The sequence below is a fragment of the Arthrobacter terricola genome (genome assembly GCF_004354015.1).
GTDB lineage: Bacteria > Actinomycetota > Actinomycetes > Actinomycetales > Micrococcaceae > Arthrobacter > Arthrobacter terricola.
The window spans coordinates 56,806-114,476 of record NZ_SMRU01000002.1 but is presented as its reverse complement, the minus strand read 5'-3'; the positions used below and the strand labels follow the sequence as shown (position 1 = coordinate 114,476).

At 63.1% G+C, this 57,671-nt stretch carries 47 protein-coding genes, 1 tRNA gene and 1 pseudogene (2 of these 49 only partly in view); 20 read left to right on the top strand and 29 right to left on the bottom strand.

What is annotated here, in order from left to right; translation table 11 throughout:
* The 9 genes from E1809_RS02200 to E1809_RS02160 all read right to left on the bottom strand — a co-directional run.
* Nucleotides 1–105 carry the 5' portion of a universal stress protein gene (locus tag E1809_RS02200; RefSeq protein WP_133202601.1) on the bottom strand. The gene continues 318 nt to the left of window position 1, outside the view, so 105 of the gene's 423 nt are visible here — the first part of the coding sequence; its start codon is at nucleotides 103–105; its stop codon lies beyond the left edge, outside the window.
* Between the two features lie 433 nt (nucleotides 106–538).
* Nucleotides 539–1,552, bottom strand: coding sequence for a recombinase family protein (locus E1809_RS02195; protein ID WP_205754072.1), 1,014 nt, complete (start codon nucleotides 1,550–1,552; stop codon nucleotides 539–541).
* 219 nt (nucleotides 1,553–1,771) lie between these two features.
* On the bottom strand, nucleotides 1,772–3,376 hold the full coding sequence (locus E1809_RS02190) for a chloride channel protein (protein ID WP_205754071.1): 1,605 nt from the start codon (nucleotides 3,374–3,376) through the stop codon (nucleotides 1,772–1,774).
* Nucleotides 3,373–3,828 carry a MarR family winged helix-turn-helix transcriptional regulator gene (locus E1809_RS02185; protein WP_133202600.1) on the bottom strand — a complete coding sequence of 152 codons (456 nt, stop codon included), beginning with the start codon at nucleotides 3,826–3,828 and terminating at the stop codon, nucleotides 3,373–3,375. The genes E1809_RS02190 and E1809_RS02185 overlap by 4 nt, the downstream gene beginning before the upstream one ends.
* A gap of 153 nt (nucleotides 3,829–3,981) precedes the next feature.
* Entirely contained in the window at nucleotides 3,982–4,635 is a 654-nt protein-coding gene (locus tag E1809_RS02180; RefSeq protein WP_133202599.1) for a hypothetical protein, read from the bottom strand.
* A gap of 144 nt (nucleotides 4,636–4,779) precedes the next feature.
* The gene (locus tag E1809_RS02175) at nucleotides 4,780–6,576 is read right to left on the bottom strand and encodes a molybdopterin-dependent oxidoreductase (RefSeq protein WP_133202598.1); all 1,797 of its coding nucleotides are present in this window, start codon (nucleotides 6,574–6,576) and stop codon (nucleotides 4,780–4,782) included.
* Nucleotides 6,577–6,807: 231 nt separating this feature from the next.
* Complete coding sequence (acnA, locus tag E1809_RS02170; protein ID WP_133202597.1) at nucleotides 6,808–9,597, bottom strand: aconitate hydratase; 2,790 nt, start codon at nucleotides 9,595–9,597, stop codon at nucleotides 6,808–6,810.
* Between the two features lie 411 nt (nucleotides 9,598–10,008).
* The gene (zwf, locus tag E1809_RS02165) at nucleotides 10,009–11,493 is read right to left on the bottom strand and encodes a glucose-6-phosphate dehydrogenase (RefSeq protein ID WP_235835392.1); all 1,485 of its coding nucleotides are present in this window, start codon (nucleotides 11,491–11,493) and stop codon (nucleotides 10,009–10,011) included.
* Nucleotides 11,490–11,681 carry a hypothetical protein gene (locus E1809_RS02160; protein WP_133202596.1) on the bottom strand — a complete coding sequence of 64 codons (192 nt, stop codon included), beginning with the start codon at nucleotides 11,679–11,681 and terminating at the stop codon, nucleotides 11,490–11,492. Before E1809_RS02160 ends, zwf begins: the two co-directional genes overlap by 4 nt.
* 286 nt (nucleotides 11,682–11,967) lie before the next feature.
* Here E1809_RS02160 and E1809_RS02155 point away from each other — a divergent pair, with 286 nt between their 5' ends.
* Nucleotides 11,968–12,999, top strand: coding sequence for a universal stress protein (locus tag E1809_RS02155; RefSeq protein WP_165962187.1), 1,032 nt, complete (start codon nucleotides 11,968–11,970; stop codon nucleotides 12,997–12,999).
* A 354-nt stretch (nucleotides 13,000–13,353) separates the two neighbouring features.
* On the opposite strand, the gene E1809_RS02150 is transcribed toward E1809_RS02155, so the two are convergent.
* A complete protein-coding gene (locus tag E1809_RS02150; RefSeq protein ID WP_133202594.1) occupies nucleotides 13,354–14,031 on the bottom strand; it encodes a DNA-3-methyladenine glycosylase in 678 nt (225 codons plus the stop codon).
* A 199-nt stretch (nucleotides 14,032–14,230) separates the two neighbouring features.
* On the opposite strand from E1809_RS02150, the gene E1809_RS02145 reads away from it, so the two are divergent.
* The 5 genes from E1809_RS02145 (at nucleotide 14,231) to E1809_RS02125 (ending at nucleotide 19,158) form a co-directional block, all read left to right on the top strand.
* A complete protein-coding gene (locus E1809_RS02145) occupies nucleotides 14,231–14,593 on the top strand; it encodes a DUF488 domain-containing protein (protein WP_133202593.1) in 363 nt (120 codons plus the stop codon).
* A 52-nt stretch (nucleotides 14,594–14,645) separates the two neighbouring features.
* The gene (locus E1809_RS02140; RefSeq protein ID WP_133202592.1) at nucleotides 14,646–15,179 is read left to right on the top strand and encodes a universal stress protein; all 534 of its coding nucleotides are present in this window, start codon (nucleotides 14,646–14,648) and stop codon (nucleotides 15,177–15,179) included.
* A gap of 285 nt (nucleotides 15,180–15,464) precedes the next feature.
* On the top strand, nucleotides 15,465–15,998 hold the full coding sequence (locus E1809_RS02135; RefSeq protein WP_133202591.1) for a universal stress protein: 534 nt from the start codon (nucleotides 15,465–15,467) through the stop codon (nucleotides 15,996–15,998).
* A gap of 68 nt (nucleotides 15,999–16,066) precedes the next feature.
* On the top strand, nucleotides 16,067–16,801 hold the full coding sequence (locus E1809_RS02130; protein WP_235835404.1) for an HAD family hydrolase: 735 nt from the start codon (nucleotides 16,067–16,069) through the stop codon (nucleotides 16,799–16,801).
* A complete protein-coding gene (locus E1809_RS02125; RefSeq protein WP_133202590.1) occupies nucleotides 16,798–19,158 on the top strand; it encodes a glycoside hydrolase family 65 protein in 2,361 nt (786 codons plus the stop codon). Before E1809_RS02130 ends, E1809_RS02125 begins: the two co-directional genes overlap by 4 nt.
* A 415-nt stretch (nucleotides 19,159–19,573) precedes the next feature.
* On the opposite strand, the gene E1809_RS02120 is transcribed toward E1809_RS02125, so the two are convergent.
* The 6 genes from E1809_RS02120 to E1809_RS02095 form a co-directional block, all read right to left on the bottom strand.
* Nucleotides 19,574–19,960 (bottom strand): hypothetical protein, encoded by a 387-nt coding sequence (locus tag E1809_RS02120; protein WP_374102642.1) that lies wholly within the window; start codon nucleotides 19,958–19,960, stop codon nucleotides 19,574–19,576.
* 988 nt (nucleotides 19,961–20,948) lie between these two features.
* Nucleotides 20,949–21,335 (bottom strand): cupin domain-containing protein, encoded by a 387-nt coding sequence (locus E1809_RS02115; protein WP_133202589.1) that lies wholly within the window; start codon nucleotides 21,333–21,335, stop codon nucleotides 20,949–20,951.
* Between the two features lie 283 nt (nucleotides 21,336–21,618).
* The gene (locus tag E1809_RS02110) at nucleotides 21,619–22,368 is read right to left on the bottom strand and encodes a succinate dehydrogenase/fumarate reductase iron-sulfur subunit (protein ID WP_133202588.1); all 750 of its coding nucleotides are present in this window, start codon (nucleotides 22,366–22,368) and stop codon (nucleotides 21,619–21,621) included.
* Complete coding sequence (locus tag E1809_RS02105; protein WP_133202587.1) at nucleotides 22,365–24,308, bottom strand: fumarate reductase/succinate dehydrogenase flavoprotein subunit; 1,944 nt, start codon at nucleotides 24,306–24,308, stop codon at nucleotides 22,365–22,367. The genes E1809_RS02110 and E1809_RS02105 overlap by 4 nt, the downstream gene beginning before the upstream one ends.
* Nucleotides 24,308–25,024, bottom strand: coding sequence for a succinate dehydrogenase cytochrome b subunit (locus tag E1809_RS02100; RefSeq protein WP_205754070.1), 717 nt, complete (start codon nucleotides 25,022–25,024; stop codon nucleotides 24,308–24,310). Before E1809_RS02100 ends, E1809_RS02105 begins: the two co-directional genes overlap by 1 nt.
* A gap of 327 nt (nucleotides 25,025–25,351) precedes the next feature.
* Entirely contained in the window at nucleotides 25,352–26,074 is a 723-nt protein-coding gene (locus E1809_RS02095; protein WP_133202586.1) for an FAD-dependent oxidoreductase, read from the bottom strand.
* Between the two features lie 445 nt (nucleotides 26,075–26,519).
* Between E1809_RS02095 and E1809_RS27675 the strand changes: the two genes are divergently transcribed.
* The 4 genes from E1809_RS27675 (at nucleotide 26,520) to E1809_RS02080 (ending at nucleotide 28,020) form a co-directional block, all read left to right on the top strand.
* Nucleotides 26,520–26,648, top strand: coding sequence for a hypothetical protein (locus E1809_RS27675; protein ID WP_268908654.1), 129 nt, complete (start codon nucleotides 26,520–26,522; stop codon nucleotides 26,646–26,648).
* Nucleotides 26,649–26,721: 73 nt separating this feature from the next.
* Nucleotides 26,722–27,318 carry a type IV secretory system conjugative DNA transfer family protein gene (locus E1809_RS02090; protein WP_235835391.1) on the top strand — a complete coding sequence of 199 codons (597 nt, stop codon included), beginning with the start codon at nucleotides 26,722–26,724 and terminating at the stop codon, nucleotides 27,316–27,318.
* 11 nt (nucleotides 27,319–27,329) lie between these two features.
* Nucleotides 27,330–27,764, top strand: a complete 435-nt coding sequence (locus E1809_RS02085; RefSeq protein WP_133202585.1) for a DUF4913 domain-containing protein — start codon at nucleotides 27,330–27,332, stop codon at nucleotides 27,762–27,764.
* Nucleotide 27,765: 1 nt separating this feature from the next.
* Nucleotides 27,766–28,020 carry a fibronectin type III-like domain-contianing protein gene (locus E1809_RS02080; protein ID WP_328591588.1) on the top strand — a complete coding sequence of 85 codons (255 nt, stop codon included), beginning with the start codon at nucleotides 27,766–27,768 and terminating at the stop codon, nucleotides 28,018–28,020.
* Between the two features lie 629 nt (nucleotides 28,021–28,649).
* Here E1809_RS02080 and E1809_RS02070 read toward each other — a convergent pair.
* From E1809_RS02070 to E1809_RS02050, 5 genes are all read right to left on the bottom strand, one after another.
* On the bottom strand, nucleotides 28,650–28,886 hold the full coding sequence (locus tag E1809_RS02070) for a hypothetical protein (RefSeq protein ID WP_133202584.1): 237 nt from the start codon (nucleotides 28,884–28,886) through the stop codon (nucleotides 28,650–28,652).
* Nucleotides 28,887–28,933: 47 nt separating this feature from the next.
* Complete coding sequence (locus E1809_RS02065) at nucleotides 28,934–29,932, bottom strand: sugar phosphate isomerase/epimerase family protein (protein ID WP_133202583.1); 999 nt, start codon at nucleotides 29,930–29,932, stop codon at nucleotides 28,934–28,936.
* Between the two features lie 264 nt (nucleotides 29,933–30,196).
* The gene (locus E1809_RS02060) at nucleotides 30,197–30,961 is read right to left on the bottom strand and encodes an SDR family NAD(P)-dependent oxidoreductase (protein WP_133202582.1); all 765 of its coding nucleotides are present in this window, start codon (nucleotides 30,959–30,961) and stop codon (nucleotides 30,197–30,199) included.
* A gap of 83 nt (nucleotides 30,962–31,044) precedes the next feature.
* Nucleotides 31,045–31,941, bottom strand: a complete 897-nt coding sequence (locus E1809_RS02055) for an SDR family oxidoreductase (protein ID WP_235835389.1) — start codon at nucleotides 31,939–31,941, stop codon at nucleotides 31,045–31,047.
* Entirely contained in the window at nucleotides 31,938–32,948 is a 1,011-nt protein-coding gene (locus E1809_RS02050; protein WP_133202581.1) for a helix-turn-helix transcriptional regulator, read from the bottom strand. Before E1809_RS02050 ends, E1809_RS02055 begins: the two co-directional genes overlap by 4 nt.
* A gap of 258 nt (nucleotides 32,949–33,206) precedes the next feature.
* Between E1809_RS02050 and E1809_RS02045 the strand changes: the two genes are divergently transcribed.
* Together E1809_RS02045 and E1809_RS27855 are read left to right on the top strand one after the other, a co-directional pair.
* Nucleotides 33,207–34,031 (top strand): oxidoreductase, encoded by an 825-nt coding sequence (locus E1809_RS02045; RefSeq protein WP_133202580.1) that lies wholly within the window; start codon nucleotides 33,207–33,209, stop codon nucleotides 34,029–34,031.
* Between the two features lie 857 nt (nucleotides 34,032–34,888).
* Nucleotides 34,889–35,854, top strand: a complete 966-nt coding sequence (locus tag E1809_RS27855; RefSeq protein ID WP_308166762.1) for a hypothetical protein — start codon at nucleotides 34,889–34,891, stop codon at nucleotides 35,852–35,854.
* 619 nt (nucleotides 35,855–36,473) lie between these two features.
* Here E1809_RS27855 and E1809_RS02030 read toward each other — a convergent pair.
* A complete protein-coding gene (locus E1809_RS02030; protein ID WP_133202579.1) occupies nucleotides 36,474–39,890 on the bottom strand; it encodes an NACHT domain-containing protein in 3,417 nt (1,138 codons plus the stop codon).
* Between the two features lie 397 nt (nucleotides 39,891–40,287).
* Between E1809_RS02030 and E1809_RS02025 the strand changes: the two genes are divergently transcribed.
* The 6 genes from E1809_RS02025 to E1809_RS01995 all read left to right on the top strand — a co-directional run bounded on the left by E1809_RS02025 (nucleotide 40,288) and on the right by E1809_RS01995 (nucleotide 46,872).
* Nucleotides 40,288–40,512, top strand: coding sequence for a hypothetical protein (locus E1809_RS02025; RefSeq protein WP_133202578.1), 225 nt, complete (start codon nucleotides 40,288–40,290; stop codon nucleotides 40,510–40,512).
* A gap of 83 nt (nucleotides 40,513–40,595) precedes the next feature.
* Nucleotides 40,596–41,699 (top strand): DUF4238 domain-containing protein, encoded by a 1,104-nt coding sequence (locus E1809_RS02020; RefSeq protein WP_328591587.1) that lies wholly within the window; start codon nucleotides 40,596–40,598, stop codon nucleotides 41,697–41,699.
* Nucleotides 41,700–42,147: 448 nt separating this feature from the next.
* Nucleotides 42,148–43,980: an AAA family ATPase gene (locus tag E1809_RS02015; RefSeq protein ID WP_133202576.1), complete on the top strand. Its 1,833-nt coding sequence runs from the start codon at nucleotides 42,148–42,150 to the stop codon at nucleotides 43,978–43,980.
* The gene (locus E1809_RS26995; RefSeq protein WP_205754068.1) at nucleotides 43,977–44,867 is read left to right on the top strand and encodes an ATP-binding protein; all 891 of its coding nucleotides are present in this window, start codon (nucleotides 43,977–43,979) and stop codon (nucleotides 44,865–44,867) included. The genes E1809_RS02015 and E1809_RS26995 overlap by 4 nt, the downstream gene beginning before the upstream one ends.
* Complete coding sequence (locus E1809_RS02005; RefSeq protein ID WP_133202574.1) at nucleotides 44,860–46,269, top strand: response regulator; 1,410 nt, start codon at nucleotides 44,860–44,862, stop codon at nucleotides 46,267–46,269. The genes E1809_RS26995 and E1809_RS02005 overlap by 8 nt, the downstream gene beginning before the upstream one ends.
* A gap of 531 nt (nucleotides 46,270–46,800) precedes the next feature.
* A tRNA-Gly gene (locus tag E1809_RS01995) sits at nucleotides 46,801–46,872 on the top strand.
* 40 nt (nucleotides 46,873–46,912) lie between these two features.
* Here E1809_RS01995 and E1809_RS01990 read toward each other — a convergent pair.
* The 7 genes and pseudogenes from E1809_RS01990 to E1809_RS27255 all read right to left on the bottom strand — a co-directional run bounded on the left by E1809_RS01990 (nucleotide 46,913) and on the right by E1809_RS27255 (nucleotide 54,647).
* Complete coding sequence (locus tag E1809_RS01990; protein ID WP_133202573.1) at nucleotides 46,913–47,638, bottom strand: nucleotidyl transferase AbiEii/AbiGii toxin family protein; 726 nt, start codon at nucleotides 47,636–47,638, stop codon at nucleotides 46,913–46,915.
* On the bottom strand, nucleotides 47,617–48,114 hold the full coding sequence (locus E1809_RS01985; protein ID WP_133202572.1) for a hypothetical protein: 498 nt from the start codon (nucleotides 48,112–48,114) through the stop codon (nucleotides 47,617–47,619). Before E1809_RS01985 ends, E1809_RS01990 begins: the two co-directional genes overlap by 22 nt.
* Before the next feature lie 1,280 nt (nucleotides 48,115–49,394).
* Nucleotides 49,395–49,613 (bottom strand): annotated as a pseudogene (locus tag E1809_RS01980) (aldehyde dehydrogenase family protein); the annotation flags it as partial.
* A gap of 280 nt (nucleotides 49,614–49,893) precedes the next feature.
* Nucleotides 49,894–51,300: an amidohydrolase family protein gene (locus E1809_RS01975; RefSeq protein WP_133202571.1), complete on the bottom strand. Its 1,407-nt coding sequence runs from the start codon at nucleotides 51,298–51,300 to the stop codon at nucleotides 49,894–49,896.
* Nucleotides 51,297–52,517, bottom strand: a complete 1,221-nt coding sequence (locus E1809_RS01970) for a CoA transferase (RefSeq protein ID WP_133202570.1) — start codon at nucleotides 52,515–52,517, stop codon at nucleotides 51,297–51,299. Before E1809_RS01970 ends, E1809_RS01975 begins: the two co-directional genes overlap by 4 nt.
* Nucleotides 52,514–53,548: an enoyl-CoA hydratase/isomerase family protein gene (locus tag E1809_RS01965; RefSeq protein ID WP_133202569.1), complete on the bottom strand. Its 1,035-nt coding sequence runs from the start codon at nucleotides 53,546–53,548 to the stop codon at nucleotides 52,514–52,516. The genes E1809_RS01970 and E1809_RS01965 overlap by 4 nt, the downstream gene beginning before the upstream one ends.
* Nucleotides 53,549–53,702: 154 nt before the next feature.
* Nucleotides 53,703–54,647, bottom strand: coding sequence for a PaaX family transcriptional regulator (locus E1809_RS27255; RefSeq protein WP_165962184.1), 945 nt, complete (start codon nucleotides 54,645–54,647; stop codon nucleotides 53,703–53,705).
* A gap of 414 nt (nucleotides 54,648–55,061) precedes the next feature.
* Here E1809_RS27255 and E1809_RS01955 point away from each other — a divergent pair, with 414 nt between their 5' ends.
* Together E1809_RS01955 and E1809_RS01950 are read left to right on the top strand one after the other, a co-directional pair.
* Complete coding sequence (locus E1809_RS01955) at nucleotides 55,062–56,603, top strand: ABC transporter substrate-binding protein (protein ID WP_165962183.1); 1,542 nt, start codon at nucleotides 55,062–55,064, stop codon at nucleotides 56,601–56,603.
* A gap of 117 nt (nucleotides 56,604–56,720) precedes the next feature.
* Nucleotides 56,721–57,671 carry the 5' portion of an ABC transporter permease gene (locus E1809_RS01950; protein WP_133202566.1) on the top strand. It continues 81 nt past the right edge of the window, so the window shows 951 of its 1,032 coding nt (coding positions 1–951); its start codon is at nucleotides 56,721–56,723; its stop codon lies off the right edge, out of view.

Here is a 57,671-nt window from a genome sequence, read left to right as displayed (position 1 = left end):
TCCGCGGCGCAAGCGCGCTTCGTCCACGGCCCAGCGAAGGGCGGAGAGGGACTGTTGGGAACCGTCTACGCCGACCACGATCAGGTATGTACCGGAAGCGTCCATTTTGTGTCCTTTCACGCGCCCCGGTCCCATGGCCTTGGGCAGTGTCAGTCTGTGCCCGTCGTGGGGAGCGGTCAAGGCCCTCATTAGTTCCGCTCGCGCAGGACTCCACTGAGCTGCCTTGGTGGCTTCGAAACAACCATGATCCGGGGCGGCCCGGAAGAGGAAGGATCGGACATCGGCGGAGTTCAGGTTTGGGTTCCGGATTGGGGGACCAGCTGGCCTTGGAGGCCCAGTGCTCCTGAGCGTGTCCCGAGGGGCAATCTAGGTGTGGTTGAGTTTGGCCTATGGGTTTCGGTCTGAGCAGTGAGCTCATTCATGCGTGGACGCTGGTTGAAGAAGATGCATTCCTGTTCTCGAGAAAGTCCGGGGTGACCCGGCCGTTCAGTCGCGTCAGGTGACCGGCGGGTGCGTGGCGACGTCGGGGTGGGTCTGGTCAACGGCTTGCGGGTGGGCCAGACGTCTCTCGTGCTCTGAGCGCCCGGTAGATGCTGGCCATGCTGGGGTTGCGGCCTTTGTGTTTGCCGGCGGGGATGATCAGGTCGAGGCGGATGTCGTGGAGGGACTCGCCGTTCGCGCGGCGGCGCAGCAGGGTGTGAAGCATGTCCTCGGTAATGACCGGGGGCCGGCCTCCGTGGTTTTTCCTGCTGGCCGGGTTGAGGCCTTCGAGGGTGGCTTCGCGGATGTTCTCGCGTTCGGTTTCGGCCATCGCGGCGAAGAACGCGAACAGCACCCGGCCGGTGCCGGCCGGGTCGTAGATCCCGGTGAGTGGCCCGGCGAGGATCTCCATGGCGATGCCGTGTGCGCTGAGGTGATCGGCCAGCGCGGTCAGCTCGGCGGAATCCCGCCCCAGTCGTTTCATCCCGTAGACGGTGAAGATGACCCGGCAGTGCGGGGCGTGGGCCTTGATCTTCCGGGCTGCCTGCAGCGCGGCTTCGAACTTCGGACGCACCCGCAGGTGGCTGGAGACCTTCTCGGCGAAGATCTTTTCGCGCGGAATGCCGTGCGCGGCCAGTGCGTCGAGTTGGGGCTGGAGTTCCTGGGTCAGGTGGTGGGAACAGCGGGCGTAACCGACGCGTATGTCCGCGCCAGGGGTGTCGGCGGGGATTGGTGCCGGCGGCGGGGTGCCCGGTCTCCAGGGCTGGCCCGGTCCCCGGCCGGCCGGTGTCGGCATACGCAGCTCCTTCGCCAGGCGGGGGACTTTGGTGAACCGGCCGGTGTGGTAGGTCGAGGCAACGGCACCGGAGCGGGACCGGCACGGCGAGCCCGGCTGGACGTGGCAGTGGGGGCACGGGTGCCGCTCGATCTCATCGGCGTCGGATGGGACGGTGGTTCCGGGCCCGCTGCTCATCATCTCCTCGGCGAGTTGCTTCACCGGCCGGTTCGAGGACAAAACCAGCCGAACCGATTCCTCATGGAACGCGGCATCATATGTCCTTCGTGCGGGCATCTATGCGAGGCTCCCATCACCCTGTCCCGCAAAACCGTGCGGCCGCAGAAGCCGGTGGTGCGTTATTTGAGTGAGAAGGGGTTCTGAGGGGAATTCCGGGCGATCCGGGCCCGGGTGGGCCGGGTCGTCTGCGGTTTCTCAAAATCGGGTGTTTGCAGGAAGGGGTGCGCATGATCAGGGTGGCCAGCCCGCTGGCGAAGTTCGCGTAGGTGCCGTCGATCATTTGCTGCCTTGCATTCCCACCCGGGTGAGGTAGCGGAGCGAGCGGTCCCGGTCGGTCGCCTCGGTGAGGTCGTGCAGCCTGGCCACGAGCAAATCAGATGGGCCGATGAGCCCAAGGCACGCGCCGTCGTCGTTCACTACCGCAGCTTCGGGCGCGCCGGTCCGGGCGAGGACGTATGCGGCGTGACGGAGTGTTTCCCGCGGATGGAGCACTGGCGTTGCCTCGGTGAGGTCAGCGGCCGGTGCGCGCATGACGTCCTCGCAGAAGAACGTCTCGAGCGGATCGGTCGTGTAGTCGCGGGTCAGGTGGAGTCCGCGGCGCGCGATCTTCTCGGTGAGTACCGAACGTCGAAGGAACAGGACGGAAGCGCCGTAGGCAACCACCGAGGCGATGAGCAGCGGGAGTGCGACAGCCCAGGCATTGGTCAGCTCGAGAGTGAAGATCACGCCGGTGAGGGGCGAGCGCATGACGCCTCCGACGACGGCGGTGAGCCCGAGCAATGCCCAGAACCCCGGGATGACGTCCGGCAGAACGAGGCCCGCCGCTGCGCCGAGTGCCGCGCCGATCATGAAGATCGGAGCGAGCACACCGCCGGAGGTCCCGCTGCCCAGGGACAGCGACCAGATGAGTGTCTTGACCACGAGGATGCCGATGATGAGCCCTGTCGTCGCGTGCCCCGTCAGCAGTTGATCGATCACGTCGTAGCCGACGCCGAGGGCGCGGGGTTCGATGAGACCGCCTGCGCCGATGATGAGTCCGCCGATGGCGGGCCACCACATCCAGTGGATGGGCAGCCGGGAGAACGCGTCCTCTGCCCGGTACACGAGCCAGGTTGCTCCGGCGGCGACGATCGCGCCGGAGATGCCGACGACGGCGGCCAGCGCCTCGATGCCGGGCGTCAAGTGCAATCCGGAGGTCGAGACCGGGAAGATCGGTGCGGTGCCGAGGATTACGCCGCGCACCACGGTCGCGACCGCGACCCCGGCAGCCACGGGTATGAAGCTGCGAGGACGCCATTCGAACAAAAGCAGCTCGACGGCGAGCAACACGGCGGCGAGGGGCGAGTTGAACGTCGCGGCCATGCCGGACGCCGCTCCCGCCACGAGCAGCGTCTTGCGCTCGTCCGCGGTGAGGTGGAGGTGCTGGGCGAGAATAGAGCCGATCGCGCCGCCCGTCATGATGATGGGCCCTTCGGCACCGAAGGGCCCTCCCGAGCCGATGCTGATGGCGGCCGAGACCGGCTTGAGGACGGCGACCTTCGGAGCGATCCGGCTGCCGCCAATCAGGATGGATTCGATGGCCTCGGGCATTCCATGGCCGCGGATCTTCTCCGAGCCGAACCGGGCCATGAGGCCAATCACGAGTCCGCCGGCGACGGGCAAGGTGAGCACTTGCCACCACGGATGTCCGCTGCCCACGGCCACAAGGCTTGTCGAGAGGCGGCCGAAGAAGAAGAGATTTGTGGCAAGCCCGATCAGGCCCAAGAGCGCCCAGGCCGCAAGTGCCCCGAGCGCCCCGACCGGGATCGCGAGGGCCGCCACCAGGAGCATCCGCCGGTCGACGGCGAAATCGCCCAACTGATGGCCGCGGTGCGTGCTCACGCGACCACCGCCCGGCTCAGCGACGCCGCCGAGAGGTGCCCATGGAGAGCGGTGAGACCGGCGGCGAGCTGGTCCCGCAGCTCCGGGTCGAGGTGCGCGAGGGCCTCGCGGAACTCGTCGTCGCGCCGGCGGAGGACGGCTTCGACGGCACCGCGGCCGACATCCGTCAGGGAAAGCAGGACGAGGCTGCGGTTTCCGGCGGAAGCGGAGCGCCGCACGTACCCTCCCGCGCACAGCCGGTCGGCCAAACGGGTCACCGAAGATCCGGAGACTTCAAGGACGTGCGCGAGGGCGCCGCTGGGCACCGTCCCGTGGTCGTGCAGGGCGAACAGCATGCGCATCTGCGGCAGGGAAAGGTCCGTGACCTCGTCCACACTGCGCATGGCGACGGCGAGCAAGTCACGCGTGGCCCGCTGGAGGGCATCGATGTGGCGGTCGAGAGGATTTGGCATACGACAACTATTGCACAATGCAAGGCTTGCTGTGGCACAAGGCGCTAGTCTTGGCCCGCGCACGTTGTCCTGGATTGCCGTCGCGAGGGTGGTGCTGGTCCCGTCGGGTGCCCTCTTTGTCGCTTGCCAGGCGATATGGGACCACCGTGTTGCCTACCGACCTTCGCGTACCCGCGGATTGTGCCACCGACCCTCATGCGTGTCGGTGTGCGCTTCCAAGTTATTCACCGTGCAAGCGCCGACTGCGAGGGCAGGCGAAGTGGGGCGCCCTCTGCGCTGGCGAAGGGCCACGCCGACTGCCGTCGCGGCCGAGGCGATGAGGAGGGCGCTTGCAATTAGTCGCAACACAGTACGGGTGGATGTGTCTGAAGCGCGACGAGGGTGCGCGGCATCGCGTTTGTTTCGCGCTTCCGCCGCTGGAGTTGCGGGGTGTCCTGATTCCTCGCCTTCGTCCGTTGTTTTTCTGGCTGCCGGAGACGGGTGCTGGCTGCCGGTGCTGCTTTCGGATCGTCGGAGGATACCGCGCTTGCGCAGGTCGTCTTCGACTTGCGGGTCGGGAGAAGCTGCGATGCTGTTGGCGGCTACCGCTGCGGGGAGATCTACAATATAAGGCTTTCCGTAGGCCGCCTCGGATGCCACGGCATCCAGCCAGGCGCCTGGTTGCCTGGACAGGCCGCGCTCGGTGAACGCCTTGGTCAGCATTGCCTTGATTTGCGGCAGGCTCTTGCCACGGGCACGTCTGACAACGTCAAAGATGGCCAGCTGTCGCTGCACGTTATTCGGATTCGCTGGTGTTGGGCTTTCCACAGCTGGCCTCCCTCTTTGGACGGCCCGCGCGCCTACTGGTGCGTGATGCCGTTGTGTGAATTTTGGTTTGGAGCTGTCTTACGGTGCCAGGAACCGGCACGGTCCGTTCCTCTAGTCTGCCTGCGCGGTACCCCGGGCCGGTGGTTAGATGGATTGGCGGTAACCGAAGAACTCGTGGTCGTTGTTGTAGCCGCCTTCTCCACCGCCGACCTGGGAGAAGTCGCTGACGAATTCGATGCCCTTGATCCATTTGACGAGTTTGAAGCCAAGCTGGACCTCGTTGCGAAGCCGCAAGGGAGCGCCGTGACCATAGCTCAGCGGCGCATTGTTCATGTCGTAGGCGAGCATGGTGAGGTGGTAGCTCATCTGTTCGATTGGCTGGGCGTCGTAGTAGATGCCGCCGTCGGATCCTTCCGCGAAGGAGTAGAAGATCACCCATTTCGCTTCGGGGTCGGGCTGAACCAGGTCGATGATGGTCTGCATGGATACCCCGCCCCATTTGGCGACTCCGGACCAGCCCTGGATGCAGAAGTGCTGGGTGATCTGCTCATGGTGTGCCAGGTTCCGCAGCTGGGCCAGATCGAGCTCCGTGGGGTTTTGGACCAGGCCGGAGACCCGGAGGCGGTAGTCGGCGAAGCCTGTGGCCAGGAGCGTTTTGTATTCAGTGGATTCGGGGTACTTGCCGTTGTGCCACATGTACGGGGAAATGTCTTTTTCGGTGTATTGGCCCGGTTTGGAGTCGAGGTGCTCGAATAGGCGTTGCGCCGGGCCGATGAGCGCAAACCCAATCCGCTGGACCGTTCGCGGATGCCGGTAGGTGAACGGGGTAACACCCACCCAGATCACGATGATTATGGCCAGGGATGCGGCGAAGACCCAGAATCCGTACCAGTCGCCGGAATTGCGGTCCGCGTACATGTAGTTGAAGTTCCGTAATGCCTCGGTGGCGACCACCAGGGATACGTGCATCACGATGAACAGCAAGAACCAGACCATGACCAGGAAATGTAGAGACCGCGCAACCTGGATGCTGAAGACTCTGCTGATCCAACGGAATTTGGTCGACAATGCCGGGGACATGCCCAGCCCGGTGATGAACGCCAGCGGTGCGGCGATAAAGACCGTGATGAAGTAGGCCATGACCTGGAGACTGTTGTAGGCGACCCAGCTGTCGTCGGTCGGCCAGTTCAGCGAGGCGTACTGGATGGACATCGAGAGGGCATTGGGGATGACGTCCCAAGTGGTGGGCACCAGGCGGAGCCACTGACCCGTGGTGAAGATGAGAATGTAAAAGATCAGCCCGTTGAGCAGCCAGAGCGTGTCCATCCCGAGGTGCCACCAGCGTGCCAATCCGATCGAGTGCCGCCGGCCGGGGAGTCCCACCCCGTTGGGGAGCGTGATGGAGTCCTGTTTGGCCGTGTACAGCGGGTCAGCAGGCACCGGTTTTTGCATCCGGAACCATTCCTTGCCCGGGGTAGAGTGCCGGGTCCAGTACAGCCGCGGGTGATCGGCGAGGATGGCCCAGCCTGCCCGGATGATCGGGATCAGGAGCAGCATGTTGAAGAAGTGTTGCCAGCCGATCCAGGCGGGGAAACCGGCCCGGGCTTCCGCGCCCGGCGGCACGATCCGGCCGGGGTACTGCCGGATGAAATCAGCCACTGCCGGTACTCCGCGCAACCCCTTGGCGACGGCAACGGCGGTAATCAGCAGGACGAAGCCGATCGGCAGCAGCCATAGCAGATTGAACCACTTACTGGCCCCGATACGTATCCGCGGTGCCACCCCGTATTGCGGCGGGGCGGACCCGGCCCAGGAAGCATCGACGACGGTGTTCGCTTCTCGTGAGAGCTCCCCCCGGAAACCGGCCGGTGTTTGCGGTCCGCCGGTGGAGACTGTGGACCTGGAACGGTTCGGATGGCCATGATTGTGGTCTTTTGCCACGATGTGCCTTCAATCGTCGCCGCAACTGCGGTTCGGGTGGATACCTGTTGGCTGATCCCAAGAATACGCTCCCGTCGTGGACACGCAACGGAACCAGCTGGCGTGCGTAGCATACGGTGCAGCCGGCGGATCTGCGGCTGGGACCTGGAGGTTTCCGAAGAGGCCCTTTGGGAGGACTATCCGTCTGGACGTTCAGCAGACCGCCAGAGCGATGCGGCCGGGTTACGAGAATCAGCCGGCCAGGAGCTGGCGCAGGACGTAGGGCAGGATCCCGCCATGGACGTAGTAGGCTTCCTCGGCGGGCGTGTCGATCCGCAGGTCTGCAGTGAAGTGATGGGTGCGGTCGCCGTCCTCGACCCGGACTGTGACCTCGCGCGGCAGCGGCGTGTGACCCTCGAGGCCGATGATCGTGTAGATTTCGTCTCCGGTCAGACCCAGACTTTCGGCCGTGTTGCCGTCCCGGAATTGCAGGGGCAGCACACCCATCCCGATGAGGTTGGAACGGTGGATCCGTTCAAACGATCCGGCCAGGACGGCTTTGACGCCGAGCAGTAACGTGCCCTTGGCCGCCCAGTCCCGGGAGGAACCGGACCCGTAATCTGCGCCGGCGATAACAATCAGGGGCACCCCCTCGGCCCTGTATGAGGTGGCGGCATCAAAAATACTCTGCTGCTCCCCGCCGGGCAGGTGCCGGGTAAATCCGCCTTCGACGCCGGGCACGAGCCGGTTGCGCAGCCTGACGTTCGCGAAGGTCCCGCGGATCATGACATGGTGGTTCCCGCGGCGGGATCCGTAGGAGTTGAAGTCGGCCGGCCCCACGCCGTGTTCGGCGAGGTATCGCCCGGCAGGGGAGTCCTGCTTGATGGCACCGGCAGGGGAGATATGGTCGGTGGTGACGGAGTCCCCCAACAGCGCCAATACCCTGGCGCCCGTGATGTCCCGCACCGGGGCAGGGTCGGTGGACATAGCGTCAAAGTACGGCGGTCGCTGCACGTAGGTGGACTCCTCGTCCCAGGCAAACATATCGCCCTCGGGAACATGCATGCCGCGCCAGTTCTCGTCGCCATTGTAGACGTCGGAATACCCTTGCCTAAACATTTTCGCCTCAAGGTTTTCATTAAGGACGGCCTTGATTTCCGCTGTCGTTGGCCAAATGTCTCCCAAATACACCGGTTTGCCCTCAGGGTCGGCTCCGATCGGATCATGCAGAAGATCAGTGTGCATGGTCCCGGTGAGCGCGTAGACGATGACCAGCGGCGGGGAAGCGAGAAAATTCATCTTCACTTCGGAGTGGATCCGGCCTTCGAAGTTGCGGTTGCCGGAAAGAACGGCCGCGACGGTCAGGTCATTTTCCGAAACGGCAGCACTGACCTCGGGTATCAGGGGCCCGGAGTTGCCGATGCAGGTGGTGCAGCCGTATCCGACCAGGTCGAAGCCGAGCGTCTCCAGGTACGGTGTCAGCCCGGATCTGTTTAAGTAGTCGGTGACCACACGGGATCCCGGTGCAAGGGAGGTTTTCACCCAGGGTTTACTGCTCAGCCCCCGTTCGACGGCCTTCTTGGCAAGCAGTGCGGCGCCGATCATGACAGTCGGGTTGGAAGTATTGGTGCACGAGGTGATAGCAGCGATAACGACGGAGCCGTGATCGATGCTCGCCGTTTGGCCGGCCAGCCGAAGCTGCACCGGCTCGGATGGCCACGTGAATGCGGCGTTGTCCTGGTACTGGTGGGGCGGGGCATCCCGGTGGATGCCGGGGCTGACGGCAATGGGGTCACTGGCCGGAAAGGAATGCTCATCGGCATCATCGAGGCCCCCCTGCACGGCTTCGTCCTGTTCTTCGCCGGACAGGAGCCCGCGAACGGCACGGGACACTGCTCCCAACGGGATGCGGTCCTGTGGCCGTTTGGGTCCGGCGATGGACGGGACGACCGCAGCCAGATCCAGTTCCATCACCTCACTGTAGGCCGGGACGTGATCGGGACGGTGCCAGAGTCCCTGCTCCTTGGCGTAGGTCTCCACCAGCCGGATTTGATGTTCGGAGCGTCCGGTCAGCCGCAGGTAGTCCAGTGTTTCGTTGTCAATCGGGAAGATGGCGCAGGTGGACCCGTACTCCGGGCTCATATTTCCCAAGGTCGCCCGGGTGGCTAGCGGGACGCCGGCAACGCCGGGGCCGAAGAAGTCCACGAACTTGCCGACAACCCCGGTCTGGCGGAGCAGTTCAGCGACGGTGAGCACTAGATCCGTCGCCGTGGTCCCTTCGGCCAGTGCCCCCGTGAGTTTGAGACCGACAACCTGGGGGATGAGCATGCTCATCGGCTGGCCAAGCATGGCCGCCTCCGCTTCAATACCGCCGACACCCCAACCGAGCACGCCGAGCCCGTTGACCATCGGGGTGTGCGAGTCTGTCCCGACGAGCGTGTCGGGGTAGGCGAGAGGACCGTCAGGTCCTTCCCTGGTGAAAACGACCCGGGCGAGGTATTCGAGGTTGACTTGGTGGCAGATGCCGGTGTCCGGAGGAACCACCAGGAAATCGTCGAAGGCCTGCCGTGCCCAGCGCAGGAGCTGGTAGCGTTCCTGGTTCCTGGTGAATTCCAACTCCGCGTTGATCCCGAACGCCGCGGGGCTCGCGAAGGCATCGGCGATCACCGAATGGTCGATGACCAGCTCCGTGGGAATCAGCGGATTGATCTTTTTGGGATCCCCGCCAAGGCTGGTCATGGCATCGCGCATGGCGACCAGGTCCACCACGCAAGGCACGCCGGTGAAGTCCTGCATCAGCACCCGGGCGGGCGTGTATTGGATCTCGGGGTTGGACGCCGACCTGGGGTCCCAGCCGCCAAGGGCCGTGATCTGTCCGGCCGTGACCAGTAGGCCGTCCTCGTTGCGTAGCAGGTTCTCCAGCAGAACCTTCAGGCTGTAGGGCAGGCGATCGGAGCCTTTGATCCGGTCCAGTCGGTAGATCTCATAGGATTCGTCATCCACGCTTAGTTTCCCGCGTGCACCGAAGCTGTTTGGATTCATTACTGTTCCCCTTGTGAGGTTTCTGTCGTGCTAATTTGTGGGCTGCGGGCGGCAGCCCGCTACTGGACGGGCTTGCCGGTTCCAGCTGGTTCTCGCGCATCAGGACCAGAACCCGCGGATCGGTAGATGCACTTTCCACCCCTGGGAGAACCGGCCCCCGCGCCGTCGGGCTCGTTGATGTCTGGAGCATCAAGACGCCCGTGCGATGCTCCTGCGGTTCCCCAGCCCCCTCGGGTCGCCTTCCGGGTGCATCAGGATGTCTCCTCCCTGCCGGAACATCCCGGTGGGACTGATGACGCAAGCTGCGGACGTCACCTGCTTGTCCGGTGTTCAAGGGTGCTGGCGTCGTGTCCTGATGTTCGGTCATCTCGGTGCCTTTCCGAGGCTGTTGGGTTCTTCTTGTCCGGTCCGTTATCCCTGCCACGGCCGTCCGTCCCGGGGCTCCGGAAGGTGCCAGCTGGCCGGGGCGATGAGCCGATCAGTCTCGGCCGGTCCCCAGGATCCCTGCCGGTAGGGCAGTGGCCGGGGCGGGTGCGCGAGCAGCGGGGCGGAAATTTCCCAAAGGCGTTCAATTCCGCCGGCCTGGGTGAACAGGGTGTGGTCCCCGGTCATGGCGTCGTGGAGCAGGCGTTCGTAGCCCAGGAGCCCATGGGCGGCGGTGAAAGAGTCCGCGTAGTGGAAGTTCAGGGACGCGTCATCGAGTCTGGTGTCCGCCCCGGGCGCCTTGGTGCGAAAGCTGATCGAGATCGACCCGGGGTCCGAGAGTTCGAAGATCAGCTCGTTGGGCGCATCCCGGCCCGAGGTGCAGTCGGCCGGGCCGAAGAGGTCTTGCGGGGCTTTGGTGAAGGTCAGGGTGATGGTATGCCGGCTTTGAGTCATCCCTTTTCCGGTGCGCAGGTGGAAAGGCACCCCGGCCCAGCGGGGGTTGTCGATCTCCACGGTGAGGGCGGCGAAGGTCTCCACCGTGGAGTCCGGTGCCACGCCGGGTTCTGCGGTGTAGCCGTCGTATTGGCCTAGCACGGTCCGGGCAGGGTCCACGGGATTCAGCGCCTGGAAGACGGTTTCGGCCTGTTCGTGCAGTGAGGCGGCGTCCAGGCGCGCAGGTGCTTCCATTGCGAGGAAGCCGAGAAGGTGGAACAGATGGGTGACCACCATATCCCTGAAGGCTCCGGTTTGCTCGTAAAAATCGGCCCGGCCTTCAATGGTGAGCCGTTCCGGCACTTCGATCTGGACATGATCGATGTGATCGGCGTTCCAGACCGACTCAAACAGACCATTGCCGAAGCGGAACGCGAGGATATTCTGGACAGCTTCCTTACCCAGGAAGTGGTCGATCCGGTAGATCCGGTCTTCATCGAACACGGCGCGCAACTCCCGGTTCAGGGCTTTTGCGGAGTCGAGGTCGTGACCGAACGGTTTCTCGATGACCAGTTTTGCGCCCGTGCCCAGGCCCGTAACTCCGAGCATCCGGACCGTTGCGACGAAGGCATCCGGCGGGACGGCCAGGTAGATCAGGCGCTGAACCGGACCTCCGAGGTCCTGCTCGGCCTTGGCGACGGCGTCCCGCAGTGCCTGCGGCTCCGTGGGGGTAGCCGGAGCGAAGTCCAGATTGACAGCGAATGGGTCCCAGCTTCCGGCACCGTGTCCGGTCCGCCCGTAGTTGTCGACGGCGGCTCGCACATGGGTGCGGAAATCATCGGTGCCGGGCGCGTCATGCGGCAGACCGGAGCCGATGATGCGGTAGCGGGCTGGCATCATGCCCGCGGCGGCCAGGTGGAACAGACCCGGGAGCAGTTTGCGTTTGGCCAGATCCCCGGTGGCGCCGAAGAGGATCAGCAGCTGGACCTCTGGGAGCGGGGAGTGGACGGCCCAGGAGCCCGGGCCTGTCGCCGTCACCCTGTGACCTCCATGCCTTCCAGCGCCAGTCCCTCGGTCAGGGGGGTGATCACGTGGTCCGCGCCTGCCCAGGGCGGCCGGTCGGCACGCCGCAGGGCCATCCTGGTCGGCTCTCCCCGGTAGGTGGAGTCCGATCCATATCCGCCGATGGAGAAGAAACGGCTCAGCTTGGAAGCGTAAGCAGCCATCGAAACCTCGATCACAGGTGTGGAACTCTGGTCAGTTTCTGTGCCGTCAGCTTACTCTCGCGCGCTGGCACTGGCGCAAGGGCCTCAGATTGACCCATCCTCTTGACTTACCGCCCGCTTTAGCACCGGATCGATGCCCTTGACAGTGCCGGGACGTAGGAGTGGGATGAGGTCACTGCCGTCGACGTGACGGTCAGCCGTGGCCGGCGTACCACCCCCGGAGGCCCTTTCCGCCGCGGGCGACATCTACAGTTCCGCGGCTAATATTCCCGAAAGGATGAAGACAATGAGCGAAAAAGGAGCACTCTCTCATCCGAAGGGGGCGGATACCCTCGACGCGGCGCGCCTGCTCGACCACGGCGGGAGGCTTGTAGTCGGAGTGGACGGATCGGAAGGATCAATGGCCGCCCTGCGGTGGGCTGTTTCGGAAGCACAATTGCGCGGGGCCGCCGTCCACATGGTGATGGCCTGGCGGCATCCACAGTCCTACTGGCCTGCGACGGTGTGGACGATGATGATGGACTCCTCCGGTGATACCCGCCAGACGATGGCTAATGCCGCCAACACCGAGCTTGAACGGCTCGGCATGGAGGCCCGCCAAGGTCAGAACGCGGAGATTACATGGGAAGCCATGGAGGGGCACCCGGCAGAGGTGCTGGTCCGGGCGGCCGAGGGTGCCGGGGCCCTCGTGGTGGGTTCGCGCGGCAGTGGCGGATTCGTCGGGGTGCTGCTGGGCTCGGTGAGCCAGCACGTGGTGGTCCATGCCAGTTGCCCGGTCATTCTCATCCCCGCCCCTGCCGGGGAAAGCGTGCCGGCTGGGACCGTCCCACCAGCCCATGCCCACGAACCGTTCGGACGGATTGTGGTCAGAGTGGACGGGTCGGACGGATCACGGGCGGCCTTGGCATGGGCAGTCAACGAGGCCCAGCTACGCGGAGCTTCCGTCCATGCGGTAATAGCGTGGGAGCGAATTACGGGTCCGGGTGCTACGAACGGATGGGCGGTCGGCACGGGCGGCCCATCGGGTGATACCGACCCGGTCATGGCCACGGCCACCGTCGAAGTCACCCGTCTCGCGAAGGAATCGGTGAAGGGCAGCGACGTGACGATCAGCTGCGAGGCCATCGAGGGACACCCCGCTCAGGTACTGGTTCAGTGTGCCGAAGGCGCCGCCGCCCTGGTGGTGGGATCGCGAGGCCATGGCGGATTCGTCGGGGCGTTGCTGGGCTCCGTGAGCCAGCATGTGGTGGCCCATGCCCGTTGCCCGGTCGTCCTCATACCCGACCCCGTCCACCCTCGGCACACGCGTCCGCAATGACCCGGATTCCGCGTTCCCGCCGCAGATGCTATCCATGAATCCGCGGGCCGGCTCCTGAAACTCAGGGGAAGGCAGGCTAAGAGATGCCTACGTCGCCGACCGCGACGGTCCCGCGGGGGGCGCTGAGGGTGACCAGTTTTCCGGTCTCGCGTGTAGCCACCGCCGTTTCCCCCCACCTTGCGTGACATTGCTTCGGAAAACAGTCCAGCGGGTCCCCGGCCCGCACTGATACCGGTAAGGATTCGCAGGCATACGGGCCGCCGCCGGGCGCTTGGTCGGAGCTACCAGTCCGGGTTCTCTTTTCGGCTTGGACTGCGTTTTGTCGAAGACGGGGCCTCCCGGAGTGATGGGAGTCTACCGGGATGCGCCGAGCAGACGGGCGGCCGGCGACAGGGATCGTCCTGGTTTGTAGGTGGAGACCGACGGTGCATCTTTTATCCAGTATCTCCAAGGAAATGCTGTTCCGTCGCCGCCAGGCCCGGTGAGACCGACTCGCGGACCCGTCACGTGGGGCACTATGGTGTGGTCAACCGGAACGAAGAACCGCCATTGGCCATCGAAGAGGTCGTCACCGTCATTGGTCAGGTCAGCGGCAAAACATTGGGCCACGCAACCCGGACCGGAGGCCAACCCGCGTTCGGGAAGCGGGGTTTTGCGTGGTTTCGCTTCACGCCGGGTGCGGGCCAGCTGCGCGCCCTCGATGACCTCGCCTGCCCGAATAAGACAACCGTAAGGCTGGCCCGGCTGCGCGGTGACGAGATTGATCGCATGATGCATCCCGTACGTGAAGTAGCAGTAGATGTGGCCCGCGGGTCCGAACATGGTTTTGTTCCGGTTGGTCTTGCCACGGTAGGAATGAGCCCCTGGGTCCCGTTCGCCGGCGTATGCTTCGACCTCGGTAATCCGGATTGCGACGGTCCCGGCGGCATCCGTGCGTTGAAGGACGCAGCCAAGAAGCTCCGGTGCAACGTCGAGCACATCGCGGGCGAAGAACGTCCGGTGCGCGGGCCGAAAACCGGAAAGAGCGTTCATGGGACGAGCGTACCTGACCAGCCTGAAAGCCGGACCCCGACGATGTGCCGGGTTGGTGATCCGTATCACGTTTTCGAAGGGCCGGAGGGGAGCATAATGTAAACGGGATCAGGAACCCGATGGAGTCGCCGTCGTATCGGACGACACTATTCCAATGAGGACAGCACGGGGGCGCGCAAGTCAGCGAGGAGGCTGAAGGATGTCGACCAAAAAAGATGTACAGGTGCGCCGGGTCTATGAGGCAGTCAAAGACGACGACGGGACACGGGTCCTGGTCGATCATATTTGGCCCCGCGGGATGACCAAGGCCAAGGCGGCGCTGGAGGAGTGGTGCAAGGACGTCTCTCCGTCAACGGAGCTGCGCAAGTGGTACGGCCACGACCCAGACAAGTTCGGCGAATTCACCAAGCGCTACAAGGCCGAACTCAAAGACCCCGTCCGGGCGCAGGCCCTTGACCACCTGCGTGAACTCGCCAAAGGTCATAGGCTGACGCTGCTCACGGCCACCAAGGCTGCCGACATCAGTGAGGCCACCGTCCTGGCAGACATGCTCCGCCGGTAGAGAGCCGCGGCGTGCACACCCCGGGAAAGCGACGACCAGAAAGAACCGATTGATGACTGACAATGGGACTGCGACGACGACTGATGTAGCTGAATCCGACAGCACCCGCGCGGCGGGCCGGCCCGGGTCGAGGATAGTTGTGGGGGTGGATGGATCTGACGGGTCGCTTGCCGCAGTGCATTGGGCGGTTGGAGAAGCGCGGCTGCGCGGCGTACGTCTCCATCTCGTCATGGCCTGGCAATACCCCCAGTACTACGGTGCCACCGATGGGTGGGGGCTGGGCGTGGACCCGTCCGGTGATTCAGGAACAATATTGGCCCGAGCCGCCGACACCGAGATCACCCGGCTCGGGAAAGAGGCCGGGGAAGGCCAGAATGTGGCTATCACGTGGGAGGCCGTCGAGGGTCACCCAGCAGAGGTACTCGTTCGGACAGGCAAGGACGCCGCCATGGTGGTCGTCGGTTCCCACGGCCACGGTGGTTTCGTGGGTGCCCTGCTGGGCTCTGTGAGCCAGCATGTCGTGGCCCATGCCCGCTGCCCGGTCGTCCTGATCCCGGATCCTTCCCAGGCCGGCATCCCGTCATGACGACGAGGGCAGGCCGGCCGGTAGGCGCCGCCGTGGATGCCCGCCGGCGGTTGAGCAGGTGATCGGCTGCCGGAGGACCACACGGGATCTTCGATTACCTCGTGCGTCACTTTCTCAATGAAAGGAGCTCGCGTGATGTGGACCAACACGGATGTTCACGTGCACGCGTTGACCGCCACCAATGAGGCCGACAACAGCGAGGCCCCTTTCTTGGGAGTCATGTTCCGTCGGTAACGAACCACGGAATGCACTCACGGGAGAAGGACGTTTGGAAGGAATGGGACCATGAGTGAAAACGGAGCAATGGTAGATCAGAGCGCATCCGAACCCGTCCGGGTTCCCGGTGCCTCCCGCGGCGACGGAGGGATTGTCGTGGGGGTGGACGGTTCTCCGGGATCGCTGGCGGCCTTGGAGTGGGCACTCGCGGAGGCGAAGCTACGCGGCGTCACCATCGACGCGGTCTTTGCCTGGCGACCTCCCGAATTCTACCCGGCGCCGAACCCATGGACCCCGCGGATGGGTCCGTCCGGCGAAACGGCCAAACAATTGGCTAATGAAGCGACCGCCGAGATAACCAGGATCGGGGAAGAAGCCGCGGGACGACACGGGGTGAAGATCAGGTGCGAGGCCGTCGAGGGACACCCCGCAGAAGCGCTCATTCGTACAGGCAAGGACGCGGCAATGCTGGTTGTAGGTTCCCGGGGCCATGGCGGCTTCGCCGGTGTGCTTCTTGGTTCCGTGAGTCAGCACGTGGTGGCCCACGCCCGCTGCCCGGTCGTTATCGTCCCCGATCCCGGTCGTGAAGGCCTCCGGCCATGACACCGGCACCGGATAGTGGTTCCGACGCGGCGAACCCTGCGGTCCAGGCCGACGCCACGACGGCGGGTTTGGACAAGGGTTTGCGGGCATGCCTCTTTGATTTGGACGGTGTGCTAACGAGAACGGCCAGGGTCCACGCCGCCGCTTGGAAAGAGATGTTCGATGCCTATCTACGCGAGTCCGCACGGAGCACCGGTACACCCTTCGTGCCGTTCGACGCCGGTGCCGACTACGACCGCTACGTTGATGGTAAATCCCGTGCGGACGGTACTCGGTCGTTCCTGGCCTCGCGGCACCTCTCCCTGCCGGAGGGCCAGCCGGATGATGCAGCCGGCACCGGGACTGTGTTCGGGCTCGGCAACGCCAAGAACGAGATTGTTCTACGTCGTATTCGCGATGACGGCGTTGAGGTTTTTGAAGGCTCCGTGCGGTTCGTGCATGCGGTTCGCCGGGCCGGTCTGCGCTGCGCCGTCGTGTCATCCAGCGCTAACTGCCAAGCGGTGCTTGCCGCCGCCAACATTGAGGACCTCTTTGACCGGCGCATCGACGGTCTCACAGCCCGGCGCGAAAATCTGTTGGGCAAGCCTGCACCGGACATGTACTTGGCAGCGGCCCGCGCGCTGGGGATGAAACCGGGCGAATGTGCCGTCTTTGAGGATTCACTGGCCGGTGTGGCGGCCGGCCGGGCCGGTGGCTTCGGCCAGGTCATCGGGGTGGACCGGGTTGGACAGACTCAGGCCCTTCTGGACCACGGCGCCGACATCGTCGTGTCCGACCTGATGGACGTTCCGGCCCGGTCATGATCGGACATCCGGACTTCGTCACCGAGCCGTGGTGTCTTCGTGAAACAGGTCTGGATCTGGGGCTGTTGGCCCAGACGGAATCACTGTTTGCGCTCTCCAACGGACATATTGGCTGGCGGGCTAACCTGGACGAGGGTGAGCCGCACGGCTTGCCTGGCTCCTACTTGAACGGGGTGTTTGAGCTGCGGCCCCTGCCCTACGCGGAAGCCGGCTACGGGTATCCGGAATCCGGACAAATCGCCATCAATGTCACCAACGGTAAGCCCATCAGGTTACTGGTCGATGACGAGCCGTTCGATGTCCGGTACGGGGAGTTGCGCAGCCATGAGCGTTGCCTCGACTTCCGGTCGGGGTTGCTTACCCGCCGGGCTGTCTGGGTTTCTCCCGCTGGCCGTGCCGTGCGAGTCACCTCAACACGACTGGTGTCCTTTGTGCAGCGCTCCATCGCTGCCGTCTGCTACGAGGTTGAAGCCTTATCTGATCCGGTACGGATCGTTGTGCAATCGGAAATCATCGCTAATGAACAACTCCCAGCTCCCAGCGGTGACCCACGAGTCGCCGCAGCACTTGGGACCGCGCTGGTCCCGGAAAAGAATGCTTCACATCGCGCTCGCGCGGGTCTCGTGCATTCCACCCGCGGCAGTCGCCTGATCATCGCCGCCGTGATGGATCACGTCGTAGACGGTCCTGGCGGTACCCGGGTTGACGCCGAGAGCTTCCCGGATCTGGGACGCACGACTGTCGTGGCAACCCTTGAACCCGGGCAACACCTCCGGCTGTTCAAGGCCATCGGATACGGTTGGTCGGGGTCCCGGTCCCTTCCCGCAGTATGGGATCAAGCTGACGCCGCCTTGGCAGGCGCCATGCAGACCGGGTGGGATGGTTTGTGCGCCGAGCAAAGGGACTATCTGGATAATTTTTGGGCGCGGGCGGATGTTGAAATCGACGGCGACACCTCAATCCAGCAGGCGGCGCGCTTTGCACTGTTTGAGGTTTTACAGGCCGGCGCTCGTGCCGAGGGTAGGGCGATCCCTGCCAAGGGGCTCACGGGGCCTGGATATGGTGGTCACACATTCTGGGACACCGAGACCTTCGTGCTCCCGGTGCTCACTTACACCACCCCGGACGCGGCCGCCCAAGCGCTACGGTGGCGGCACGGTACGTTGCCGATGGCGATTGCACGCGCCCGACAGCTGGGGCTGAAGGGAGCAGCGTTCCCGTGGCGGACCATCCGAGGTGAGGAGTGCTCTGCCTACTGGCCGGCCGGCACTGCAGCCTTCCATATCAACGCTGACGTCGCGGCGGCCGTCGTCCGCTATGTCCGTGCCACCGCGGACGTTGCGTTCGAGCAGACCATAGGTTTGGAGCTGCTCGTGCACACGGCCCGCCTGTGGCGTTCACTTGGCCACCACGATGGGCTGGGTCGGTTCCGCATCGACGGGGTTACTGGGCCCGACGAGTACAGTGCCGTCGCGGACAACAACGTCTACACCAACCTGATGGCGCAACAGAACCTGGTCGCCGCTGCGGACGCGGCGGCCCGGCACCCCGACCTTTCCGGGGAGTTCGGTGTGGATGCTGAAGAAATGGCTGGCTGGCGCGACGCGGCGGCCAGTATGTTCATCCCCTACGACGAGGCGCTGGGTGTCCACCCCCAGGCCGAGGGTTTCACCGGTCACCAGGTCTGGGACTTCAGCGCCACCACGGCCGGGCAGTACCCGCTTTTGTTGCACTTCCCTTATTTCGATCTCTATCGCAAGCAGGTCGTCAAGCAGGCGGACCTGGTTCTGGCCATGCAGCTTCACCCTGACGTGTTCACTCGCGAGCAAAAGGCCCGCAACTTCGCTTACTACGAGAGGCTGACCGTCCGTGATTCGTCTCTATCCGCGTGCGTCCAGGCCGTCATTGCGGCCGAGGTCGGCCACCTGGACCTGGCCGATGACTATCTTGCCGAAGCGGCGCTGATGGACCTTGACGACCTCGAACACAATACTGCGGACGGCCTGCATGTTGCCTCGCTGGCGGGGGTCTGGACGGCTTTGATCGCCGGTTACGGCGGGATGCGCGATAACGGGGCTGTGCTGCGGTTCGCACCCCGGCTGCCGCCGGGACTCACTCGGTTGGCCTTTGGCATGCTCTTGACGGGGCGGACGCTCCGTGTGGAGATCACCCGCACAATGGCGTCGTACACGCTTCGAGAAGGTACACCGTTGCAGATCCTTCACCACGGTCAGCCGGTCACGGTCTCTACCGGTGAAGCGCTCACCTGTGCCATTCCGGAACCGCCACCGGCAGGGCCAAGACCTGTCCAGCCGGTCGGGCGGGGACCAAAACCTCACCGCCCGTCCGGGTCGTGAAGGTGACGGAGAGCCTGTCTGCATGACGCCCGCGGCTTCCTGTCGATTGCGTCCATTTATTACGTCGGCCGGTCTCTCGGGTTGTCCCCCGCATCCGGCTGGCCCTCGGGCATGGCCAGGTATCTCACTCAGGCACACCGTATCGACGACACCCAGCGTCCGCGCATCCACCATCACCGCGTCCGCCATTCGGCGCAGGGGGTCGAAAGATCGTTGCTCCGCGGAACCTGACAACGCGCCCGAAATACTTACCCGTGCGGCGCCGTCGACGATGGCTACGAAATTTGAGGCGGATCCGGGGTTTGGGGCCGCTCAGCACGCCGTGCCGGTAACGGTCCACGGCCGCCCTGGGGCCGGAACGGGGGAATTCTCGGTCACTGCACCGCCGTTCGCATCCCCGTCAGCCCCTGGATTTCTACCATTGGTAGATTCTCTGCAGGATCTCATGCCGCGGGGCCTGGGCCGGTCCCGGATACGTCACCAGCACCGGAACGTCGTCGGGGCCGCGCCCCTCAACCAGATTGAAACCTTCCAACTTGCGGCTCGCTACCTGTGAAGAGTATTTCCGGAGGACCTGTTCGCAACGAATCAGGTCATCCTCGTCGCGGGCGGTCCATATGAGGTACTGGATGCCGATATTGCCCATGGGATGCTGTGCCCACTTTCCCATGGTGCGCAGGTACAACTGGTATCCGTCCGGGCTGACCAGCAATGCCACGGTATCGTCGTGGACTGTTACTTCCCACCTCAGCAGTTCCTGATAAAAGGCCAGAGAACGATCCAGCTCGGCCACGAACATCACAGCCGAGGCCAGTTGAAGCGGTTGATGCGGACCCTGTCCGGAAGCCTCGCCCCGGTCCGGAACACTCCTACCGGGTGCACCGGGTGCACCGGGTGCACCGGGTGCTCCTGAATCGTCAGACCCCATCCGGAAACCAGCCTTTCAAGAAAATGGAAAGACCGGGTTAGACACCGATCGAGGACTCTATCAGGCTAGCCGTCCCGCGAGTGCGCCGTAAAGGGACGTGGAGACACAAACCATACGGATGATTCCCGAGGTATCTTCAACTGCCGTGTCCTCAAGGATCGAGTCGATTTGAGCCTAGACGTTAATGTTCATTCCCTCGAGCACCCGGTGGTTCCTGAGCCAGAACGTGATGCATTCGGTCTGTCCTTGCCCTCCGTAAGAGCACTTCGTCGTCGCCCTCCAGCTCCACATGACCGGAGTATTCGATCCCAAATTCATCCTGTTCGCTGTAGAAGCACGGAACCTTGTCAGGTCGCGTCCAGACCAAGCATGGACCCGGCAAGCGACAGTCGGCTGGCTGAGTTGCGTCGGACCAGTGCTCGATGTGGGTGTGTTTGCCTAGCACGGGATGGAGTTGTAACGTGTGCAGCGCAGTAAATGTCCGGATCCCAAGGTAGCCAGCAGCACTTTGTCGTAGTCGACCGGTTTCCCCGATACACAAACTGACCTGCGGCTGGAAGGGTCGAATCCCGCGACCTTGGTGCTGGTGCGGAGTCCCACCTCCTGCCCGGCATAGCAGGCCTGCGGATGGACGCAGATGTCATCCTGTCGGATTTGCCCCGCAGGTGGTCCTCGGATAGCGGGACGCTGGCCGTTCCTGCTCCTTCCCAAACGGTATGAGGATGCGTCTTTCGAAGCCCTCCCCGCAACGCCTCAGCGGCTTTTGCAGCGCGCAGTCCGACGCGGGGAGGGCTCGGGGGTACGTAACATCTGCGTTGGCGGCAGACGGAGTCACCGGTAACGGGCAGACGAGTCCGCGATATTACGTGCGGGCAGAGGGGTCCCGGCGAGGAGTTTTGGGTACGGGTGCCGGGCTGTTGTCCAGTTTGGCGACCGTCAGCAGAACGGCCGAGTCCTCCAGCGCGTGGAGACTGTGGCGCGTGTCGGGAACGATGAGCAGGTCACCGGGACGACCCTCCCATGACACCTCGCCGGCACTCAGCCGCACCCGGCCAAGCAACACGTGCACCGTCGCTTCACCGGGATTCTCGTGTTCCGCCAGGGACGTACCCTGCACCAGCGCAATGACCGTCTGACGGAGCACGCGCTCATGGCCGCCGACAACGGTGTCAGCGGTGTGGCCCCCACCGGCTGCAGCCGCGCGCTCAAGCAGCTCACGGGCCAAAGCATCGAGTGAATGTTTGTGCATGTTTACACCTCAACCTGTCCGGTCCGTCAAGGACCTATACGAACGTGGAGGTCAGCAGCGTCAGCAGCGGGCCCATACGGAAGTCAGAGTGACCACGAATAGTGTCTTGTATGGGTCAATCTCCTGAACGCTCGCCCGCTGCATCGTTGACCCAACGTCTCCCTCCCAGCCGTTCGAGCCTGTCTCATGGTAGCCCCGCAGGTGGGCCGCTAAGAAGCAAACAACACCACGGAAGCCGACGGTGATGATTCCGAAAGCGGAGGCTGCTGCCGTTCATCACGAATCAGGATTTCGCCTTACGTAATGCGGACAACACATCCCCGTTGAGACGTGAGATCACGTCCAGCGGGATGCCTACCGGGCAGACGGCCGTGCATTCACCGATCTGGGTGCAGCCGCCGAAGCCTTCGGCGTCGTGCTGATTAACCATGGCCAGCGCCCGCGAGTTGCGCTCGATCTGGCCTTGGGGGAGCGCGCCGAGGTGTATTGCTTTCGCGCCCGTGAAGAGCATTGCAGACCCGTTGGGGCAGGCAGCAACACAGGCCCCGCAGCCGATGCAGGTGGCTGCGTCGAAGGACTTGTCCGCGTCCTCCTTGGGCACGAGTGTGGCTGCCGCGTCCGGCGCTGCCCCGGTGGGCGCGCTGATGTACCCGCCTGATTGGATGATCCGGTCGAAAGCACTGCGGTCGACGATGAGGTCCCTGAGGATGGGGAACGCCGGCGAACGCCAGGGCTCGACGTCGATGGTGTCGCCGTCGTGGAAATGGCGCATATACAGCTGGCAGGTAGCGGTGAGCATCTCGGGGCCGTGGGCAATGCCATTGATGACGAGGCTGCACATCCCGCAGATCCCTTCACGGCAGTCGTTGTCGAAGGCGACGGGTTCGCCGCCGGCCGCGGTGAGCTGTTCGTTGAGCACGTCGAGCATTTCCAGGAAGGACATATCGGGGGAGATCCCGTCGACACTGTAACGGACCATCTTGCCTGCGGCGTCCCTGTCATGCTGGCGCCAGATGCGCAAGGTGATGTTCATTTGTAGCTCCTCTGGGTCAACTCGACATTTTCGTATTCGAGGATTTCCTTATGCAGCGTGGGTGGTGCGTTGGCGCCGCCGAACTGCCAGGCGGCGACGTAGGCGAAGCTCTCGTCATCCCTGAGCGCCTCGCCGTCCTCGGTCTGGCTCTCGGAGCGGAAGTGGCTGCCGCACGATTCGCTCCGGTGGAAAGCGTCGATGCACATCAGTTCGGCCAGTTCGAAGAAGTCTGCGACGCGGCCGGCCCGCTCCAGGGTCTGGTTGAGTTCCTCGTTGACTCCGGTGACTTTGAGGTTCCTCCAGAACTCTTCCTTGAGGTCACGGATCAGGCCGATGGCATGCTGAAGGCCATCGGCGTTGCGTTCCATGCCACAGTGCTCCCACACGATGCTGCCAAGCTCCTGATGGAACGAATCAACGCTGCGGTCGCCGTTAATTGTCAGGAATCTGTTGATCCGTGCGCGCACCGCGTCTGCCGCTTTTACGGCTTCCGCATGGGAACCGCTGACAGCCTTGGTGCCCGGGTTTCTGGCGAAATAGTCGCTGATGGTGTTGGGCAGGATGAAGTAGCCGTCGGCCAGACCCTGCATCAGCGCGCTTGCACCGAGCCGGTTCGCGCCGTGGTCGGAGAAGTTGGCCTCGCCGACGACGAACAGCCCGGGGATGGAGCTCTCCAAGTCGTAGTCAACCCACAGCCCGCCCATCGTGTAATGCACAGCCGGATAGATCCGCATGGGTACCTGGTATGGGTCCTCGTCGGTGATTTTCCGGTACATGTCGAAGAGGTTGCCGTATTTTTCCTCAATCGCAGGCCGTCCCAGTCGGGTGATCGCGTCGGCGAAGTCGAGGTAAACCCCGCGTCCGCCCGGGCCGACCCCGCGCCCGGCGTCGCACTGGTTTTTGGCTGCCCGGGAGGCCACGTCCCTGGGGACGAGGTTCCCGAATGCCGGATACCGGCGCTCCAGGTAGTAGTCCCTCTCGCCGTCGGGAATTTCACGCGGATCGCGGTCGTCGCCCGCTTCCCTGGGCACCCAGATTCGCCCGTCGTTGCGCAGCGACTCGCTCATGAGCGTGAGCTTTGACTGGTGCTCCCCGCTGACCGGGATGCACGTGGGATGAATTTGGGTGAAACACGGATTGGCAAAGAGCGCCCCTTTGCGGTGGGCGCGCCAGATCGCCGTCGTATTGCATCCCACCGCGTTGGTTGACAGGTGATAAACGTTGGAGTATCCGCCGGTGGCCAGCACGACGGCGTCGGCCAGGTGGGTCTCGATCGTGCCGGACACCATGTCCCTGACAACAATGCCTCGGGCCTTGCCGTCGATGACAATCAGGTCGAGCATTTCATGTCGGGTATGCACTTCCACGGAGCCCGCGGCGACCTGGCGTTCGAGTGCCTGATACGCCCCTAGGAGCAACTGCTGGCCCGTTTGGCCGCGGGCGTAGAAGGTCCGCGAAACCTGCACCCCGCCGAACGAGCGCGTGTCCAGCAGGCCGCCGTAATCTCGGGCGAACGGTACGCCCTGGGCAACACACTGGTCGATGATTGCGGAGCTGACCTCCGCGAGCCGGTAGACATTCGACTCCCGCGAGCGGTAGTCACCGCCCTTGACAGTGTCATAGAAGAGACGACGGACGCTGTCGCCGTCGTTGCGATAGTTCTTCGCGGCGTTGATGCCGCCCTGGGCCGCGATGCTGTGCGCGCGGCGCGGGCTGTCCTGGTAGCAGAAACTCTTGATCTGGTAGCCGGCCTCTCCCAGGGTGGCTGCGGCCGAGGCGCCGGCCAGCCCGGTGCCGACAATGATCACCGAGAGACCGCGCCGATTTGCCGGGTTAATGAGTCTGGCACTGAAACGGCGCGCTTCCCAGCGTTCCTGAAGTGGTCCCGATTGTGCCTTGGTGTCCCGGATCGGGTCCCCGATGGTGAACAGTTCTGCCATTACCTCACCCACCCCACGAAAATCGCCAGCGGCGGGACCAGGAACCCCACCAGGATGACCACGGCGGCCAGGCTGGCCGCCTGGTTGAGTACGCGTCTGCGTGTCACGGAGGAGTTGGCGCCGAGGGAGGCGAACGCGCTCCACACCCCGTGGCGCAAATGGAAACCGAGCGCGACTAGCGCGATCAGATACGAGAGCACCACCCACCAGATCGAGAAGTCGTTGACCATGCGCTGATACGGGCTCGGTGACGGGCCGCCGGGTGCAATGTAGTCCGCGCTCAAATTGAGGATGTGGTAAATGACGAAAAGACCAATGAGCACCCCGCCCCAGCGCATCGTAAACGAGGCGTAGCTGCGCTGGACCCCGCGCCGGTTCTTCCTGGTCTCATAACGCCAGCCGCCCTTGCCAGCCGTAGCTGTCCGGGATCGAAGCCACAAGGTAAATGCCGCGTATATATGGATCACAACACTGAACAGCAGCACTACACGCACAATCCACAATGCACCCTCGCGGGGCAACAAAGGCTCGCCGATCTCACGCAGATACGCGGAGTAACCGTCAAACGCCTGCTGGCCTTCGAAAATCTTGAGGTTGCCGTACATATGGGCCAGCAGAAAAAGCACCATGATCAGACCGGAGACCGCCATCGCAGCGTGCAGCGTCACGGAAAACCGAAGCTTCGACCGCAAACCAGCTCCATCGCTAATTCCCATTGCATCACCCTAGAACCGATTCGGATAACACGCTAGACACCGACGGGACTCACCTGCAGTGCTCGCGGAGCGGGGCGCATGCCGAACGGAGCGCCCCTGCGGACAACGTCGAAGCACTGGATCATTTTGCGCAACTGCTCAAGAGCCTTGGCTACTACACCTCTACGCATCTGCCAGGGGAGGTAACTTTCGTTGGGGGACGGACCCCGATGGCCGCCGCGCCGTGATCGCGGACCCAACCCGTTGCAGCAGCCCCTTTTTGTTCTGGACGCGCGCCGCTACGGCTGATGGCCCCTCTTATCCGAGGGGAACCGAACGGTTTGCATTTCAGTATCCGGTGAACTCCTCCGTGCGGATGTCATCGTCGTCCACGCCCGCACCGTTAAGGAGGCTGCGCATGGCTTTGACCAGGCCTGCCGGGCCGCAAAGGTAATAGATCGGAGTGCTCAGATCCTCGACGTATCTGGAGATCATGTTCTGATCGATAACCCCGGTTTCTCCGTCCCAGGGCTGATGCGAATTTTCAGGTTCGGTCATGGTGGCAACGAAGGTGACGTTGACATTTGACTCGCCCAGGCTTTTCAGCTCGTCCAGGAAGGCTGCATCCTCGGGCCGCTTGTTGGAGGCGAACACAATGATCGTGTGCCCTGTCTGGTCATGGACCGACTGCAGGGCAATGCTTCGTACCGGTGTGATTCCGATCCCGCCGGTAAGGAAGACCGCGGACCTGGCGACCTTATTGTGCAAGGTAAACGATCCATAAGGGGCATCCAGCTCTAGCTCGGTCCCGATGGGCATGTCCTTGAGAACCCGCTTGAATGCGGTGTCCCGTATGCGCGTCGTGCACATTAGGTTGGGCTCATAGGGCGCGCTGGACAGCGAGAATCCGCGGGTATTTCCCTCCTGGTCGGTGTCCGGGGGGTCAATCAGCGTGTAGTCCGCGAATTGACCAGCCTTGTAGCTGAATCCGGCAGGCTTCTCGAACTCGAAGGCCATGGTTTGTTCGGCTACTTCTTCCTTCTTGACCAGTTTCGTTCTTGGCAGTGACACAGTGGAACCTCTTCCTTCGATTGCGTCTGATGAATGTGACTGGACCGACGGTAGCTTGCTGCTCTGCCCTACCTTCCGAAGAGGAGATTAGGGTATATCATTCCGCGAAAGCCGCCGCACTCCACTACCAGGAAGCGGACTTTGTTCTCGGTCGGACCGACGAGCAGGCTATCGACCTTTCCGATGCCCGCAGCCGGGTGGCCGGTGCCCGCCAGTGGTCCATCTCTTTGTTCATGGAACATCCCTGATCTTGGCGGCCCCACCCCTCTGTGAGGGAGGCCTGTGGCAGGCTCCGGGCCACACCATTAATCAATTTACCCCTGCGGACGGAGACCGGCCAGGGCAGGTCGACGTCGGCTCCGGGCCCTGTTAAACCCGCGGCCGTCATCCAGAGCTGAAGCTGGCCGATAAGCAGCGCGACGGGATCTTCGGCACCGCCGAGAAAATGATCCAGTGCCTCAAGTCCAGGAACACGCTGCGCTGGGTCGCCCCGGCCCGCGGCGCCTCCGTGGGCACGGATGCCCGCCGCCGGTTCAACCCGCACGACTTCGCCGCCTCCCAGGAGACGATCTAGCCTCCCAGGAGACGATCTACATCCTCTCCAAGGAAGGTGCCGGCTCCGCCGCCCGCTCACCACCGCCCTGACCGTGGCCATCGCAGAAGCCATGGAGGAACGGGCCGAGCGCAGCGGCGGACGCCTGCCCAAACCTGCACTGTTCGCCCTCGATGAGCTGGCCAACGCCGTCCGCTGGGCCGGGCTACCGGATCAGTTCAGCCACTACGGTTCCAAGGGCCTGATCGTCATGGCCATCCTGCAGTCCTGGTCCCAGGGCGTCGAGCTTTGGGGGGAGGCGAACATGCGGAAAATCTGGTCCGCCGCGAACGTCAAGGTGTACGGCGGCGGCGTCGCCGAAGAAGGCTTCCTCCGGGCACTCTCGGACCTCATCGGGGACTATAGCTACACCAACATCTCGATCTCCTCTGGCAAAACCGGCTCCAGCCGCTCCCGGCAGGAAGCCAAGGAACGCATCTTCGACGTCTCCAACCTCGCCGAACTCGACCGCGGCCGCGCCGTCGTCCTCGCCTCCGAGGCACCGGCCACCCTCGTCCGGACAATGCCTTGGTACACCGGTCCCCACAAGGAAGCCGTGGAAACGTCCATCAAGACCCACAGCCCCCGATTCGAGGAACCGGCCCGACCCGTAGCAGCCGAGTCGGTGGCTAACCCCTGGGTCACGACGTAGGAGGCTCTGTGATGGACAGCAGTATCGGGCGATTCAGCACAGCCACCGTCAACTCAGAGGCACCTGCCGAGAGGCCGGCGGAAGAGCAGAAGCCGCCGGAACTGGTCTATGGCTCGGCCGAGGAGTTCCTGCACGAACAGCTGCTGCCGACCTACGTCCGCGACGTCGATGGCCGCGCCGCCAAATGGTGCCTCGAATGGTACTTCCACCCCGAGGCACTCTCCCGTGTGGAAGCCCTGTGGCGGGCCTGGGAACACCTCAGACTCAACGGAGCCACCGGCATCAGCGTCTGGTGGTGCGACCACGCAGACCACCACATGAACGTGCTCCTGGACCCCCGCGGACCGTTCTACAAATGCGACATGCAAAAACACCGCGACCCCGACCACCTCGAACCGAAGAAAGCCCCGGAAGGCTGGTTCCCTGACGTGAGCCTGCAGTCTTGAGATCCAGACCCCCATTAAGTATGACCCCTACCTTGCCCGCGCGGAGTCGGCCGTGGAGCGCCCGGTCCGCTGGCTCGCCGGCTACGCCGGAACGCACCTTGCACCCGCCGGAACGGACAGCGTCGAGGTCCGCATCCCGGCGAAGGCCTTCGGGCATTACGACGGCGGGTGGCAGTTCGAGCAGGGCACGTTCCGCCTGCTGATAGGCCGGCATGTGGCTGACGACTTCCAGGTACTGGAAATCGAACTGCGCTAAGCCTCGCTCAACGCAGGCTACTGCCGGGCCGGATCCGATTGCTTCGGGCCCAGCCCGGCTTCTTTGTAGTACCCCTCAACGTGGACGGCGACAGTCCTCACTCTTTCTTGAGTGCTGAACGACCCAGAAGGAGAAGCGGCAGCCACTCCGGGTAAGGCAGTCTTGGAAAACGACAGCTTTCCAAGACACCCTCCCGGACCTTGGCCTGGGCAAAGGGAAAGTGGAAGGACCGGGCACCCTCGTGTCTTGCAAACGCGTCTTACCATAAACCGTCTCAGCGAGAGCGCCGCGGGGTCTTTTTGGGTCAGGATGGTCTGGTGAGACTCTCGGCTATACGCGCGTCAGTACTTCAGACCAGGACACCCAGCTACAGCTGGCCGCGCTGATCGCCGCCGGCGTGGAAAAACGCAACGTCTTCGCCGATGTTGTCGCAGGTCAGGGTGCCTTTGGCGCCCTGACCGTGCACAAATCAGCTTTTTATGGGCCCTTCGGGGCCGTTTTTGTTGGTGGCCTTCGGTGTGGCCGGGTGCCTCTTTCCTTCGGTTGGGCGGTAGGTCTGTGTTCTTGCTCTTTCATGGTGCGGTCGTGGCTCGGCTACATGATGTGGTTGTGGTCTGGGGTCGCCGTGGCTAGAGCATGACGGCGGGGGTCAGGGGCAGGACTGTGAGGACGATCGCGGCCGCGTACGCCGAGGTCAGGGACCCTGCGCCAGCGATGCCGGTGCCAAGGTCCAAGGCGATGCGGGTCAGCAACCCCGAGGGCAGAAGCTCCGTGGTGACACTCGTGAAGCCGCACAGGCTCAAAACCACCAAGGGCAACAAGGAAGAACGGGTGCCCGTGGGCGGGGTGTCTGTAGTGGTCACCATGGGAGGATCCAAAAGATTGCTGAGACGCTGTTCCGTTTGAGACGTGTTTAGCCCTGGTTGAAGGCGGCGTCGAAGCTGGTTTGCGAGGGCGGGAAGTCGAACTTCTTGAGGGCCGCGAGGGCTTCGGGGGCGCCGTGGAGGCGGTCCATGCCCGCGTCTTCCCATTCCACGGAGATCGGTCCGTTGTAGCCGATCGCGGTGAGGGCCCGGAAACTCGATTCCCAGGGCACGTCGCCGCGTCCGGCGGAGACGAAGTCCCAGCCGCGGCGGGGGTCGCCCCAGGGCAGGTGGGAGCCCATGACGGTGTTGCGGCCGGTGGGGCGGAGCTTGGTGTCCTTGCAGTCCACGTGGTAGATCCGGTCCTTGAAGTCCCAGATGAAGGAGACGGGGTCGATGCCTTGCCACATGAAGTGCGAGGGGGCCCAGTTCAGCCCGAACGCTTGGCGGTGCCCGATCGCTTCCAGGGTGCGGACGGTGGTCCAGTAGTCGTAGGCGATCTCGGACGGGTGGACTTCGTGGGCGAAGCGGACCCCGTTCTCGTCGAAGACGTCCAGGATGGGGTTCCAGCGGTCGGCGAAGTCCTGGTAGCCGGCGTCGATGACTTTTTCGGGGACGGGCGGGAACATGGCGACGTACTGCCAGATGGAGGAGCCGGTGAATCCGACGACGGTGTCCACGCCGAGGGCGCGGGCGAGGCGGGCGGTGTGTTTCATTTCCTCGGCGGCGCGTTGGCGGACGCCTTCGGGGTTCCCGTCGCCCCAGACCTTGGCCCCGACGATCCCTTGGTGGCGGAAGTCGATCGGGTCATCGCGGACGGCCTGGCCCTTGAGGTGGTTGGAGATGGCCCAGACCTTCAGGTTGTATTTGTCCAGGGTGGCGAGTTTGTTCTCGACGTATCCGGGTTCGTCCCAGCGCCAGGCGTCCAGGTGGTCGCCCGAGACGGCGATTTCCAGGCCGTCATAGCCCCAGCCGGAGGCCAGCTTGGCGACTTCCTCGAAGGGCAGGTCGGCCCACTGGCCGGTGAACAAGGTATACGGGCGGGGCATGGGTTCTCCTAGCAAAGATTTTCGGGGGAGTGGATTTAGCTGTCCACTGACGAGCTATCCGCGATCGGCGCGGTGGACCCGTGCTCTCGGGCGTGGTCCTCACAGACTGCGAACAGGTCCAACATTGTGTCTGACATTTCATCCTGCCGGTCGCGCGGTGATCTCCTCGTTTGACCGGGGCCACAGTGCCCCGCGGCCGACTATCTGATCCAATCGAACCCACGAAGCCAGATATTGGGCGAACCTGCCAACCGACGGAGCGGGTCAGGCTTGGTCGGTGGGCATGATCCAGAGTTCGGCGATGGAGGCGTGGCGGGGTCGGGTGACCATGTAGGCGACGCCGTCGGCGATGTCCGTGGGGGCGAGGACTTCGGTCTGTTCGTAGAACGGGGTCGTCATCCCGCTCTGGATCTCGGGTGTGTTGTGCGATGCCAGTTCGGTGTCGACGCAGCCCGGTTCCAGGACGCCGACGCGGACGTGCCGCCGGGTGACTTCCTGGCGGAGGGATTCGGTGAAGCCGTTGATGCCGAATTTGGTCAGGTTGTAGACGCCGTAGCCGTCCCAGGCCACGCGGCCGGCGATCGAGCTGATGTTCACGATGTCGGCGACTTGCCGCGGGCTGTCTTCTGCGGCTTTGAGCAGGTGCGGCAGGGCGGCGTGGGTGGTGTGCAGCAGGCCCCGGACGTTGACCGAGATCATGCGGTCCCAGTCTTCGGGGTCCGCGCCGAGGACCGGGCCCAGGAGCATGAGGCCTGCGTTGTTGACCAGGATTTCCAGTTGTCCGAACCGTTCGATGGTCTTCTCGACGGCGGCTTGGGCCTGGGCGCGGTCGGTGATGTCGGCTTCGATGACAAGGGCGGTGCCGCCGTCGTTCTCGATGTCGGTAGCGAGGGTTTCGAGGCGGTCCCGTCGTCGGGCCACGAGTGCGACGGACGCGCCGAGTGCGGCGAGTTCCCGTGCGGTCGCGGCGCCGATGCCGCTGCTGGCCCCGGTGATAAGGGCGGTAGTGTTCGAAAGTTTCGGTGCCATCAGTGGTGATCTCCTCCGGCTTAGTGCCGGTTCTCGGGCGGACGACAGCGGGGCCTGCCGCCGTCGTCCGCTTGGGTTTGGTCTTAGGCGTCGTCGTGGGCGAGGTTGCTGGAGAGTTCGCGGTGGGCTCCGGCTTGGTCCTGGAGGGCCTTGGCGCGCTGTTGGAAGGTTTCCACGGCGTCGGCGCCGGCGGCGAAGCGCAGAGGTGGCTGCTCCAGTTCGGCGAGTTGGATGAGGGCGTCGGCGAGTTTGGCGGGGTCGCCGCCCTGCAGGCCGTTCATGCCCTTCCACGCCGTTACCGTCTGTGCGGTGCGTTCGGCGTAGTCGGCAATGGTGGATTCGGCGTAGCTTGTGGATTCTGGGGTGAGCAGTTCGGTGCGGAAGAACCCTGGTTCGACGAGCATGGTGCGGATCCCGAAAGGTGCGATTTCGGGTGCCAGGGATTCGGCCCAGCCCTCGAGGCCGAACTTGGATGCGGCGTATGCGGTCAGGAATTCCCCGCCAGCGATGCCAGCGGTCGAGGAGATCGTGATGACCAGTCCCGAGTGCTGGGCGCGCAGGACCGGCAGGGTGGCCCGGGTGACGTTCATGGGCCCGAACATGGTGGTTTCGATCTGTGCCCGGAAGTCTTCCGGGGTGATTTCTTCGAAGAATCCGGCGTAGAAGTTGCCGGCGTTGTTGACGAGCACGTCGATCCTGCCGAAGCGCTCGACGGCGGCCCGCACGGCCGCTTCGGCCGCGGCGGGGTCGGTGACGTCCAGCTTGACGGCCAGAAGGTCCTCGTTCTCGCCGACGGCCCGGGTGACTTTTTCCGGGTCGCGGCCGGTGGCGACGACCGCGTGGCCGGTGGCCAGGGCCGCCTTCGCGATGTCGGTGCCCATTCCGCGGCCCGCTCCGGTGATGAACCAGACTTTTTTGTCGGTCATTTCTTCCTGCTGTGCCGTGCTGGTTTGTTCGAGGCTGGTTTTCTGTTCAGTCATGGTTCTGTCTTTCCCTGGATATGTGTTCCTGGCTGCGCGGGGGAGCGCATGTCGGGGGTGGTGGTTCCGCCGGCGGGGCCGCCAGCGGTGGTTGTTTCGGGAGGCGATGCCGCCCAGCTGGCGAGGAACGCCAGCGCGTTTCCGGACGCGGAGCCGGGCTCCGCGGTAAAGGTGAACAGGGTCTGCCCCTCATCACCGGGAAGGTCCAGCGTCTCGAACTGCAAGGACAAGTCCCCGGCGACCGGATGATGGAAGCGCTTGGTCCCGGCGGTGTGGATCCGGACGTCGTGCCCGGCCCACAGGCCCGCGAACAGCGCGCTGCGGGTGGTCAGTTCTCCGACCAGCTCGTTCAGGGCCCGATCGTCGGGGTTCCGCCCCGATTCCAGGCGCAGCATGGCAACCGCGGTGGCCGCGACGGCTGGCCAGTCCGGGTAGAAGTCACCAGCGCCTGGATCCAGGAAAAGATAGCGCGCCTGGTTCGGCAGCCGGTCGTGCGTCCGTGGCACTGCCTGCCCGGCGGGGTGGAGTTGTGCAGCTGAGTTGAACTGTGCGGCGGAGCTGAATACGGGCCCGTACAGCGCGCGTCCCAGCAGGTTCGCGGCCAGCACGTCTGAACGGCCGTTCTGCACGAGGGCGACCACCCCGGTCATCCCGTCCAGCAGGCGCAGCACCCCGGGACGGACCCGTTGCTGGGCTGGCCGGCGTGGAGTCCGGCGCGGCGGCGCGGTGGCCGTCCTTGCCAGGTCCATCAGGTGCGCCCGCTCGGCCACGTCCAACTGAAGGGCCGACGAGACGGCCTCGAGCACGGCGTCAGAGACGCCGCGGATACTGCCGCGTTCTAGCCGGGTGTAGTAATCCGTGCTCACTCCTGCGAGATGCGCCACTTCCTCGCGGCGCAGCCCCGGCACCCGGCGCAGGTTTCTGTATGTGGGGATGCCGGCCTGTTCCGGGGTGATCTTCGCCCGACGCGAGATCAGGAATTCACGGATTTCGTCTCGTCTGTCCACATCCACCACGCTACGCAGCCCCGGCGGCTGGTGGCAGTGTCCATCAGACACCCCCAAGCTGGCCCGGATTTCCGGACTTTACACCTTGTCAGTGAGCCTTCGACCCCTTTGGTTCGCAGCGGCTCCGGGCGTCCAGAGATCCAGCGCGCTGTTCGGCGTTGGCGCCGGCTCGGGGACGGAGGGGGTTCAGTCAGTACCTCCCAGCTTCCTTGGGTGAGGTATTTACTGGTATCGGACTCCTACGGAAAGGACAAGACAATGACTACTTGGCTCATTACGGGATGCTCGACGGGTATTGGCCGCGCTCTGGCGGAGGCTGTTATCGGGGCTGGACATAACGTTGTCGCGACGGCGCGTGACCGTGAAAAGGTCGCGGACCTCGCGGAGGGCAACGATCGGGTTCTGGCCGTGGCGCTTGATGTCACGGACCAGGCGCAGGTGAGGTCCGCAGTCGCAGAGGCCGAGAAGACGTTCGGGGGCGTGGACGTCCTGATCAACAATGCCGGTTATGGCTATCGCGCCGCTGTCGAGGAGGGCGATGAGGCGGACATCCGTCTGCTGTTCGACACCCACTTCTTCGGATCGGTCGCGATGATCAAGGCGGTGCTGCCCGGCATGCGTGCCCGCCGCAGCGGGGCCATCGTGAATTTCTCCTCAATCGCGGCGACGTACACCCCGGTCGGTTCCGGCTATTACGCGGCCGTCAAGGCCGCCATCGAGGGTATGACGGGCTCGCTCCGGGGTGAGTTGGAGCCGCTGGGCATTTCCGTGACGGTCGTTGAACCGGGCGGCTTTGCCACTGACTTCGCGGGCAGGTCCCTCACCCAGTCGAGGACTGTCATCGCTGACTACGCCGCGACTGCCGGGACTCGGCGCATCGAGACCGTCGTGAACTCTCCCGCCAAGGGCGATCCGGCCAGGGCCGCGCAGGCGATTATTCGTGCTGTCGAGGCCGAGGACACTCCGGCTTTTCTCTTGCTGGGCAGCGACGCGTTCGAGGCGTACCAGAAGATCGTGAAGGCCCGGCTCGACTCGACCTCCAAGTGGGAGGCCTTCAGCCGCAGCACCGACTTCGACGCCTGAGAACCTTAGAAACGGGGTTATCCTGGGACGGGCACTCCCGGTGCCCGTTGAACGCGCCCTTTCGGCCAGCACGAGCGGGAGCATCCACGCGGTAGGCGCACCTCGGCACCTCGGGGGTTACCACCACTTGGCTCGCGACAGGCGGCGTTAGGTGCGGTAGGAGGGGTTCAAGTGATGGCCCGGAAGTCCCGATGAGCAGTCGGTGTTGGGAGTTCGAAGGCCAGAAAATGGGGTGTGCACAATGTGCACACGCTGGCCGTCGAACTCGGCCGTACCGCGGCCGGACGGGCTCGTACTCGGCATGTTTTCGGGAGTTCCCTGTGTTTTCAAGGCCCCGAATGCGGTTCGAGTCCCACCTCGGGCACAGCATTCCTCCTCGTCAGAGGGGGTTTTTGCTTTAACGTGTGTACAAAGCTTGTGATGGCGTCCCTCTGGCGCTAGCGTCGCGGGCTGGTGCCTGGCCGCCGCGGTGGCCTATGAAGGTGTGTGGGTGACGGGTTCAGGGCGCTAGCTGGTGGGCCTTCCGCTTGCTCTGGGGTGGGGTTATGCGGTTCCTCGTTCCGGTTCTGTCTGGTTGGTCGTGGATGACCAACACCAGTTCATGGTTCAGGGTTCCGGGTACGACATGATGAAAGCGACTTTGACGCCGAAGCTTCTTGGAAAGCCGCTCCCGGTCGTCAGTGGGAGCGGTGCGTGTCCGCTTTGTCCTGCCAAAGGGGGTGTGGACAGTGTCCACACTTAAGTCTGATTTATGGAAGTGCCGATAGTGGTCCGCCGCTGGTCTTCGACGTAAGTGCCTCCAATGCAGGTGCGGGCTCGGAGCTACGGAGCGACATAAGAGACTGCCTTGGGTTTTGGTGACTTCTTCGTCTAGGGAGCGGATGCTCCTTGAAGGCTTCTGGGAGGTCCATGGCTTGCCCGAGCATTACTCTGACGACGACGACGGCAGGCTGCGCGGCGACGCCTCCGGCGGGCTGCCGGGCGTTGCCGGGATCGGCGAAAAGACGGCGTCGTCGTTGATGTGGTGGTTTGGCGGAGGTGCTTTTGGATGCGCAGTGGGCTTGTGTCGAGGAGTTGATACCCGTTGCCCCGTGGGCGGGATTGTGAGGCAGCCTCGAAGTGATCCTGTCGGCGGGGCGACGGCGGGCGGCAGTGAAGGAGCACGGCATGGGGCGCACCTCCTCCGCCGCTCCGGACTCACCAGAGCAAGCCCAAGAGCCATCGACTCCGATGCCTTCGGGCCGCTCACGGCCGAACTCCGCCGAGCCGAAGCCAACCACCACGACCCCGAAACGCTGGTACCGCGTCTCGTCCAGGCACGGGGCTTCGACGATGCAGACGACATCGCCGCCGCCGTCCATCACCGAGTAGCGGCTGCCACGGCCAGGCCCGCAGGTTCCAACCGGCACCAGGCAAGCCCACGTCTGATTGCCGGACTCGTCCCCGAAGGCGCCGGTCCCATGGCAGAGGAAATGCACCGGGCACTCACCGAGCGCCAGGAGCTGATCGAAGCCCGCGCAACCGCACTTCTCGACCAAGCTCTCCACAACGAAGAGGACTGGCTACGTGCCCTCGGCACGCCACCCCAAGAAACACGTGCAGCGGCCATCTGGCGACAACTCGCCCTAACCGTCGTCGCCAACCGAGACCGGTACGGGATCACAGGACCCACCCCGCTCGGAACGCCGGCGGAGAACGATGCCCAGAAGATCGACGCAGCCCGCGCCCGCACAGCCATCAACCGGGCTGGCAGGCTCACTCAGCTGACCGAAGCGTTGCCGCAGGAGCACGTCGGGCGAATGCCAGTTGAAAAATCCTTCTGAGGCCCCTCGGCCTTCCAAAGCGCTGCCCTGAGTCGTAAAGTGACGAACGAGGCGTTCTATTTCGCTGACGCTCGTCGCGGCAGCACGGCCCCGCCCTTCGCGTGCAGGCCCTTTCAAGTTCTCATCGCCGAACACCTGAAAGGGCAATGCCATGCTCCGCCTTATCTGGACCGCCAGCATCCATGTCCGGAGTCTTCTGCGACGCTACACACCTAGCAACGTCCTCCTTGAGGCGATCCGCACGCGTCGAGGACTGAAGTGGGGCGTGCCGGCGATGCTGCTTGCCATCCCGTACCTGCTAATCGCTCGAACGTGCTCGGAACTTCTCGCTGCGGGGGTGCGCCTGGATGGCTCAACCTCGTCATCCTGCTCTGCCTCTGGAACGCCCTCAAATTGCTCGGAATGGGGCCAGTCAGCGTGGTGCTCCTTCTGAGAGCCACCCGGCACAAATTGCTCCGTCGCCCGCGGTTTGGAAACGGACGACAAGATGCCTAGTCGATGCCTTGCTGGAATCGTTGAGTTGAACGTTGGAGCGACTCGAACCAGACGTTTTGATCAAGGGAGACCTGAAAATCCGTCTCGCCTGGTTTGGCCAGTCCCCCCAGAACGGAAGCCCGTCTTAGGTTCCGAACCAGTGGTTATCGCTGGCAACGTCGGCCAGCGGTATCACACGTGAGCCGGCCTGGGTGTCCAGACGATCTGCAGCTACCTGAACGAGATCGGCTGGCCAAGGTTCGGGCTCCTCTAAAATTGCTTTGGCCATCGAGATCGTCATGGTGGCGAGATACGCCGGGTTTGCCCAACCGCTCGTCGACAGGGAGCGCCGTGCGTGTCGGAAGTTGTCGAGTTTCAGTTTTCGCTTCGTTCGAGAAGCGCTGACGGCAGCGCGCGCGTCCGCGGCTCCGGCCAGAAACACATCGGCGAGGTCGGCCTCAAGATACGAAGGGATCCGTTCGCGCGTTGAATCTGTCCCGATTATCCATACGAGCCAAAGCACTCGCCCGGAGAAATCTACGCGGTGAAGACGGAGAGGTTCTTGCAGATCGAGAGTACGATGGCGATGCGATAAGGCGTATCGGCGCAAAGCACGTTCCACAGTTTGGAACTGCTTCGCATCAAGTCGGCGCACGGCTTCATCGAGATCGGATGCGATTGCAACGATCACAGAAGCGCGCGCATTCTCGAATGTGGCGATGACGGCGAGCATCAGTGCACGTCCGCTTGAAGCAGCAACAATCGTTGCTCGCCACCACTCAGTATCAGCCTTGTGGGCCCGATATTCGGCTTCGTCATGTGCTGCGCTGGCGAGTGCTGGCGATTTTGAACGTACGGACATCGACGCGAGGTCAACTGTGGCGGGCGCTTTCGACACCGCCCGCCGCAATACCCACCCGTCATCCCAAGTCGCCGCGATGGCACTCAAGTATTGCTCCCAGTCAAGCGCAGCAGATGACCCAGGGGCAGCCCCAATAGTCTTTGCTGCCTGACCAGTCGCCAGAGCTGTTGTGGATCGCGGAACCGCGGAATCGCTGGAATAGCCAGCCGAGCGTCCGTCGAGTATCGCTACGGCGCACGAAGACAGCACACCGAGGTCAGATTGGATTGCGGGTACCTCAAGGGTTTCCGCGGCGCCGTCATTGAGATCGGTGAACACCATCTGAACAATGCGCTGTTCGTGCCCATCGTAGCCGCCGATACAGAGGAGCGCAGACCGGGAACAGGTCGGCAAGTCCACGTTCGACAGAGCCGCTGCGAGTTGTTCAGACTGCTCTGGGGTGAGCTGGGCAAACGCCCCAAGTTTTCCGGCGCCTTCAAGCCAGGTCACGGTTGGGGCAAATCGCTCCCACCACCAGTCCGATAGGTTGTCAGTAGGCAGAGAATGGGCGACAAGGCTTCGGATGATCGCATCACGACAGGCGGGGCTCGAATCGTTGTCGAGACGTGATTTGAGGTGTTCAACGGCCTGTGCTCGACCGGCGCGCTCGCTGAGCCGGAGGGGACTGCCCGAGGAATCGAGCGCTCCATCCTCGGCAAGGACTACCCCGGGACCGCTAAGTATGAAGTCTACAACACCCCGAATTTCGTCGTTCGTAAGGCCGTCGTAGATCCGATCGTTGAGAATCGTCACAGCCATTGCTCGCACGAGTGGCCGCGGTGAGACCTTCTTCTCGACGCTCAGAAAGTTGCCGACCAGCGCCCGAACTTCACCTCTCGTGAGCATGCCGACGAAGAAGCGGCACACGTTCGCCCAGTAGGGGCGTTCGAGCAGCGCGTTCAGGCCGTCGTCACGTGAGTTTCCGTTGCCTTTCGGTGTGAGGTTCTCGAAGATGTGCAGTGCCGCGAAATACTCACGCAGCGATTGGACTTCGAACTCGAATGCATCGTCGCGCTCGACAAGACAGAGCACCCGATCTGTGATTGCGGAATACAGTTCCTCGGCGAGTTCCTGTTCTTTAGGCTGCCCGGCGAGGTAGGTGCGCAACAGACGGCGAAGTTCTTCGCGGGTAATGGACCCGGAACTCTGCCCTTGCTCTGCCTTGGTCTGAAGATACCAGCCAAGATAGGCATGAGTGTCTTCGACGACTCGCCGCTGATCAGCAAGAAGAGGCTCTTTATCCTCCGTCTGTTCACGGTCTAGAAATGTCTTGAGGTACTCGGCGTATAGCTCGGTTCGTTGCTGGGGGAGAAGCTGACGTCGGTAGAGCAGGTGCAGCAGGATGGCGAGTTGCATCGGGTAGGACGCGAGCTCGCTGACGTGTGGCACATGCTGGCTATCCATGAATGTGGACTGGAGCCGGGCAGCGGCGTCCTCCGAAAGCTGAGAGACTTCGACCCACTGGCGTAAGTATTGCAGGCGCAGACCCTGCGTCAGTCGCTGAAGGCGGAGAATTGGAAAGACCCCGGAAGACACTAAGGGTTGCAGAGACGTTCCGGGCCGGGTCGCGACCAGAATGACAAGGTCCGCGGAGTCTGGGCTGAGTCGTCCGCGCATCCGGACGATCTCATCGACTACTTTTGCGCGAATGGTGAGACTTGCGACTTCGTCGAGGCCGTCCAAAGCGAACAAGACGGGTTCGGTTGAAAGCAATAGCACCAGATCCTGCGGTGTGAAGTCGTTGGCCCCGATGTGCCGTTTGATGTCGTCGACAATGTATTCTTCGAAACTCCGCCAGTTGCTGTCATTGTGCTTTGAAGGTTGGGGACTTCTTCGGTTCTTGCCTCGCTGCGACTGCGGCCGTTCCGCCCATTGGGCGTATTTGCGTAGGTCAATTCTCACGGGGAAACGCGCTACGGTGGTCGCGCGCGCCGGTTCGGATTGTCCCGCTGCGTACCCGCTCAGGCCAAGTCGGCGGGCCCTGTGGAACTGGCATACATACTGCAACACGGTGGACTTGCCCTGGCCGGGCCCTCCAATCAGAACCGCATTTCCGGCCCAATCGGGGTGCAAAAGAGCTTGCGTCGCCCCAGTGATGATGAGGCCGGATGAGCGTTCTAACTCGTCGGTGTCGCCGGGAGCGTCCTTGGCAATCTGCGCCAGCAGCCCTGCCAGTTCGGATCCATCTTGCTTGCAGCCGACTGGAACGTCTACGAACATCGCCTCGACCGAAGGGCCGCGCAGTTCGGCTTGCTGAAACTGCACGGTGTTCTCTGCTGCATAACGATCGCCGAGGTAGGCCCTCAAGGTCGTCCGTAACTCCTCCCGCCGAGCTTGGTTGCTCTCGTGATTGGCCTTCATCTTGAGCAAGTCCTTGACAGGAAAATCTTGTCCGTAGTTCGCGTCGATCATCGAGTGGTGCGTCGGGCACATCAGCATGAGGTTTTCGTACCCGTCGACGTCGGCATAGCCTGCGTCGTACCGCGGCCCGCCGGGGCTCTGGGCTCGGATGTGGGCCTCCTCACCGAGAACAATCACTTTGGCGGTGCCCGAGGCCGATGTGTCAGCATCAAAAGTGAGTTCCTGAATGCAGGTGGGGAAGGCGCACTCGTTGTGGGCACGTGTCCATAGGGCCTTGCGTGTGGTCGCGCTGATGCCCATTTTGCTCCTGACGTTCGAAGTTCACCGCCATTCTTCCAGCTGTCACTGACAAAGACCGCTTGGACAGTTCAGACACGATGCTGAGGAGTGGGGCGGGTGGTGCGTGGCACCCCGGTACGACGCAGAACCGTCAGACGAAGCCGACACAGCCAAGCATCGCCATCCTCCCGCGTTGCATGGGAGGTTGGACATGGCATTAGTTGAACAACGGTGCGGGGACTGACGGCAAGTTGCCTGGCAGATTCGGCTCACTCGGTGCTGCAGATCAGCGATGTGTCGCAATCGGCTCAGTTGTGAGCCCACGCCAGGCAGTCCCACAAGGTTCTTCGTCGCCGGACACCCTTGGAGCGGACTGGCGACACAATCCGGCTGAGCTGTAAGCGTCCGCAATCGCTGCTTGCCCACCAACATCCTCCGCGACTGGCTTCGCACCCGTCGAGGACTCAGGTGGGGAATCCTCGCCATGTTGCTTGCCGCCCGGTGCTTCAACCTCACGAGCATCCTGACGGCGCGGAATGACGACGTGGCTTCCGAGCTCCTGTGCGTTCTCGCTGTGATGTGCATCTGGAACGGCGTCAAGATGCTCTGGATCGGTCCGCTCACGCTCACCCTGCTGATCTGACTCCGTGCATGGAACCGCACGACTGACAGCGCTGCCAAGCGGCGGAGTGCGTCGACGCGGGAGTGTCAGCGGCAGGGAACATAATGAAGTGCATGACTGACCTTCTCCAACCGCACGCCTCCGATCGAGAGGCCGATCGTCGTGCACGTGAATGGCTTGGCAACCTCGATCACCAGGCGGCAGTCGGCAAGCGTCACCACATAGTTCCCAGGTTTCTTCTAGCGAGGTTCGCGTCGGAGGACGGTAAGTTGAGAGTTCGGAACAGACGCGACGGCAAAGCCTCGACGCGCTCGATTAATGACCTCGCCGTACGTGACTTCTACACCGCGGTCACTGACAGTTCAGGCCTCGACTCGAGCCTGGAATCCCTTCTGAGCACCGTAGAAGCTGGGACCGCAGAGATTCTCCGGCAGCATCTCGACTTCCGCGCCTTCGTAAAGCCGCGCGCCTTCACTCTGGAGGAGCGCGCCACCCTCGATGCGTTTGTCGCAATGCAAGCAGTCCGGGGCATGCGCATAAGACGCTCAATTGAGGTCATTGCCGACTACAGCGTCAAACTTCTCAATCCGGACAGGATCACAGAAGAGGACATTCGGGACGTCGACTTCGTTCCCCACCCGAACGACCACCTCAAGATGTTCGGAAACCTCGCCGAACGAGCCGAGGAGACGCTCAAGACTCGCTCTACCTCGCTTATCCACCTCGACAAACCGCTCCTGATCATCGGTGACGAGCCAGTGCTTGTAGAGAGCGAACGGGACGAATCTGTCAAGCGGGGCGCGTCGAAGCCAGGCACGGCGCCAGAAGATCTTGTCCGTCTGGAAGGCGGTCGCGGATTCGCCAATGCCGAGGTCATCATGCTCCCGGTCACGCCAGCTGTTCTGTTGGCATACTGGCCCCCGGGTCGCCGCAACCTTCCCGCTGAGGTCCACCTAATCGGCGAGGAAACACAATCCTTCGGAGAGGAACTCAACCTGCTCATGACCGGCTCGGCGATCGACTGGGTCGCGGCCCGTCCCGATCATCCATCATTCGATTCCCTGGAGTTGCCTCCGCCGCAGCCGCTGCTCACGGTGCATGATTACGGATCGTCGGCCGCAGCGCGTGTGAACTCCACGCCCGCGCGACGTCCAATCCGGCGGCTACGGCATGACGACATCCTTGAAGTTGAGTCCGAACAGATTTAGCAGGTGACTGGATTGCCTTCAAGACTTGCGGTACGAGCGCCTCAGAGTCGGGCCACTGGATAGGGCCGACCGGTATCCTCGCGTTCGACGAGGTTCAGTCAGGCGGAGCGCACCTTCCGTCGCTCTCCGGCGAATACCTGGAAGGGGTTGCTCTCGGACAACGTCACGGTGACGTTTCTGGGGTCGCGCGAGCGCTTTTGCACCAGGACAGGATCCGGCACTCTGGTTTGCCGATCCGGCAGAGGTTTGCAACGTCACCGTGCGGTGCCGGTCGTGGTTTCAGCCGATCGTGATGTCCATCCCGCCGGAGATCAGACATATGGTCCGTCGACTCGAGCCACCCGCGCGCCGCAATCGGGCTTCGCCTGTGGCCGGCCGGTAGTGTTGGTCAACGGGGCTGCCGCAAGCGTGGGGCCTCGTTGGCGACGAATCAAGAGGAAGGTTGGGTATGTGGATTTCGCGCATCCGGGTGACTGGCGGCTTCCTCAACGGGCTGGACGTATCGCTGGATCATGGTCTGAACGTGGTCGTCGGACCCCGAGGCGCGGGCAAGACCACGCTCTTGGAGCTACTTCGCCACGCCGTGGGCGCGCAGCACGCCGAGCAGAGCGTCGCTGCTGTCCGCAGCCGACAAGCATTCCTTGATGCCGTGCTTGGCACTGGCGAGGTCATCGTTGACGTGGAGTCTGAGGACGGTGGCCGTCATCTAGTGGTTGATGCGAAGGGCGGAGGTCAGCGACTCGACCTCTCTAAATCGGTACTTGTGCTCGGGCAGAACGAGCTTGAGGAGATCGCATCCGACGCGCCCAGTCGGCTAAACCTTCTGGACTTGCGTACTGGCGCGGTCAACGAGCTTCCCGACTTCGGCGAGATCGAAGTGTTGACCGGCGAAGCCTTCGATGTGCGAGCAGAGTTGGACCGACGCCGCGAGGAGTCGAAGAAGCGTGATCGGCTTACCGCAGATCGAAACCTCTTCTTGTCGCAGGAGACGGCCCTACTTGGAGGAAGCACCGCCCAGCTTTCTGAGCAACGCGATCTTCTCCGAGAGGCGGAGGAGCGAGTCATCTCAAGTGGACAGGACCTTGAGCGCATCGAAGGGGTTCGCGGCGAGGTCACTGAGCTGCTGGTCTCCCAACAACGCGCGCTCGACCGGCTGCGCGTCACGACAGAGCGAGCCGCGTCCTTGGCGCAAGTGCCAGCAGTACGTGACGCGCTCAGCCAGGCCGTAGGTCTCTCGGAAAGTGTCGCTGCGGCACTCCTTGCGGCCCGAACTCACCTCGACACCGCTGAAGCTGAAACCCGAGAGCGGAACATAAGCGCTCGCGAAGCCGCAGCGCCGATCAGGGAAGAACTCGAAGAAGCGGAGGCCGGGCTCGGTCAGATCACCGCGCAGCTCAGGAACGTTGACACCGCGCTCCGTGCGCTCGATGAGAACGACGCCGCCGTGCGCGAGCTGGAGTCCCGGTATGCAGGTCTCTTGGAGCGTCGAGGGCGGATGCTTGATGCCGTCGAGCAAGCGGAAGAGGCACTTTACGACACGAGAGCCGCCGTAGCACGGTCGACAACCGCGCAGATCGCCAACAACGTTGTGGTAGTCGTCGACCACTTAGCAGAAGCAAGCGACTTCCGAAGGTTCCTTCAAGACTCGCTCCGTGGGAGTAATACCCGCGCTGCATTGATTGACGCCGTGGCGGATCGTGTGCTGCCGAGGCAGCTCTTGGAGATGGTCGAAAGCGGGGATGCCACCGGGCTCGCAGCTGTAGCCGATATCGCTGAGGATCGAGCGCATAGGCTGATTGAGAACCTGAATGAGCGGGATCTCCTTCAAGGGTTGGGCAGCATTCGCCTGAAAGACAGCGTTGACTTCCGTCTGCGGGATGGATCGGTTGACAAGAGCGTTGATGCGCTCTCAACAGGTCAGAAGTGCGCCGTCACCCTGCCGATCGTTCTCTCGGAACCGGAACGCACCCTGATTCTTGACCAGCCTGAAGATCACTTGGACAACGCCTTCCTGGTCGCCAATGTCGTGAGCGGCCTTAACGCACGCCGACAAGGTGGCGCCCAAACGATTGTCGCCACACACAACGCCAATATCCCGGTGCTCGGCTCCGCTAACAACGTTGTTGTTCTGGGCAGTGATGGAAAAGTCGGAAGAGTTGACGTCAAGGGGGCGATCGATTCAGACGTCGTTGTAGACAAGATCACGCGGCTGATGGAGGGCGGGCGTGAGGCATTCGCCCGTCGCTCGGCCTTCTATACCGAGCATGGCGGCTTGGGATGACAGCCGAAACACCGGACGAACTGCAAGGCCTCGGGTCGACGGCTCCGAGCAATCGCGCGAGGGCGGCAGGGTGGCTCATCCAGCATCCAAAGGCAATCACCACCCGAGCGCTCATGAATGCTCTCCAGACCGAGACAGTTCCCCAGGTGCGTCGTTTACTGCTTCAAGTCTTGGAGTCACGGCAGAGATCGACTGACACATCGCGCGGAGGCTCCTCTGCAGGGTTGCAGGTAACTGATGTATCAGCAAGGGACGAAGCTACCGCGCCGGAGCACGTTGACATCGCAGCTCTGGTTAGGCACGAGCTGTCGCCCGCTGTGGGATGGATAAGACTTGCCGCCGACGGCGAAATCGACTCCTTCGGGACCAGCAAGACCAACGATGCCGTTCGTAAGCTTCAGCGTCGAATCGACGGGCTCGTCGCGATAATCAAGTCCAGTGAGGAGCTGAACCTCCGCCGTCTGAGCCTCCCGCACATCTTGTCCGAGAACTGGCCAGACACCCACACCGCGCCGGCAGTTGCACCTTCTGCAGACGAAGCCAGCATCGACATTGAAACAGACGAAGGATTGTTTTCGATGTTGCTCTCGAACGTCTTCCAGAACGCGATCGACGCCTCGATTGACGCGACTGGAGAAACGGCCGCCCAAGTTACTTGGGGTTTCACGGACCAAAGCTATTGGGTCCGAGTTACCAATCCGTTCAAGGGTGACCGGTTCGCCCTCGCGGATGTCGTCGATGTGGGGAACTCGTCCAAGATGGCGCACCAAGGTCAGGGGCTGTCGTTGATCAAGACTGTGGCAGCCCGACTTGGACTTTCCATCTCTCTCGACGGTGTCAGCGGCACTGCGTCCTTCTCCCTGAGCGGAGCACGTCCTCATGGCTAACCCGATCGCAGTGCTCGTCGAGGACGATCCTCAGCAGGCTGAAATTTCCGAAGGTGTACTTGAGACGGCTGGCTTCAGTGTCCGGAGCTTCAACTCGATTGCTCCCGCGCGCGTGTACCTCAGCACATCTACAGACCTGATCGACTTGTTCGTACTGGACCGCCGACTTCCGGTGAAGGAAGGCGAGCCCGCGACCGACGAGTTTGGCGATGAGCTCCTCAAAGAGGTCCGCTCGAATCACCCTGACTCCAGGCTCATCGTATTCACCGGCTTCGCGACCGTCCGTCATATCCAGGAGTCGTTGCAAGGAGGTGGACAGCTTCCGGCGCAGGATAGCCAACCCATTGACCGGGTCACAGTCCTCGAGAAGGACCAGTCCTTGGAGTTCAAGGAGCACGTCGTACAGTTCCGCCGACTACTGCAATCCCTTGACGACATCGAGATCATCACGCCATCCGGGAGCGACCCACTAAACGAACTAGACAAGAGGGTCCTTCGCCGGCTCGCCTTTGACTACCGGGGCGTTTCGATCGTAGTGGCCTCTCTTGCTGGCGGCCTGACTGAGGCGAGTGTGTGGCGGTGTGAGATTAACCGTTCCGAAGGTCGCGTGGCCACAGTTGTAGCTAAGCGGGTGAAGTCTCCGGGTTCGCCGGGTGGCCTTGCTGAACTCCTTCCGCGCGCAAAGACAACTGCTACTGTGCGGACGCTGTCGGGGTTGATGGCCGGAGGCTACATCAACGTCCTACAGATCGCCGGTGAATCACCGTACCCGCTCATGGAAATCATCGCCGAGCAACCCGCCCAGGCTGTGGAGCTTGCTCGGCCCGTCTGGGACGCTCTGCACGGAGTGGTGGCACAGCGAAGGACTTTGACCGTGGCTGAGCTCTGCGAACCTCTGATCGCTTGGGAACGGCTGTCAGGTCTAATTGGCGCGTACGGGATCTCGGTGCCTGCCGGAAGTCTCACGGTCACAACTCACGTGGGCCCTCGCCATGGAGATCTTCACCCAGGGAACGTGCTGATTGACAACGGACAGGCAGTGCTCATCGACTTCGATAGCGAAGCCTTCGCTGCCGGCGCGCTAGACCCAATCACCATGCTCATCTCGACTCTGGTCCATCCAGCTTCGCCGATCCGTGGTGCAGCATGGCCGGTCGTCTCCGAGATCGAATCGGCCTTCGCGACGGGAGACTTCGGGCAGGGTCACCCTTGCGAACTTTGGTTCCGTGGCGTCCAGGACTGGATCAGTGAGTGCCGGACCACTGAACGCGAGTATTGGGCATTGGTACTGGCGTACGCCGGTCGACAACTTCGCTACCAAGACGTGCTCGATGACCGAGAGATTGTCGAACGAGTCGTCGCAATCGCCAAGCGTGCCGCGGAGGCTCTCGCGAACTCCTGACGAGGGGGACCGGAAGGGGATCAGAACCATGCAATGCATGGGAACGACGACTTGCGATTAGGTAGGCCAGACCGCAGATCAATGCGGGTTTCAGCGCAAATCGGGGTCTTCGGGCATCTGGGGGCCAATTGGTCGCAGGTTCAAATCCTGTCAACCCGACGGCGTGGGCGTGAAACGGCACATAACAACCTGGACCGCTGCGCTGGCCGTGTTGGGCGCATGGCTCTACGGAGCCGTATCAGCGATCCAGGTGGCCCACACTTTTGCCGTCCCGCGGCCGGCAGGGTCTCCGCGCTCAACCGGTAGAGCGCGTGCCTGAAAAACACGAGGTTCCTAGTTCAAGTCCGGGGTGAGCACGACGGGGGTAGCGACGCCACCGTTGCTGCGGTGGTCGAAATAAGCAGGCCTGTTATGCCGGTGCGGAGAAACGGCGCCCCCAATACCTCCGAAGTAAAACCTGTGACATGCGGTCCTCCGCGGTAACGAGATCCCGGCAGGTGTCGGGCCTCGCTAAGGCGCTAGGCCGGCATTGTCGGTGTGGCGTAGAAGGCAACGCGACAGTCTGCCAGTCTGTCATGGCTGGTTTGACTCCCGTCACCGACACGAAATCCATCAGGTATCCAGGTAAATGAACGGGACCCGGTTATAGCAGTTCGGGGCCGGATTTGGAGTTTGGCGGCCCGGTGGGGTTGGCTGCGTCTGTGTAAGGGGTGCCGGGGTTGTGGCTGGTTTTGTTGATTGTTTCGGCGAAGTCCAAGAGGGTGGTGCTGAGGGCGCGGAGTTCGCTGGGTTGGAGGCCGTATTTGGTGAATTCGGTCGTGGGGAGTGTCCGGTGCCTGGCGATGGCGGCGGCGAACGTTGGCGGGTCCAGGGTCGGGTCGCGGCGTTGGCAGAGGGTGATCAGTTGCTGGTGGGTGAAGCGGTGGCTGGTGATGATGGAGTAGGCGTCGAGGTAGTCGCGGGCGTATCCGCGTGAGTAGACGGCGAGCAGCTTGGACGCGACGGAGTCTTTCAGGGACAGGATCGGTCCGATGTCGATGATGGCGGGGGAGTTCTCCCACCAGTCCAGTCCGAGGTCGATGACGACGGCTTCTTGGTCGTGTCCTACGGTGACGCTGGCGAACTCTTCGTATTGTCGGGTGATCTGGACGGCGTATCCGGCGGTTTCGAGGGCGGCTTTCATTTTCTGAACTGAGGCGGCGAAGGTTGCCGGGGTGTGGCGTCGGTGGAGGGCGAAGAGGTCGATGTCGTCCGAGAGGCGTTCGGTGATGCCGTGTTCGATGAGGGCCTGGCCGCCCGCGAGAAGGAAGCCGTCGTCGGCCAGGACGCCGAGGGCGATCTTGGCTGCTAGACGCTGAGCGTCGTCCATGACGGGTGTTCCTTCGCTTCGCGGGTCGCGGGGAGCTGGGGGAAGCTGGTTTCCCAGAGCTGCCGGCACCGGGCGGGCAGGATCATGGTCGGCCACAGGGCCGTCAGTCGTGCCGGGTGGACGATGCGGCAGATTTCTTCGATGGATCCGGAATTCTGCAGGGTGAGTTGGTACAGCACCGAGCAGCTGCCGTCATCGTCTACGGTGTAGCTTCTTTCCGGTCCCCAGTCCAAGTGCAGGGGGAGCTCCGCGGTTCCGGTGGCGGGGCCCTGCAGGTCGTTGAACGCGTGCGGGACCAGGTACACGAGGGAGTCGGCGATCGTGTGCCGGTGCTCTACCGGGGCTGTAATGTACTCGCGGAGCCGGATGCGGATGAGTTCGGACACCGATGTGCCTTCCCGCACGGCTTTGCGGTGGGCGTCGTTCCACAGTTCGTCGCTGACGCGGATTGTGTGCCGTGGCGTCCCTGTCGACATGGCGCGCTCCTCTCAGAGAGTTTGACCTTCGCGACCAAGTCTACGCGGTGTCATGACACCCCGAGAAGGGGTGTCATGACATGGTTAGACGGCTGCTCGGTGTTGCCAGGAAGGCCCACACCGTGGTGGTCCGCCTGCTGATGAGGTGTCGAATCGCGATCGCTGCGGAAACGGGGTCGTAAGTTCGTAGCTCTACGCCTGGAGGTTGTAATCATATTGTTGAGCGGCCGATGTGGAAGCTTGCGGATTCGGATCTGCGGGTGTTGACAGTGTCAACACATTTCGCTTCGGACTGGGTCGAACATCGGCCGGACTGGCCCGGATTGGCTATGTTTTCGGGAGTTCCCAGTGTTTCCGCGGCCTGGAATGCGGTTCGAGTCCCACCTCGGGCACAATGTTGTCGCAGGTCAGGGGCCTATTTGGCCCCTGACTGTTGACAAAACTTGACTTTGTGAAGTGGTCGGGTGTAAGGGCTTGTAGTTCACACCGCGAGACCAATCGAGACCTCGCCGGATGTAATCCTTGGCTGAGTGCCTAGACGGCACGGTCGCAATCGTCGTTGTTGCCATCCGTTGAGCTCGTGCCAGACCCGGGCAACCGCCCGGTCGTTTCGGGCTTTCGGTCCGAAGGTGTCTGAGCGGTCGCTATTGGTGCAGACGGGCCGAACCACGTGGCGAAGACAGGATCGCCTACCTGCCCGAACCCAGGCGGAACCCGAAACCGCGTTCAGCTCCGACACTGCCGCGTGCACGATGTCCGATTTCGCTCGGAGGGATGTTCGGGAGGGATTTCCGATCGTAACCACCGGCAATGATCGTGACGCAAGATTGCGACTGCTGTCTGAAAGCGGAATTAGTGTTTCAGATCGACTGCCGAGCCGATTCTCTGTCGTCCAACGGCCCAAAATCTGGAAGGCACACCAGGGTTTTGTAGCCATCGGCCTGGTGAAAATTTGTCGGTGACGTTCCGCGGAATCGTCCAGCACGAGCCAGATCAGAGAGCCGTCGTTGGATACCCCGTCGACTGTTCCTGATATCCGGGCATCGCTCTTTTGCGGATCTAGCAGCACGACGCTGTCGCCGTCGATGAGCTCACGCCAATCCGCTACAACCGGGCGACGACCGTCGCTTGGGAGGTTGGGCAAGGAACTACCTTTCCGTCGGTTGGGCGGATGGTGACATTCGATAGGGACGAGACCCTTTGTGGTTCCTTCCCCATCGATACGTCGGTTGTGTGTCTGACAGCCCGAGAAAAGGTGCGCCGCGTGCGCACACGTTCCCTCAGTTGGTGTACGGGTCTGCGATGCCGATGTATTGGGTGACGGTGTACTCGGCGATGCCTTCGGAGCCGCCTTCGCGGCCGAGTCCTGATTGTTTGACGCCACCGAAGTCGGCGGCGGCGTTGGAGATGACGCCTGCGTTGAAGCCGACGGGACTGCCGAATTCGATCTGTTCGGCGACGCACAGAAGCCGGTTGAAATCCTTGTTGTAGATGTAAGCTGTGGCTGTCCGTTTGTCCTGCCAAAGTGGGTGTGGACAGTGTCCACACTTAGGCCTGATTTCTTGCAGTTGATTAGGGTATTTGCTCGCGACTCGCCCTAGGTCTGCATGGGTTCATCGGGGGCGAGTCGCCCGACGCACACGACGACGATTTAGTGAACGAACTGTGCCGTGTCGATTGTGAGGGAATAGCCCAAACTTTCAAGCCTGGGGCAGTTCCATTGCTTAGTGAGCATCGGCAGGCGGCCCCGATCACCATAAGGCGGTGTCTTTTCGTTTTTCATGGGAATTGCCGGTGGTCCATTGTCCGGCCACCGGCTATGACCACTCCGGCCCGCAGGGTCGCGGTCACCCGGGCCGAGGAAAGATTCCGGCGGACCACAGCCCACGGCTGGGCCAGGATGCAGATGTCTGCCGTTTGTCCGATGCGCGGCTCCGGTGTAGCCGCCGTTCCGCTTAAACCGTCGGGAGTGAACATCGCGAAGGCTTCCTCGGGCGTCAATGCTTCAGCACGGTTGAGAGTCCTGCCATCGGGAGTTCTACGATCGACCGCACACTGCATCGCCCGCCACAGCCGAGGGGTTCCGAACGGGGCATCCGTTCCGCCGAGGAGGACATATCCGGCGTCGTGCCAGGAGCGCAGCCGCTGATAATCTTCCTGCTCGTCTTCCGTGAGCACACGCGCCAGGCGGTTGCCTTGGCACCAGATAAATCCCGGATGTGCACCGATGCGCGGCAGCTCGTGGTTCAGCGCGCCCGAGGCATAGCTCTTGCGATAGTCCCCGGTCGCCAGGAAGGCGTGCTCGATCCTGTCCCCAGCCCGGCCCGCGGTCTCCAGGGCGGACATGGCAAGCACCAACGCCTCGTATGTGACGGCATGCAGAGCCACGGGACCGGGCCTGCTCGCAGTGATCATTCGTGTTAGCCCATCCAGCTCAGGCAGATCGTGATCGGCAACAATGAGCTTGGTTCCATTGACCGGGGCCCGGTCCGCCCGGGCGTCGGGCCTGGCCCGCCCGAAGACGCCGAGCTGCAGCCACCGCCGGACGATGCCAACCAATTCCCGTGCGGACACCGGATCAATGGTGGCTGTCATATCAGTCGCGCCAATGCAGCCCTGCGCGGCCAGCAACCGCGCCTCACGCACGATGTCGGAGTCGCGGTGTGCATCACCAGGCAGACCGGCCAGGATCGAATCGTCGTCGAGAAGGACTCCGTCGTTCGGCACTGATTGGCCCGTCGCTTCGTGTAGAAGCTCCATGGCCCTCTGATTGAGGACCCATTGGTGGCCACTTCGGTGCTGTACCCGCGCGGGCGTCGGCGAGGGAAGCAGCTCCTCCAGTCGGTGCGCGTCGAGATCGCCCAGGGCGTCGTCGTCGTACCCTACGACCCTCAGCCAGGCACCCAGAGGTTTGCTGTCAGCAGCCGCCCGCACCATCGCTTGGAAGCGGGCAGGGTCGGTGACGGCGCTGACGTCCACAGATCGGCGGCGCGCAGCGGCTGAGCGCAAATGCAGGTGGTGGTCCCACAGGCCCGGGACGACAGAACCGCCGCGGGCGTCAATGACACGTGTGCCCGGACGGGCCCGGCAGGAACCGATCTCGGAAACAACGCCGTCCCTGATCAGCACGCTCGTTCCCGTGCGCCAGCCAACAGCGGCGTTGACGATCAAGACGGACTGACTCACAGTGCAACGTTATCGACTTCGCGACCATGGGGCCCGATGGCCCACCGCGCCGCCCCTGCGAGATCGAGCCTGAGGATGCCGGACCGCCCGGTATCCAAGAGTCCAAAGACTGCGACGGCGGCCAGCAGACCTGTGACGGGGTCCGCCAATGCGTCTCCTGCGAATTGCGGAATATCCTCGTGCCAGCAGACTGCGCCCGCCTCAGCCGCGGCGTCGTCCCCGTACCCCACCCGCTGGTTGGGGTCTTCGTGTCCTCCGTACGCTGAGATGGAGATCCAGAGTTGGCCTGGGCTTGGCCTAAGCCCTAAGGAGTTGAGGGCACGCTGACGCGCGGAAACGATCACGACGTCGGCCTGGGCAAGTGTTTGGCCCAATGCTGCGTGATCTTTGAAATCCAGCCGCAACAGTTCCTTGCCTCCGTTGAGCCGGTGCGCGAAGGCGGAATCTTCCGGGATGACCAGTTCAGGTTGGGCGAGGCTCTCCACTTTGACCACATTTGCCCCAGCGGAGGCCACGAGGGCACCTGCCAAAGGACCTGCCCAAAGCCGCGACAGGTCCATGACGGTAAGGGAAGACAGCGGACGGGTCAGCGGAGCGGCCATTTCGGCAGCCGAGAATTCATAGGGTGAAGGATGCCGACGCACTGTTCCGCGGCGGGGAATGGCTCCGACCGCGAGTCCCAGCAAGGCGGCTCGTTCCACGACGTCCCTGCGAATTTGCGCCACCATCCATTCGGCCAGTGCGTCCTCGTCGCGTGGCTCCACCGCGCCCATGCTTAAGGCAGGGACGAGTTCCCAATCGGTGTCCCGTGGGAGGTTTATCGCGAGCCAGCCATCCGCAGCCTTCAGTATCCGCCCGCCGCCGCGAAGCGTCATCCCGCGCTGTGGCTCGTGGCGTTGCAGGCATAGGTTTTCGCGTTCGGACAGCAGCGTGGACCCGTCGATGACGAGTTCGTTGCCGACTCGGCGGCTGATGATTTGGGCGACCAACGAGGCGCCCCGCAGGCTCGCAGCGATGTCGCCCGGGGGTGAGGCGTCGCATGCAGTCAGCGCAGCGGCACCGGATGATTTCCAGCCTTCCGCGGGGGGCAGAGCCGTGACGGCGGGCATCTGGCGCTCGAGCGCCTCGCGAAGCTCGACGGCGTCAGCCTTCAGTCCTAGCCCCGCGAGTAGCTCGCGGGCTGCAGCCAGTTGGGAGTCCGGGGAACCCGATGTCACTCGGAAACCTCATCAATGAGTCCCCACTCCAGAGCGACTGCGGCGTCAATCTTCATCCCGGTGACGGCCAAGAGGAGGGTGCGTTGGCGACCGATGCGGCGTGGGATGCTGACTGTTCCGCCGCAGCCTGGGAGCAGGCCCATGGATACCTCGGGTAAACGCCAGGACGTGTCGGGCGCCGCCGTGACGTGACCTGCGAAGGAGGCGATTTCCATGCCGGCTCCCACACATGCTCCGTGAACGCGGGAGGTAAGCCGGTCGGCCACCCGAGCAACGGAGCCGGGCACGTTCTGGCTGATCCGTTCCACATGGGCGCCCAAGGGGTAGCGTGCCATCCCGAATTCCCGGAGATCGCCACCGGCGCAGAAATGCCGGCCGTTTCCCGTAAGTTCCAGAGGCCCTTCGGTGAGGGCCAAGGCCGAAAGGATTCCGACGAGTTCGGTCCGCATCCTGGTGTTGACGGCGTTGGCCGAGGAAGGACGATTGAGCTGGATCTCCGAGGCGCGCGCGCCTTGGTGGACGAGGACGGTCGGCTCCATGTCGTGGTCAGGGGTCCGTGCAGGCTGGTGCGCCAGCCACTTGGCGAACTCGGCACCGGTTTGCAAGAGGGAGTAGGCGAGCGATTCGGCTCTTATGGCATCAGGGATGGGCAGACTGCCAGTAGCCCGCATCAACTGCGCCAGGACCAGCGAGGCCTCGGGGTTGGTGCGAACCCCACGGATGACGTCCGGCAGGAGAGCGTCGGGAACCACAAGGTCAGCGTAGGGAAGAGTGTTGTCGGCCGCACGGCCACGGATATGGCGCCCGCCAGGCGCGCGGGATTCCCGCACGAAGGTCAGGAACGGCAGGTCATGGTCCACGGAGGAGTGGTCATTGTTTCCGTCCGGAATGAGCTCGACAAGAACGTTCGCACCGGGCGCAACTACGTCGGGGTCCCGTGCCGCGGTGCGCAAGGCGAGTTCGGACACCGTGAAGGCCGGAACCTGGGACTGAGCGCTGTCTGCGGGGCGGCCCACCAAGGGGGATGTCATCTCAAAATACTACCGATCTGAAACGAGCGGGCAGGGAGAATTCTTGAACAGAAAGTACGCCCCGGGGCATAGTCATTGGGTTGCTGGCCGGCAGTCCGGACTAAAGCGGACGGCTTCAGATGCAAGGCTAAATCAGTCGTAACGATTAGGGTCCTCAAGGCGCAATCCAGTGGTCGAAGTGAACGCACTTTGTGCAGCTCCGCACGCCTTCGTCACCGAGCACGAACTGCTCCGTGGTGTGCGTGTGCACCAAGGCCGCAAGCTCCTGCGATTGTTCCGCGACAACTTGCTGAACCCGAAGCGCCGCCAAGCCGGCCAAGCCGTCATAGCATGACCAGAAAAGGTCACGTGCTCCTGACCGCGGCCATCCTTGCGGCAGCGTTTCGTCGGGCAGCCCGGGGTCGAGTTTCAGGAACCTGCGGTAGCTGTCGGTCAGGAGCGTCCGGATCACGAAGGCTTCCTTGGTTGAGAGCAGACCGCCGTCAAGGACGTCGGGAACCCACTCCCACGCCTGGAGAAACTCTGAGTAGTGCCCCCGGAGCTCGTCGAGATCCCATGCGGAGCTCAGCTCGGTGCGCCCCGGAGCCGGATGCTCTACGGACGTGAAGACGGATCCGCCATCCACATCGAGTTCATCCAGGACCGAGGATGCCCTCTCGACCTGTTCAACGGGAGAGGCCCACACGCCGTCATAGACAGTCGCAAACCCGAGCATTTTGAGGCGTGTCCGCAGCTGGTTGCGCGTTTCGCGGCGGCTTGCGGGCAACGAGAACATGCACATGGTCCATTGCCCGCTCCATGGATGTGACGAACCTAGGTTCATGATGCCCGCGCCCACCTCCACAGCGTCGCGGGCTACCGGTTTGGTGAGGCGGTAATAGGTGTGCCTTCCTTGTCTGCGCGACTCGGTGACCCCCCTCCGTGAAAGACGTCCGAGGGAGGCGCGTGCACTCGGCAGGCTGACGCTGAGATCTCCTAGCAGACGGATGAGCGCGGCAGAGGGAAGGAACTCCGGCCGGGCTAGCCAAAAGTCCCCAAAGAGGGTGACGGCCAGGTGTTGTGGATTCCTTCCGGACTGCCATCTCGGGACACCAGGCATGGGGTTTTCGTCCTCTTGAATGGCGGACATCGCGCTAGGCGTTCGCATGTATGGACTCCGGTGTCTGTGGTGGAAACGCGGAAGCTTCCCGCGGTGGTCAACTTATCTAGCAATAGAATGCAAAAAAGTGTGTGATCACCGATTATATGCATTATTACGGCGTGAGGTCGCGTGCAGTATTGCGTCGATTTGGTGACGATCCCCAGGTGGTTATTAGCCCCGCCAATCCGGCGATGCAAGGGGCTGGTGGCTATCGTCGACGTCATCCCGCGACCTCGCCCTCCTGATGTGCGGGCTGTGACTTGGGCTACTTGACGTGATTCATCCAACATGCGACAGTTGTTTGAGCGATCGTCAGAATTCAGTCGACAAGGGTGCGACCTGATCGCAGGAAGCGAATCACGAAGGAGTGAAATGAGAGCTCGCATATTGCTTGGCGGCGCAGCCGGGATCACGGCCGTGCTATTGGCCGGTTGCAGCGCTTCGCCGGGGAACTCGACGTCCCAGGACGTTCAGGTAAACCCGGATGCCATCATCAAGGTCGGTGTCACCAACCTCCAGTCATCGTGGGACATCGCGAAGACCGCCGGATCGCTGGAAGTTCCCATTCAGAAAATGGTCTATGACGGACTCACCGGCCTTGACGAGAAGAACAATGTCGTTCCGAGCCTCGCTGAGTCCTGGAACACCCCCGACGGCGGCAAGACCTACGAATTCGCACTTCGCACGGGGGTCACCTTCAGCAACGGTGACGCCTTCGATGCGACGAGCGCGAAAGCAACAATTGACCACTACCTCAAAGCTCCGGGCTCGACCGTAGCGGGCCAGCTGGCGAACGTTCAGGAGGTGGACATCGTCAGTCCCAGCAAGCTGCGGTTCGTGCAGAAGCAGGCGGATGTCTCGCTCCCTGCCGTGCTGAGCGACCGCGCCGGCATCATGATGGATGCCAAGGTGATTGCCTCCGGCGACTTCACGAAGCCAGTCGGCACCGGCCCGTTCACGCTCGAGGGCGCCCAGGCTGGTGTGTCCATCACCCTGACGAAGCAGCCGAAATACTGGTCGCCGGACACCGTGCACATCGCAGGGGTGACCATCTCCCAAATCCAGGACCCGGTTGCCATGGCCAACGCGATCCGGTCGGGCAGCGTTGACATGGGTGTTGTCGGAGCGGCACAGGCCGCGGATCTTCAATCCGCGGGCGACACCCTGGGCACCTACCCCATCAAGGGACGGCAGCTCAGCGGCATCACCTGGAACCCGGACCTCTACAAGCCGCTTGCCGACCAGCGGGTCCGCGACGCGCTCAACATGGCCATCGACCGTCAGGGCATTGTCAAGGGCGTGTTCCTTAACCAGGGAGAGGCAGCCTCCCAGTTCCGCCTCAATGGATTGCCAGGATTTAGCAGCGCGGCGAAGCCTATTGCGTATGACCCGGAGCAGGCCAAGAAGTTGCTCGCCGAGGCGGGGTACGCGAACGGGCTGTCCTTTAACTTTGTTGCTCCGGTGAAATTCGCGAAGGAGGCCGAGGCGATCCAGGCCAATTGGGCCGCGATCGGCGTCAGCGTCAAGGTCACTACCCCTCCCGGTTCAGGACCCGCCGACGCCCTGTGGTACAAGCCAACCGCGGCCGCCGGGCTCTGGTCCTTCGATGGAAGGAACGATCTGTCCAACGCCTACCAGCAGATGCTGCTTCCGAGCGCCGCTTACAACCCGGGCAAGGTCGCTGACCCGAAGGTGACCGATCTGATCAAGCAGTCCGCCGCCACGGCGGATCCGGCCGCCCGCGCAAAGGTCTTTGACCAGCTTGCCGAGATCACGTCGGCATCCACGCAGGCGAACACTCCCGTGGCCTGGGTGTACCAGGTAGTGGCTTACTCCAAATCCCTGGTTGGTGTGAAGCCGTGGGAGAGCGGATACCCCATCCTCACCGGTGTGGGCGTAGCGGCGAACAAGTAACGGCGCCCGGTCCGGGAAACCCGTTGGGAAACGAGACTTCCCAAGGTTCCCGGGCCGGCACACCGCATCAAAGAAGAGAGACTACCGTGTTCGAGATCGAGAAGTGGTGCTGACGGCATGACACCGACAGGCATATCCGTAAGTCCGGCCCTGCAGGAGCCGAAGAAACTGCCGGCACCGGCCAAACGCCGCGTCCCGTTGTCTGGGCTGCTTCGCAGCGTGGGCACCCGCATACTGAGGTCCCTGCTACTGTTCGTGGCCGTCACGATTACCGTCTTTGGATTGTCCGCGCTGATCCCGGGCGATCCGGCCGTTTCGCTGGCCGGGGAAGGCGCCACACCGGAAGCAATTGCCGCCATCCGCACGCAGCTGGGGCTCGGCAAGCCGTGGTATGAGCAGTACTTCTCGTGGACGAATGGCGTCCTTCACGGCGATCTGGGAACCTCCTTCTTTTACCACACGCCGGTCTCGGACCTCGTGATGAGCAGGCTACCCGTGACCTTGTCCCTTGCTCTCTTCGCGATCATCGCGGCGGTTGTCTTCGGCATCCTTGCGGGATTGCTGTCAGCCACCAGGCGTGGCCGTCTCGCGGACAAGATCACCACAGTCATCTCGACTGTGGGGATCGCCACCCCGAACTTCTGGGTCGGAATGATCCTGCTGATCCTTTTCTCCCTGAACTGGCACATCTTCCCGGCAGTCGGCTACACCCCCATCACCAAAAACGCCGGCTCATGGTTCATGCACCTTGTCCTTCCGGCCATAGCATTGGCGGCTGCGGCCGGGGCCGAGCTGCAACGTCAGACCCGGAGCAGCGTCTCCGAAATTCTCTCGCAGGACTACATTCGTACGGCGAGGGCCCAAGGGCTGACCCGGCGGAAGGTCTTGTGGCAGAGGGCTCTCAAGAACGGTGCGCCGCCGCTGGCCACCGTGGTGGGGTTCCAGACGGCCGTGCTCCTTGGAGGCAGCGTGGTGGTGGAAAAAGTATTCAGCCTACCGGGCGTCGGGACCTTGGCCATCGATTCGGTCACGCTGAAGGACCTGCCTATTCTCCAGGCCGTGGTGCTA

Coding starts and splice junctions, on each gene's coding strand:
- E1809_RS02125 (WP_133202590.1), top strand. CDS start 16,798: ATGATCGGACATCCGGACTTCGTCACCGAGCCGTGGTGTCTTCGTGAA.
- E1809_RS02195 (WP_205754072.1), bottom strand. CDS start 1,552: ATGCCCGCACGAAGGACATATGATGCCGCGTTCCATGAGGAATCGGTT.
- E1809_RS02045 (WP_133202580.1), top strand. CDS start 33,207: ATGACTACTTGGCTCATTACGGGATGCTCGACGGGTATTGGCCGCGCT.
- E1809_RS02185 (WP_133202600.1), bottom strand. CDS start 3,828: ATGCCAAATCCTCTCGACCGCCACATCGATGCCCTCCAGCGGGCCACG.
- E1809_RS02150 (WP_133202594.1), bottom strand. CDS start 14,031: ATGAACGCTCTTTCCGGTTTTCGGCCCGCGCACCGGACGTTCTTCGCC.
- E1809_RS02065 (WP_133202583.1), bottom strand. CDS start 29,932: ATGCCCCGCCCGTATACCTTGTTCACCGGCCAGTGGGCCGACCTGCCC.
- E1809_RS02055 (WP_235835389.1), bottom strand. CDS start 31,941: ATGACTGAACAGAAAACCAGCCTCGAACAAACCAGCACGGCACAGCAG.
- E1809_RS02020 (WP_328591587.1), top strand. CDS start 40,596: ATGAAGTGCATGACTGACCTTCTCCAACCGCACGCCTCCGATCGAGAG.
- acnA (WP_133202597.1), bottom strand. CDS start 9,597: ATGAATCCAAACAGCTTCGGTGCACGCGGGAAACTAAGCGTGGATGAC.
- E1809_RS01955 (WP_165962183.1), top strand. CDS start 55,062: ATGAGAGCTCGCATATTGCTTGGCGGCGCAGCCGGGATCACGGCCGTG.
- E1809_RS02135 (WP_133202591.1), top strand. CDS start 15,465: ATGAGTGAAAACGGAGCAATGGTAGATCAGAGCGCATCCGAACCCGTC.
- E1809_RS26995 (WP_205754068.1), top strand. CDS start 43,977: ATGACAGCCGAAACACCGGACGAACTGCAAGGCCTCGGGTCGACGGCT.
- E1809_RS02100 (WP_205754070.1), bottom strand. CDS start 25,024: ATGGGAATTAGCGATGGAGCTGGTTTGCGGTCGAAGCTTCGGTTTTCC.
- E1809_RS02160 (WP_133202596.1), bottom strand. CDS start 11,681: ATGGCTGCTTACGCTTCCAAGCTGAGCCGTTTCTTCTCCATCGGCGGA.
- E1809_RS02060 (WP_133202582.1), bottom strand. CDS start 30,961: ATGGCACCGAAACTTTCGAACACTACCGCCCTTATCACCGGGGCCAGC.
- E1809_RS02115 (WP_133202589.1), bottom strand. CDS start 21,335: ATGCACAAACATTCACTCGATGCTTTGGCCCGTGAGCTGCTTGAGCGC.
- E1809_RS27255 (WP_165962184.1), bottom strand. CDS start 54,647: ATGCCTGGTGTCCCGAGATGGCAGTCCGGAAGGAATCCACAACACCTG.
- E1809_RS02085 (WP_133202585.1), top strand. CDS start 27,330: ATGGACAGCAGTATCGGGCGATTCAGCACAGCCACCGTCAACTCAGAG.
- E1809_RS02070 (WP_133202584.1), bottom strand. CDS start 28,886: ATGGTGACCACTACAGACACCCCGCCCACGGGCACCCGTTCTTCCTTG.
- E1809_RS01965 (WP_133202569.1), bottom strand. CDS start 53,548: ATGACATCCCCCTTGGTGGGCCGCCCCGCAGACAGCGCTCAGTCCCAG.
- E1809_RS02030 (WP_133202579.1), bottom strand. CDS start 39,890: ATGGGCATCAGCGCGACCACACGCAAGGCCCTATGGACACGTGCCCAC.
- E1809_RS02145 (WP_133202593.1), top strand. CDS start 14,231: ATGTCGACCAAAAAAGATGTACAGGTGCGCCGGGTCTATGAGGCAGTC.
- E1809_RS02015 (WP_133202576.1), top strand. CDS start 42,148: ATGTGGATTTCGCGCATCCGGGTGACTGGCGGCTTCCTCAACGGGCTG.
- E1809_RS02110 (WP_133202588.1), bottom strand. CDS start 22,368: ATGAACATCACCTTGCGCATCTGGCGCCAGCATGACAGGGACGCCGCA.
- E1809_RS02140 (WP_133202592.1), top strand. CDS start 14,646: ATGACTGACAATGGGACTGCGACGACGACTGATGTAGCTGAATCCGAC.
- E1809_RS02105 (WP_133202587.1), bottom strand. CDS start 24,308: ATGGCAGAACTGTTCACCATCGGGGACCCGATCCGGGACACCAAGGCA.
- E1809_RS01990 (WP_133202573.1), bottom strand. CDS start 47,638: ATGGACGACGCTCAGCGTCTAGCAGCCAAGATCGCCCTCGGCGTCCTG.
- E1809_RS01985 (WP_133202572.1), bottom strand. CDS start 48,114: ATGTCGACAGGGACGCCACGGCACACAATCCGCGTCAGCGACGAACTG.
- E1809_RS02005 (WP_133202574.1), top strand. CDS start 44,860: ATGGCTAACCCGATCGCAGTGCTCGTCGAGGACGATCCTCAGCAGGCT.
- E1809_RS02155 (WP_165962187.1), top strand. CDS start 11,968: ATGAGCGAAAAAGGAGCACTCTCTCATCCGAAGGGGGCGGATACCCTC.
- E1809_RS27675 (WP_268908654.1), top strand. CDS start 26,520: ATGATCCAGTGCCTCAAGTCCAGGAACACGCTGCGCTGGGTCGCCCCG.